Annotated in this window: 45 protein-coding genes and 1 tRNA gene; 25 read left to right on the top strand and 21 right to left on the bottom strand. The window is 68.8% G+C overall.

Annotated features, from left to right (window positions below):
* Positions 1-141, top strand: a 141-nt coding sequence (locus ABN028_RS31620) for an integrase core domain-containing protein (RefSeq protein WP_349699140.1), incomplete at its 5' end; no start/stop codon positions are given.
* Here ABN028_RS31620 and ABN028_RS31615 read toward each other — a convergent pair.
* Positions 138-1523, bottom strand: coding sequence for an HNH endonuclease signature motif containing protein (locus ABN028_RS31615; protein WP_349699138.1), 1386 nt, complete (start codon positions 1521-1523; stop codon positions 138-140). The genes ABN028_RS31620 and ABN028_RS31615 overlap by 4 nt on opposite strands.
* 182 nt (positions 1524-1705) lie before the next feature.
* On the opposite strand from ABN028_RS31615, the gene ABN028_RS31610 reads away from it, so the two are divergent.
* Positions 1706-2509: an SDR family NAD(P)-dependent oxidoreductase gene (locus tag ABN028_RS31610; RefSeq protein WP_349699137.1), complete on the top strand. Its 804-nt coding sequence runs from the start codon at positions 1706-1708 to the stop codon at positions 2507-2509.
* 16 nt (positions 2510-2525) lie between these two features.
* Here the strand turns inward: ABN028_RS31610 and hpnH are convergent, their stop codons facing one another.
* From hpnH to ABN028_RS31570, 8 genes are all read right to left on the bottom strand, one after another.
* A complete protein-coding gene (gene hpnH, locus ABN028_RS31605; RefSeq protein WP_349699136.1) occupies positions 2526-3524 on the bottom strand; it encodes an adenosyl-hopene transferase HpnH in 999 nt (332 codons plus the stop codon).
* Positions 3525-3538: 14 nt separating this feature from the next.
* Positions 3539-5104 (bottom strand): 4-hydroxy-3-methylbut-2-enyl diphosphate reductase, encoded by a 1566-nt coding sequence (gene ispH / locus ABN028_RS31600; RefSeq protein WP_349325814.1) that lies wholly within the window; start codon positions 5102-5104, stop codon positions 3539-3541.
* Positions 5105-5265: 161 nt separating this feature from the next.
* Positions 5266-7230 carry a squalene--hopene cyclase gene (gene shc, locus ABN028_RS31595; RefSeq protein WP_349699135.1) on the bottom strand — a complete coding sequence of 655 codons (1965 nt, stop codon included), beginning with the start codon at positions 7228-7230 and terminating at the stop codon, positions 5266-5268.
* Positions 7230-8246, bottom strand: a complete 1017-nt coding sequence (locus ABN028_RS31590) for a polyprenyl synthetase family protein (protein WP_349699134.1) — start codon at positions 8244-8246, stop codon at positions 7230-7232. The genes shc and ABN028_RS31590 overlap by 1 nt, the downstream gene beginning before the upstream one ends.
* Before the next feature lie 64 nt (positions 8247-8310).
* On the bottom strand, positions 8311-9813 hold the full coding sequence (gene hpnE / locus ABN028_RS31585; RefSeq protein WP_349699133.1) for a hydroxysqualene dehydroxylase HpnE: 1503 nt from the start codon (positions 9811-9813) through the stop codon (positions 8311-8313).
* Positions 9810-10748, bottom strand: coding sequence for a presqualene diphosphate synthase HpnD (hpnD, locus tag ABN028_RS31580; protein WP_349699132.1), 939 nt, complete (start codon positions 10746-10748; stop codon positions 9810-9812). The genes hpnE and hpnD overlap by 4 nt, the downstream gene beginning before the upstream one ends.
* The gene (gene hpnC / locus ABN028_RS31575; protein WP_349699131.1) at positions 10745-11623 is read right to left on the bottom strand and encodes a squalene synthase HpnC; all 879 of its coding nucleotides are present in this window, start codon (positions 11621-11623) and stop codon (positions 10745-10747) included. Before hpnC ends, hpnD begins: the two co-directional genes overlap by 4 nt.
* 54 nt (positions 11624-11677) lie before the next feature.
* Positions 11678-12154, bottom strand: a complete 477-nt coding sequence (locus tag ABN028_RS31570; protein ID WP_349699130.1) for a MarR family winged helix-turn-helix transcriptional regulator — start codon at positions 12152-12154, stop codon at positions 11678-11680.
* Between the two features lie 411 nt (positions 12155-12565).
* Here ABN028_RS31570 and ABN028_RS31565 point away from each other — a divergent pair, with 411 nt between their 5' ends.
* The gene (locus tag ABN028_RS31565) at positions 12566-13795 is read left to right on the top strand and encodes a hypothetical protein (RefSeq protein ID WP_349699129.1); all 1230 of its coding nucleotides are present in this window, start codon (positions 12566-12568) and stop codon (positions 13793-13795) included.
* Positions 13796-13850: 55 nt separating this feature from the next.
* Here ABN028_RS31565 and murJ read toward each other — a convergent pair whose 3' ends face one another.
* Entirely contained in the window at positions 13851-15419 is a 1569-nt protein-coding gene (gene murJ / locus ABN028_RS31560; protein ID WP_349699128.1) for a murein biosynthesis integral membrane protein MurJ, read from the bottom strand.
* A gap of 9 nt (positions 15420-15428) precedes the next feature.
* Positions 15429-16562 (bottom strand): sensor histidine kinase, encoded by a 1134-nt coding sequence (locus ABN028_RS31555; RefSeq protein WP_349699127.1) that lies wholly within the window; start codon positions 16560-16562, stop codon positions 15429-15431.
* A gap of 268 nt (positions 16563-16830) precedes the next feature.
* On the opposite strand from ABN028_RS31555, the gene ABN028_RS31550 reads away from it, so the two are divergent.
* The 3 genes from ABN028_RS31550 to ABN028_RS31540 all read left to right on the top strand — a co-directional run bounded on the left by ABN028_RS31550 (position 16831) and on the right by ABN028_RS31540 (position 19021).
* Entirely contained in the window at positions 16831-17514 is a 684-nt protein-coding gene (locus tag ABN028_RS31550; RefSeq protein WP_349325804.1) for a response regulator transcription factor, read from the top strand.
* Between the two features lie 80 nt (positions 17515-17594).
* Positions 17595-18272: a hypothetical protein gene (locus tag ABN028_RS31545; protein ID WP_349325803.1), complete on the top strand. Its 678-nt coding sequence runs from the start codon at positions 17595-17597 to the stop codon at positions 18270-18272.
* 113 nt (positions 18273-18385) lie between these two features.
* Positions 18386-19021 (top strand): hypothetical protein, encoded by a 636-nt coding sequence (locus ABN028_RS31540; RefSeq protein ID WP_349693049.1) that lies wholly within the window; start codon positions 18386-18388, stop codon positions 19019-19021.
* An 11-nt stretch (positions 19022-19032) separates the two neighbouring features.
* On the opposite strand, the gene ABN028_RS31535 is transcribed toward ABN028_RS31540, so the two are convergent.
* Positions 19033-19884: a GAF and ANTAR domain-containing protein gene (locus tag ABN028_RS31535; protein ID WP_349699126.1), complete on the bottom strand. Its 852-nt coding sequence runs from the start codon at positions 19882-19884 to the stop codon at positions 19033-19035.
* 384 nt (positions 19885-20268) lie between these two features.
* Between ABN028_RS31535 and ABN028_RS31530 the strand changes: the two genes are divergently transcribed.
* Genes ABN028_RS31530 through ABN028_RS31510 form a run of 5 tightly spaced genes read left to right on the top strand, consistent with a single transcriptional unit; the run spans position 20269 to position 25982 of the window.
* Positions 20269-22116, top strand: coding sequence for an ABC transporter substrate-binding protein (locus ABN028_RS31530; RefSeq protein ID WP_349325800.1), 1848 nt, complete (start codon positions 20269-20271; stop codon positions 22114-22116).
* Entirely contained in the window at positions 22113-23195 is a 1083-nt protein-coding gene (locus ABN028_RS31525) for an ABC transporter permease (protein WP_349699125.1), read from the top strand. The genes ABN028_RS31530 and ABN028_RS31525 overlap by 4 nt, the downstream gene beginning before the upstream one ends.
* Before the next feature lie 10 nt (positions 23196-23205).
* Positions 23206-24111, top strand: coding sequence for an ABC transporter permease (locus tag ABN028_RS31520; RefSeq protein WP_349325798.1), 906 nt, complete (start codon positions 23206-23208; stop codon positions 24109-24111).
* The gene (locus ABN028_RS31515; RefSeq protein ID WP_349699124.1) at positions 24104-25048 is read left to right on the top strand and encodes an ABC transporter ATP-binding protein; all 945 of its coding nucleotides are present in this window, start codon (positions 24104-24106) and stop codon (positions 25046-25048) included. The genes ABN028_RS31520 and ABN028_RS31515 overlap by 8 nt, the downstream gene beginning before the upstream one ends.
* Positions 25049-25064: 16 nt before the next feature.
* Entirely contained in the window at positions 25065-25982 is a 918-nt protein-coding gene (locus ABN028_RS31510; RefSeq protein ID WP_349699123.1) for an ABC transporter ATP-binding protein, read from the top strand.
* 12 nt (positions 25983-25994) lie between these two features.
* Here ABN028_RS31510 and ABN028_RS31505 read toward each other — a convergent pair whose 3' ends face one another.
* Positions 25995-27314: a D-arabinono-1,4-lactone oxidase gene (locus ABN028_RS31505; RefSeq protein WP_349699122.1), complete on the bottom strand. Its 1320-nt coding sequence runs from the start codon at positions 27312-27314 to the stop codon at positions 25995-25997.
* Positions 27315-27330: 16 nt separating this feature from the next.
* On the opposite strand from ABN028_RS31505, the gene ABN028_RS31500 reads away from it, so the two are divergent.
* Positions 27331-28509: an amino acid deaminase/aldolase gene (locus ABN028_RS31500; RefSeq protein ID WP_349699121.1), complete on the top strand. Its 1179-nt coding sequence runs from the start codon at positions 27331-27333 to the stop codon at positions 28507-28509.
* 47 nt (positions 28510-28556) lie between these two features.
* On the opposite strand, the gene ABN028_RS31495 is transcribed toward ABN028_RS31500, so the two are convergent.
* The 3 genes from ABN028_RS31495 to ABN028_RS31485 form a co-directional block, all read right to left on the bottom strand.
* Complete coding sequence (locus tag ABN028_RS31495; RefSeq protein ID WP_349699120.1) at positions 28557-29321, bottom strand: P-loop NTPase; 765 nt, start codon at positions 29319-29321, stop codon at positions 28557-28559.
* Entirely contained in the window at positions 29318-32515 is a 3198-nt protein-coding gene (locus ABN028_RS31490; RefSeq protein WP_349699119.1) for a glycoside hydrolase family 2 TIM barrel-domain containing protein, read from the bottom strand. Before ABN028_RS31490 ends, ABN028_RS31495 begins: the two co-directional genes overlap by 4 nt.
* A gap of 136 nt (positions 32516-32651) precedes the next feature.
* Positions 32652-33431 carry a dienelactone hydrolase family protein gene (locus ABN028_RS31485; protein ID WP_349699118.1) on the bottom strand — a complete coding sequence of 260 codons (780 nt, stop codon included), beginning with the start codon at positions 33429-33431 and terminating at the stop codon, positions 32652-32654.
* An 89-nt stretch (positions 33432-33520) separates the two neighbouring features.
* Between ABN028_RS31485 and ABN028_RS31480 the strand changes: the two genes are divergently transcribed.
* The 3 genes from ABN028_RS31480 to ABN028_RS31470 are packed head-to-tail and all read left to right on the top strand — an operon-like array spanning position 33521 to position 36359.
* Positions 33521-34645 (top strand): NAD(P) transhydrogenase subunit alpha, encoded by a 1125-nt coding sequence (locus ABN028_RS31480; RefSeq protein ID WP_349325790.1) that lies wholly within the window; start codon positions 33521-33523, stop codon positions 34643-34645.
* Positions 34646-34669: 24 nt separating this feature from the next.
* A complete protein-coding gene (locus ABN028_RS31475; protein ID WP_349325789.1) occupies positions 34670-34972 on the top strand; it encodes an NAD(P) transhydrogenase subunit alpha part 2 in 303 nt (100 codons plus the stop codon).
* Entirely contained in the window at positions 34965-36359 is a 1395-nt protein-coding gene (locus ABN028_RS31470) for an NAD(P)(+) transhydrogenase (Re/Si-specific) subunit beta (RefSeq protein ID WP_349699117.1), read from the top strand. Before ABN028_RS31475 ends, ABN028_RS31470 begins: the two co-directional genes overlap by 8 nt.
* Positions 36360-36621: 262 nt before the next feature.
* Here ABN028_RS31470 and ABN028_RS31465 read toward each other — a convergent pair whose 3' ends face one another.
* A complete protein-coding gene (locus ABN028_RS31465) occupies positions 36622-38232 on the bottom strand; it encodes a glycosyltransferase family 2 protein (protein WP_349699116.1) in 1611 nt (536 codons plus the stop codon).
* 158 nt (positions 38233-38390) lie between these two features.
* Entirely contained in the window at positions 38391-39032 is a 642-nt protein-coding gene (gene upp / locus ABN028_RS31460) for a uracil phosphoribosyltransferase (protein WP_349325786.1), read from the bottom strand.
* Between the two features lie 258 nt (positions 39033-39290).
* Between upp and ABN028_RS31455 the strand changes: the two genes are divergently transcribed.
* The 5 genes from ABN028_RS31455 to ABN028_RS31435 all read left to right on the top strand — a co-directional run bounded on the left by ABN028_RS31455 (position 39291) and on the right by ABN028_RS31435 (position 41474).
* A complete protein-coding gene (locus tag ABN028_RS31455; protein ID WP_349325785.1) occupies positions 39291-39509 on the top strand; it encodes a hypothetical protein in 219 nt (72 codons plus the stop codon).
* 89 nt (positions 39510-39598) lie between these two features.
* On the top strand, positions 39599-40090 hold the full coding sequence (locus ABN028_RS31450) for a tRNA adenosine deaminase-associated protein (protein ID WP_349325784.1): 492 nt from the start codon (positions 39599-39601) through the stop codon (positions 40088-40090).
* Between the two features lie 155 nt (positions 40091-40245).
* Positions 40246-40731, top strand: coding sequence for a tRNA adenosine deaminase-associated protein (locus tag ABN028_RS31445; protein WP_349325783.1), 486 nt, complete (start codon positions 40246-40248; stop codon positions 40729-40731).
* 41 nt (positions 40732-40772) lie between these two features.
* Positions 40773-41210, top strand: coding sequence for a tRNA adenosine(34) deaminase TadA (tadA, locus tag ABN028_RS31440; protein ID WP_502879230.1), 438 nt, complete (start codon positions 40773-40775; stop codon positions 41208-41210).
* Between the two features lie 179 nt (positions 41211-41389).
* Positions 41390-41474 (top strand) — tRNA-Ser (locus ABN028_RS31435).
* A gap of 197 nt (positions 41475-41671) precedes the next feature.
* Here the strand turns inward: ABN028_RS31435 and ABN028_RS31430 are convergent.
* On the bottom strand, positions 41672-42811 hold the full coding sequence (locus tag ABN028_RS31430; RefSeq protein WP_349699115.1) for an aminoglycoside phosphotransferase family protein: 1140 nt from the start codon (positions 42809-42811) through the stop codon (positions 41672-41674).
* A gap of 322 nt (positions 42812-43133) precedes the next feature.
* On the opposite strand from ABN028_RS31430, the gene ABN028_RS31425 reads away from it, so the two are divergent.
* From ABN028_RS31425 to ABN028_RS31415, 3 genes are all read left to right on the top strand, one after another.
* The gene (locus ABN028_RS31425) at positions 43134-44126 is read left to right on the top strand and encodes a TerC/Alx family metal homeostasis membrane protein (RefSeq protein ID WP_349325781.1); all 993 of its coding nucleotides are present in this window, start codon (positions 43134-43136) and stop codon (positions 44124-44126) included.
* 264 nt (positions 44127-44390) lie between these two features.
* Entirely contained in the window at positions 44391-44987 is a 597-nt protein-coding gene (locus ABN028_RS31420) for a hypothetical protein (protein ID WP_349325780.1), read from the top strand.
* A gap of 382 nt (positions 44988-45369) precedes the next feature.
* Positions 45370-46872: a potassium/proton antiporter gene (locus ABN028_RS31415; protein WP_349325779.1), complete on the top strand. Its 1503-nt coding sequence runs from the start codon at positions 45370-45372 to the stop codon at positions 46870-46872.
* 7 nt (positions 46873-46879) lie between these two features.
* On the opposite strand, the gene ABN028_RS31410 is transcribed toward ABN028_RS31415, so the two are convergent.
* Positions 46880-47443 (bottom strand): LytR C-terminal domain-containing protein, encoded by a 564-nt coding sequence (locus ABN028_RS31410; RefSeq protein ID WP_349325778.1) that lies wholly within the window; start codon positions 47441-47443, stop codon positions 46880-46882.
* Positions 47444-47469: 26 nt separating this feature from the next.
* Positions 47470-47766, bottom strand: coding sequence for a type II toxin-antitoxin system VapB family antitoxin (locus ABN028_RS31405; RefSeq protein ID WP_349325777.1), 297 nt, complete (start codon positions 47764-47766; stop codon positions 47470-47472).
* A 183-nt stretch (positions 47767-47949) separates the two neighbouring features.
* Between ABN028_RS31405 and dhaK the strand changes: the two genes are divergently transcribed.
* Together dhaK and dhaL are read left to right on the top strand one after the other, a co-directional pair.
* Positions 47950-48951 carry a dihydroxyacetone kinase subunit DhaK gene (gene dhaK, locus ABN028_RS31400; protein WP_349699114.1) on the top strand — a complete coding sequence of 334 codons (1002 nt, stop codon included), beginning with the start codon at positions 47950-47952 and terminating at the stop codon, positions 48949-48951.
* Positions 48952-48991: 40 nt separating this feature from the next.
* On the top strand, positions 48992-49481 hold a 490-nt coding region (gene dhaL / locus ABN028_RS31395; RefSeq protein WP_349699113.1), incomplete at its 3' end, for a dihydroxyacetone kinase subunit DhaL.

Raw genomic sequence — 49481 nt, 5'->3', positions numbered from 1 at the left:
AGCGAAACCCAACGCGCCGAAGCCATCCAGATCTGGAACATCCACTACAACTACCATCGCCCACACACCGCCGTCGGAGACCAACCCCCAGCCTCACAACTCCACCACGGCGTCACCAACCTCCTGATCGGGAACAGCTAGCCGACGTGGCGTTCCCCTCCGCCGGGGACGGGGTCGGGCCTTCGTTCGTAGAGGTGGCCAAGTGGGCTCTGGACTCTGAAGACGCCCTGCTCCGGTTGGATCCACCACCACCGGCCCTCGTGTTTTGCGCGATGGTGCCGTCGGCAGAGTGCTCCCAGGTTGCAGACGCACGTGGGCCCGCCGAGGCGGTGCTCCATCGTGTGGTCGGCGTCGCAGCGTTCGCCAGGTCGGCAGCAGCCGGGTTGTCGGCAGGTGCGATCTCGGGCCCGGACGAATTCCTGCTGGGCCTTGGTGGGCCGGTAGGCGCCGCGACCATGGACGACGACAGCGCCGTCATGAGTCGCGGTGTGGGAGTACTCGAAGCCGGCATGCGCGGCCTTCATGATTTCGGCGAGCACCTCGGCCGACACGGGTCCGAACCCCACCAGCTCACCCGGCTCGCGTCCCGCACGAGCGGCTGCAGTATCGCTGCGGCGTGCAGGTCTGTCGTCGCGGGCGGGCGCGTCGATGTCCGCGGTCGCCTCGCCGGCAACGCGGCAATCCGCCGCCAGGCGCAGCCAGGTTTCGAGGGGTGCGACGAGTTCGACCTTGGGTACGACGCCGTGCGTGTCGAGGTGATGACCCTGAAGCAGGTCGAGGTACACGTCCGCCTCGATCTGCGTGAGCGTCCGCTCGCCGTCTGCCTCGTCGTGGATGGCCTTCGCGACCGCCTTCACGAACGCCTCGGCCGCGGCGACGCTCTCCAACGGAAGCTGGTAGCCGCCGATCTCGCCGGTCCCCTCACAGCCTGTGCCGAATCTCACCCGGCGCTCCTCGGTCGTTCGTCTGCGGCGTTCCTCCGCTCCGTCGGGGTCGAGCGCCAGGACCTTGGCCCGCAACCGTCGACTGATCTGCTGCTTGGTCAACCCTGGCGCGAGGGGAAGGATGAATGCCTCTGCCTGCAGGGCAAGCTCGGGTGAGAGACTCGCGGTCTCGGCCGCGATCTCCTTGGCCTTGGCCAGGTCGATCCGCCCTGCGTCGAGCGCGGCCCGCGTGCCGGGGAGTCGTTCAGTGAGTTCGTACGCGAAGGAGAGTTCGCGGTCAGCTGATCCCGGCGACATGGTGAGGGCGGCACCGATCTCGGCGGAGGCGAACTCGGTGAAGTGCTTCGTCAACTCGGGCGCCGAGTCGACCATGCATTCGGGCGAGCGCGCGACGAGTGTCATCACGTCGTACATCTGGCACGACGCCCACGAGGACTGGCGTTGCCACGCCTGCATCACGATCACCCGGGCGTAGCCGTTGAGCATTGTCGGATCGATGCCGGCCAGGACGGCGGCAAGGTCGGGCCCCGGCGCCACTTCCTTCAGCGCCGACAGGTCGAGTACCCTGCTGTCGAACATGTCATCGAGTATAGCGCAATGATCACGGCGGTGCGGAACAGAAGGCCCTTGTGCAGCAGGCTCTCTGTTCGCCACGAGCGAACACGACGGATTCCTGCAAGCGGTGATGTCGGGCCGGCTGGTATACGACAGCAACGGTGAGATCCCACGTCGGGTGATGGCGACGTGGAAGGCTGGCCGGCATGGATGTGGCAGGTGCCTTCGGCGTCGTGACGGGCGCGTCGAGCGGGATCGGGCGGGCGGTCGCGCTTCGGCTCGGCGGGATGGGATGTCGCCTGGTCCTCGTCGGCCGGGACAAGGAACGCCTGGACGAGGTCGCCGGGCGTACCGGTGGCGAGGTGCGCATCGCCGATTTCGCCGATGAGGAGAGCGTCGCCGCGCTTGCGTCCTGGTTGGCCGCTCTCGATCCGGTGCCGGACATTCTCCTCAACGATGCCGGGATCGGTGCCGTTGCCGATGCGGACGCGGACACCGATGACGAACAGGTCCCCGGCGCCGAGCTCGAACGCCTGCTGGCCGTCAATCTCCGTGCGCCAATAGCGCTCACCAGGGCGGTGCTTCCCGGCATGCTCCGCCGCGGCAGCGGCCATCTCGGCTACGTCAGCTCGATCGCCGCGCTTCTCGGCGTGCCACGCGAGTCGAGCTACGCGGCTGTCAAGGCAGCCTTGCATGCGTACGGCAGAAGTCTGCACGCGGAAGTTGCCTCTCGCGGTGTCGGCGTCAGCGTCGTCGCGCCCGGCATCGTCGACACGGAGTTCTTCGTCCGAAGGGGAGTGCCTTATGTCCGGCGGTTCCCGCGTCCGATCTCACCTGACCGGGTGGCGGCACGGATCGTTCGTGCGATCGAACGCGAGCGGGCCGAGGTGATCGTCCCGCGCTGGCTCCGTATCCCCGTCGCGCTGCAGGCGGTCGCGCCCACGACGTACGCCCGACTCGCCGGTCGTCATGCCAGCTCGCGATCGTCACCGTCGCCGCGACGATCATGAACTGGAGCGCCAGGGCTCAGCGGCCGGTGACGGCGCGGAGGGACTCGCGCAGGGAACTCATCGTGGCGAGTACGGCGGTCGGTTCGTAGCCACAGTGGGCCATGCAGTTGGCACACCGGTCGTCCCGACCACGGCCGTAACGCTCCCAGTCGGTCTCCTCGACGAGTTCGCGGTAGGTCGCGGCATAGCCGTCAGCCATCAGGTAGCACGGCCGCTGCCAACCGTAGAGGGAGTACGACGGAATTCCCCATGCCGTGCACGAAAAGTCCCGACGTCCCTCGAGAAAGTCCAGGAACAACGGCGAATGGTTCAGCCGCCACCGCCGCCGGTTGCCTCCCGCGAAGGCCTTGCGAAACAGCTCGCGCGTCTGCGTAACCCCGAGAAAGTGGTCCTGGTCCGGCGCCTTCTCATAGGCGTACGCCGGCGAGATCATCATCTGGTCGACCCGGAGATCGTCGTTGAGGAAGTTGAGCACGTCAATGACGTTCTGCGGTGTGTCGTTGGTAAAGAACGTGGTGTTGGTGGTGACCCGGAAGCCCTTGTCCTGAAGGAATCTCACGGCCGCCACAGCCTCGTCGAAGACTCCGTCGGCGCACACGGACTCGTCATGACGTTCACGCAGCCCGTCGATGTGGACGGCGAACGCGAAGAACCGGGACGGAACGAAGGAGAACCGGTCCCACCACTTGCGCAGCAGCACGGCGTTGGTGCACAGGAAGACGTACTTCTTGCGCCGCACCAACTCGTTCACCAGCGTGTCGATCTGCGGGTGCATCAGCGGTTCGCCGCCCGCGATCGACACCATCGGCGTACCGCATTCGTCCATGGCGGCAAGGGCTTGCTCCACCGGCATCCGGCGCCGCAGCTCGTCGGCCGGATGCTGGATCTTCCCGCATCCAGCACAGGCGAGGTTGCAGGCGAAGAGCGGTTCGAGCTCGACCAGGAGGGGGAACTTCTCCCGACCACGCAGCCGCTGGGTGGCCAGGTAGCGCGCCATCCGCAGGCTCTGCCGCATCGGCATCCCCATCCTCAGCGCACCTCTTTCGGCAACATGAAGCGGATGTCCTCGCGGGTGACCTCGCGTTCCTCGACGACCAGCGGGCCGAGCCCGCCGAGCGCGTCGACCACGCTGTCGACGAGCTCGGTGGGTGCTGAGGCGCCCGCGGTCACCGCCACGGTGTCGGCGGTCGCGAGCCAGTCGAGGTCGATCCCGGACGCGTCATCGACCAGGTGCGCCGGAGTGCCGAGGCGTTCGGCGGTCTCGACCAGCCGGTTGGAGTTGGAGGAGTTGGCCGACCCCACCACGAGAACGACGTCGGCCTCGTGGGCTACCGACCGGAGTGCGCGCTGGCGGTTGGTCGTCGCGTAACAGATGTCGTCGGACCCGGGTGCGGAAAGCGCCGGAAAGCGTTCGTGCAGGACGGCGAGGATCCCCGCCACCTCGTCGACCGCCAGCGTGGTCTGGACGAGATAGGACACGTGGTGAGGATCGGGCACCCGGACCCGGCGCGCGTCGTCTCGATCCTCGACGAGGAGCATCTTGTCCGGGCGTTCGCCCATCGTGCCGTCGGTCTCCTCATGACCAGCGTGCCCGATGAACAGCACCGTGTCTCCGCGATCGGCGAAACGGCGTGCCTCGCTGTGCACCTTCGCCACCAGCGGGCACGTGGCGTCGACGACGCCGAGGCCGCGCCTGTCCGCCGTGTCGCGTACGTCTGGAGACACCCCGTGGGCGGAGAACACCACCGTCGCGTCGGCGGGCACCTCGTCCAACTCGTCGACGAACACCGCGCCGAGACCTTCCAGACGTCGTACGACATGGGCGTTGTGCACGATCTGCTTGCGGACGTAGACAGGTGGTCCGTTCTGGGCAAGCACTCTCTCCACGATGTCGATCGCCCGCTCGACCCCCGCGCAGAACGACCGTGGCGAGGCGAGAAGCACCCGCCGGGAGGGCCGTAGCGCCGACCCCCACGCGTCGAGGGCGGGTACGACGAAACCAAGAACCCGCAGGGCCGTCCGCAGATGCCCGAGCGTCGCCGGACGCAGCAACCGTTCCTCGGCCGGGTCGGCGATCACGCGTACACAGGCTGTGGGCGAGGGTCTCGGGGTCCCCTCGAGAACGTGGCGCTCGCGGAGCGTATCCGTGGGATGAGACAGCAGCCACGCGGATTCCATGTCGACCGCGAGCGCCCCGGTCGCGTGCAGGTCCGCGCGGGAGGATCCCGACACGACGTGGTGCGCGCTCACCACCGGACCGGTGTGGACCGCCGAGCCGGCGCGTCGCAGTTCGTGCGTACGCTCGAGTGCGCCCGCGAGCAGCGGCGCGCTCGGGCAGGAGACCACTGCGCCGTCCGCGCCGTCGCGCACCTCGGTCGCCACCACCACGTCACCCGGGCGCAGGTCCGGCGACAGTCCGCCCGCGATTCCGGCGACCGCGATCCCCGCCGCCGTGCGTAGGTCCGCCGAGCCCGCGGCCTGCTCCGACCGCGACCTGCCCACGCCCGTGCGCAGAACGACGCCGGCACCCAGCCCGCGTCGCAGGCGTCGCGCCTCCGCGTGGGTCGGTGCGCAGACGACGTACTGTCGCGGCATCTCCTGCCTCCTCTCGGGCGTTCCAGTCATCGGCCTCCTGCCAGCCAGGCCTCCTACCGGCCGGACCCCACACCACCCCGGCCTCCCACCGGCCGGGCGCGGCACCCAGTCGGGCCCCATGTCGTCTGGACCTCACACCAGCCGGATGTCATGTGCCGCCGTTACATCGGCCCGCCGCCCCAGGTGGACCGGCCGAGCAGCCGGCCGAGGGCGCTGATCGGGAACACCATCCGGTAGAGGTGGTAGTTGATGTAGAAGTCGCCTGGAAACCCCGTACCCGTGAACTGCGGCTCGTCCCAGCTGCCGTCATCACGCTGCGAGGCCACCAGCCACGACATGCCCCGCATGGCCGCGTCGGAATCCTCCCGGTCGCCGGCATGCAGGGCGAGCAGAGCCCAGGCGGTCTGCGAGGCCGTCGACGGACCGAGCCCCCGCCACGCGGGATCGTCGTAGGACCGGAGGTCCTCGCCCCATCCGCCGTCGTCGTTCTGGTGCTCCTCGATCCAGGTGAGCGCGCGGTGGACGGCCCGGTGGCTCCGCGACACACCGGCCGCGACGAGGGCCGGTACGACGGCGCCCGTTCCGTACACGTGGTTGGCTCCCCAGCGGCCGAACCACGACCCGTCGTCCTCCTGGTGGTCGAAGAGCCAGCGCACCGCCCGCCGCACCGTACGTTCCTGGGCGAGGCCCTCGCGGGCGAACATCTCGACGATGTGCGCCGTGACGTCGGCGCTCGGCGGGTCGATCACCGCGCCGAAGTCGCAGAACGGAAGCTGGTAGGCAAGCTCGCGGGTGTTGTCGGCGTCGAAGGCGCCCCACCCGCCGTCCTTGCACTGCATCGCCCGCAGCCAGGCCAGCGCCCGGCCCACGGCGTCGTCGACTTCGGGGACCGCGGCCGTACGCCGCAGACCGAGCACGACCTCCGCCGTGTCGTCGGTGTCGGGGTAGAGGTCGTTGTCGAACTCGAACGCCCAACCGCCGGCGGGCGCGGTTGGGCGGCGTACGACGTAGTCACCGCGGACCCGGATCTCCTCGCCGAGCAGCCAGTCGCGGGCCCGCACCATGGCCGGCCGGTCGGCCGGGACGCCGGCGTCGCCCAGCCCGACGAGTGCGAGCGCGGTGTCCCACACCGGCGACTGGCAGGCCTCGATCCGCCGGACCGGGCCCTCCGGGCCGTCGGACCGGATCGTGAAGCGCTCCCACCCGGCGATGCCGGACACCAGCACCGGATGGTCCAACGGGTAACCGAGCGCGTGCAGCGCCATCAGCGAATAGACCCAGGGCGGTTGGATGCCGCCCCACGAGCCGTCCTTCTCCTGCCGGGCGATGATCCACTCCGCCGACCGGCGCATCGCCTGCCGCCGCAGCGGAGTCAGCGGGCGGCGTTCGTACCCGTGCAGCAGTCGGTCGAGCCAACCGAACGCACCCTTCCAACTGGTCAGCGGGTGAGGCGGGCGGGCGGCGCGGGCACCGGACCGCAGCTCGTGCGTGGTCACCCCCAGGTCCCGTCGCGGTCGCAACGCGCCGAGAATCGTCAGCGGTACGACGGTCTGGCGCGCCCAGCACGCCCAGTCGTAGAGGTTGAACGGCACCCAGTTCGGCAGGAACACCAGCTCCGGCGGCATCGCCGGCACGTCGTCCCAGCTCCACTCCCCGAACAGCGCCAGCCAGATCCGGGTGAAGACGCGGCAGCGTTCGAGGCCGCCGCCGGCGAGGACGAACTCCCGGGCGAGTGCCATGTGCGCTGCTTCGGGGTCGTCGCCGGCCAGCTTCAGCGCGACGTACGCCTCCGCTGTCGTCGACAGATCGCCGGGTCCGAACCAGGAGTTCGCCCAGGACCCGTCGGCCCGCTGCCGGCCGCGGATGAAGCGCGCGCTCTCCTCGGTCTGTTCCGGCGTACGGATACCGAGGAACTGCCGCATCAGCAGGTCCTCGGCGTCCATCGTCACGTTCGTCTCCAGCTCGCCCTTCCACCAGCCGCCGGGATCCTGGAGCCCCAGCAGGTGGTCGACAGCCCGGTCGAGGGCGGCGTCCGCCTGGTGGAGGAGCGCGGAACGGTCCGCTCGACGTCGGTGCGCGACGACGGCTTCGCCGGATCGCCGACTGGAACGCGAGGTCGTCGTCATCAGCGGTCCCGCCCTCTCAGCTGCTGGGCCACTGCGGTCAGCTCCCTCTCGACCTCCTGGTGCAGGCCGAGCGGAGCCAGGGCGTCGACGCCCGCGGCGAGTTGCCGGTCCGCTTCGGCTTCGGTCCATGTCCGGCCGCCGGCCTCCTCGATCCAGGCGGCGGCGTCGGTGAGCTCGGCGTCGGTGAGGGGAGTGGGCTTCGCGTAGAGCTCCCGGAGCTTCCCACCCGCCGCGGTCTCGGACGTGAGCGCGACGACGACAGGCACCGTCTTCTTGCGTGTACGCAGGTCCGACAGGACCGGCTTGCCGGTCACGGCCGGGTCTCCCCAGATCCCCAACAGGTCGTCGGTGAGCTGGAACGCCATGCCCACGTGGTCGCCGAACTCCGACAGCCCGCTGCACAACGGCGCCGGCGCACCGACAAGGACGGCACCGAGGGACGCCGAACACGCGAGCAACGCCCCGGTCTTGTCCGCCGCCATCGCGAGGCACTCGGTGAGGTTCACGTCGTCGCGCTTCTCGAACGCGACGTCCGCGCTCTGGCCGGCGATCAGCCGCCGGACCGTCCCACCCACCCTGCGGACGGCAGCCGGGACCGTGTCCGAGGCCACGTCGGCCAGGACCTCGTTCGCGAGGGAGAGGAGTGCGTCGCCGGCGAGGATCGCGTCGGACGTCCCGAAGCGGGCCCACACGGTCGGCCGGTGCCGGCGTTCGGTGTCACCGTCGATCACGTCGTCGTGCAGCAGGGAGAAGTTGTGCACCAGCTCGCACGCGACGGCGGCGGGAACGCCCTCAGCCGGCGGTGCCTCCGCCGCGACCGCCGAGAGGAGCGCGAGCGTCGACCGGACGCCCTTGCCGGCGGTGCCACCACGGGTACGGCCGTCGGCGTCCCAGAAACCGAGGTGATAGCCGGCCGTGAGCCGCGTCGCGGCATCGAGACGGTCGATGGCCTTGCGCAGGGCGGGGTCCACCAGCCGGCGCGTGTCGATGCTGAACCGGTCCGAGGTCAGGGTCATGGGACCTCCTTCGTCGGTCCCATGACCAAGGTGCTGTGCTTTTTCATGACCTCACTTCGTTCGGTCATGGGACCTCCTTCGTCGGCCCCATGACCATGGTGCTGTGCTTTTTCATGACCTCACTTCGTTCGGTCACTGTGGCCTCCGTGAGCACCCGTCCGAGGGCGTGTGGGTCGCGATCGATCGAGTCCGCCGCGCGGAGGCCACTGCGGACAGCGCCCTCCATCGTGTCCGGCCAGCCGGTGGCCGTCCACGCTCCGGCAAGGACCAGGCCGGGCAACTCCGTCCGCGGTGCCGGCCGCAACGCGGCCGTCCCGGGACCCTGGCGGAAGGTGGCATGGGGTTCACGGGTGACGAACGACTCGATGAGCCGTGCGTCGCGGGCCCGCGGAAAGAGAGCGACCATCGCGTCGGCGTACTGGCGCTCGAGCTCCTCGGCCGGCGTCGCGATGTGGCGGTGGGCGGCGGAGAGCGAGACGACAAGGTACTGGCCGCAGTGGACGCCGGCCGCCTGGCTCCGGTCGAACACCCACTGCACGGGAGAGTCGAGTGCGGCGGCGAACGCGAGCGGCATCACCGACCGGTCGTAGTGCAGGTGGACGTTGACGATCGGGGAGGACCCGAGCCCGGTCCAGCGGTAGCGCAGGGGTGCTGCTTGCTCCGGGACCAGGGTGCCCGCCGCCTGGTGGGGGACCGCGAGGACGACACTGTCGACCGCGACTTCGCCGTCGTGCGTACGAACGAGGAATCCCGCGGTGTCGCGGTCCCTGGCCGGCACGATGGCGGCTACTTTCGCCTTCGTGTGCAGGCGTACGCCGAGATGGGCGAGGAGCCGCGCGGCGGGTTCGGCGTGCAGCTGGCGGAGCGGCACGGCCGGGATGCCGAGGTCGGCGGCCCGGGAGTCCTCGAGCAGGCCGGTACGAAAGACGCGGGCGGCCAGCCCAAGCGAGGCGTCGTCCGGGTGCAGGTTCAGCGCAGCGACGGTGATGAGTGCCCACAGCCGGTCGACGGCGTGCCCACTCTGGCCGCGGATGCGCAGCCAGCTGCCGAAGGTGAGGGTGTCGTTCGCCGGGTCGTCGGGGTCGACAGTACGCAGGGCGAGGACGGCCGGCGTGAGCCGGGCGCGGTCGGCGAGCGACAGCGGTGCGTAGCGCGCGAGGGCCGCGCCCAGGTGCAACGGTGCGGGACCGCGGCGGCTGCGGCGGAGCCACGCCGTCCGGTAGGGCAGGTCAGCGGAGCCGCGGTGGAGGACCGGGATGGCGAACCGCTCCTGCACCGGGGCGTCGGCGCTCACGCCAAGGCGGTCGAGCAGCCAGCGGTAGGCCTCGTAGCACCGCAGGAACACGTGCTGCCCGGTGTCGACGGTCAGGTCGCCGCGAGGGAAGGAGTACGTCGCGCCGCCGAGATGCGGTCGCGCCTCGAGCAGCGTCACCGCAGCACCCCGGTCGGCCAGCCGGCAGGCCGCCGCGATGCCCGCGAGACCACCGCCGACGACCGCGACCGATCGTCCGGTGAGGGAGGCTGCCGGCCCTGCCTCCGGGTCCTGCCCTGCCTCGGGCGCCGTCATGCCGTACCCCGCAGGATCGCGCGGGCAGCGACGGCTGCCTTCTCCCGGCCCGGCAACGACAACCGGGTGTGCCGGGTCGCGTCCGGGTCGGTACGGATCCGGCCCAGCAGGCGGTGGTAGATGCCGGCCATCGCGGCCGTGCACGCGCGGCTGCGGCGGTCGAGCAGCGGGAGGAGTCCGAGCCCTCGGGCGTACCACGTCTCCGCGCGCTCGGCCTCGAACCGCACCAGGTCGGCGAACCCGGGCGAGCCCGCGAGTGCGCCGCCGGCGTCCACCTCCAGCGAGCAGCCGAACCGTTCGAGGTCCTCCTCCGGCAGGTAGATCCGGCCACGCTGCCGGTCCTCCCGCAGGTCGCGGAGGATGTTGGTGAGTTGGAGTGCGACACCCAGGGTGTCCGCCAGCGGGGCCGCGCGCGCCTGGTCGGGCGGGTCGAAGACGCCGAGCGACAGCCGCCCCACCGAACCGGCGACGCTCCGGGCGTAGCCGACGAGGTCGTCGAACGTCTTGTACTGGTGGCCGCGGACGTCCGCCTCGCAGCCGTCGACCAGCTCGTCGAACGCCGCCACCGGGATCGGGAAACGCCCGGCCGCATCGGCGAGCGCGGTGAGCACCGGGTCGTCGGCTCTCCCGTGCGCCAGACGTTCGTACGCCCCGATCTGACGTACCTGGGCTCGGACGGTGGCGAGCCCGCGGAGCTTGTCCTCGTCCGGCAGGTCACCGTCGCCGATGTCGTCGATCCGCCGCGCCATCGCGTAGACAGCCGACAGCGCGCGCCGCTTCGCCGCCGGCAGCAGCCGGATGCCGTAGGAGAAGTTCCGCGCCTCCTGGCGGGTGATGGCCTCGCAGACGGCGTACGCCCGGACGACTGTCGGCGTCGACGCCGGCTTCGACGCCGGTGCCGGCGACTCTGCGCGGTTGCTGTCCCCCGCGGTCATCCCCACCCCCTTGCAACGCTCCGTAACCAGGCACCCGCCACATGACGCGATGTGGGTTTCGGTACCCGTCGCAGCGGGTCGTAGTCGCCTCGGCGCAGAGCTGTGCACGCGGCCCGACCGCCGGCGATGTAGCCCGAGACGGCGAGCCGGGCCCGGCCGGTCAGTGCGGCGAGCAGGGGAGTGCCGGCGATCAGCCACGCCTCCGCGCGTTCGGTCTCGAACGCGATGAGGGAGCGCAGTGCGGCGGACGCGGACGGAAGGGCGAGGTCGGTTTCCGCGACGCCGAAGGCGTGGAGGTCCTCCTGGGGCAGATAGACCCGGCCCATGCGGTAGTCCTCCGCGACGTCCTGCCAGTGCTCGACCAGTTGGAGGCCGGTGCAGATCCGATCGGAGAGCTCGACCCGTTCCGGCGTCGCTTTGCCGAAGACGTGAAGCACCAGTTCGCCGACGGGGTTGGCGGACAGCCGGCAGTAGCCGACCAGATCGTCGAACGTCGCATACCGCGAGACCCGCTGGTCCTGCCGGTTGGCCTCGATCAGGCGGAGCAGCGGGTCGGCCGGCAACCGGCGCCGGGCGATGGGTGAGGCGAGCGCGGCGACCACCGGGTCCGATGGCGCCCGACTTCCGTCGTACAGCGCTAGGACATCGGCGCGGAGGGCGTCGAGGGTGCGCAACCGGGCCATGCGGTCACCGTTGCCCAGGTCGCCCGTGTCGTCGACATGGCGGGCGAAGCGGTAGAGCGCCTGCAGGTCATTTCTGATTCGTGGCGGCAGCACCCGCAGGGCCACCGGGAAGTTCTCGCCACCTGCTTTTGCCAACGGATCATCGGCTCCGATGGCAGGCGGGCCGACGCGTTGTGGATCCCAGGCACTCACCGCTCGCCTCCGCCCCGCTGAACCCTATCTATCGGGTCACGAGCTATTGCGATTTCAGCTTAGGGGATGACCGTCTGAAGTGTGGGCAATGTCGCGGGAAACGCCGTGAAGATATCGTTCCGCAATTTCTCGAATGAGGCCCTCGGACACGTTGAGTGCCGCCGCCACCTCGTGCAACTCCGCCAGGTGGGTCGGGGCCATTTCCTCGATTCGTTGGCGGCCACGGGGGGTGAGGTGAAGGCGTACGATCCGTTGATCTTGGGGATCTGGCGCGCGGCGTACGAGTTCCATCGCCTCCACCCTGGCCACGAGTTCGACCGCGCTGTGATGTCGGACCAGAAGATAGTCGGCGATTTCGCGAATACTCGGCGGTGTGGTTTCAGGGCACGCCCGAAGGATCAGCAGAAGTTGATGTTGCTGGGAGGTGAGGCCGACCCGGGCGGCACTTTGTGCACCACGCAGCAGGAAGCGCCGCAGCGCATAACGATAAAGGAAGAGGCTGCGGAACTGCTCGTCGGTGAGGCGTTCCATGCAGGTGAGATCCGGTGGGTTGGGCGGCCCGTGAAAACCGCATGTCGCACTGCCACATCGTAGGCTGGCCGATCGCATTGTCGGGGCGTTCAGTGCGAATGTCGCCGCCGGATAATGACCACGCTGAGCATGCCTTGCGGTCGGTGGGACCCCTTCCCGGCTCGCCGAGGTGTCGAATGGCGGACCCGGGGTCGCCGCGCTCGACGCATGTCCGGCCCGCGCACAGTACGGCAGCCGCACGTGTTGCGCAGAGTGACGGGTCGGCGGAGTCCAACGCGGCTCGGACTACAGGCAGAAAACAGCGGAGTTCGAGAGCATCGCCCGGACTGGGTGGCACAGCACCGCGCTTGGCGCGACGTCGACTGTCGACTGCATGGCTGCCCGCGCGAAACGCTCGACCAAGGAGCCGCCATGACTGGGCTACTGGACAGCAACCTGCAACGGGCATACGACGATCTCGCTGATGTCCGCCGGGCTCTGGCCTTCCTGCACATCGCAGACAGCGGGCGCGGTGACCCGATCGCGACGATCCTGGCATGGATTGACTGGGACGAGTCGAAACCCTGGGACAGCGCCAACCACGTCGGCCGGGGGCCGAGCAGCGGGATGGGCGAGATGCAGACGGCGATCGACGAGCTCACCAAGCAGCGCAACGCCCTCGCGACAGCGTGGAAGGGTGCTGCCGCCGAGGTGTTCCTGGACTTTTCCGCCAGTGTCCTGGAGAACTGCCGCCGCGTCGTGGAGGAGCTCCAGGCCATGGTGAAGGTCATGGCGTCCGGAGAGGGAACAACCCATCAGGCGATGAAAGATCTCACCAAGAACGCTTGGAAGGCTGCTGGCGACATCGCCGACGACTCGAAGGTGAAGGAGGCGGTGGAGCGCATCTTCCACAGTAACGATCAGCAGGAGCGTAGCGATGCGCGGCTGGAGCTGCTGGGAGTGATCGAGCGCCTGAAAAGGGGGGTGACCGCCGAGGTCGATCGGATCGACGAGAACGTGCTGGTGCTGGTCAAACCCTTCGCGTACGAGCTGTCTTTGAAGAACCCCCTGACCGGTGCCGGCGGCCCGCCATCAAAGACCGAGATCGACTTGAACATCGCACGCCCCGCGGGACAGGCGATGCTCCCCGCGATCGCCGGGATCAAACGGGCGGCGAGGTCTATGGAGGAGGCGTGGCATGCGGTCGACCAGTACTCCTTCGGAACGTCGGCCAACGCCCAACAGGTCCTCCACACCTGGCGGCAGGCACTCGCCCACCGTCGGACCGACATCGCCAACTGTTACGGGCAGGCCAAGGGCATGTACGGCGGCATGAGTGCCGTCATGCACAGGTACGCCTACATCGAGAACAACAATCAGGAACGCATCGACAACATCCTCAGCGGCGACATGCAACGTCAGAGGCTCGACGACTACTGGCACAAGAACGCCTCCGGCAAGGGTCCCGACGGCACTGCACCGATCTACAACGAAACTGCCGAAACGGAGGCAGAGCTCGACGCCCTCGACGAGGGATGGAACGGTAAGGGCGACGTGCCATCGGACTCGGGGCCTGGTGAGGTCAAGAACCCAGAGCCGCCCACCCCGGCGGAGATCGCCGACGAGATCGGCCAGAGAGGGGTCAGGGGCGGGCTGAGATAGGCGGAGCCGGTAGCGGACTGGAGGACGCATCCGTTAGCCGGACGGCAGGCGGAAATCAGTCGGGCGGAGCGGACGGCGTCTTCCGCAGGCGAAGGTCGTGCAGGCTGGCGCGCAGTTCGGCGAGGGCGGGTACCCGCAGTGCCACCACGACGACCGTGTAGGACGCCAGGCAGACGGTGCCGGTCGCGCCCAACGCAAGGAGCGCGTGCACGGCGTCCCGGACGTCGACCGCCCGGAGGACGAGCCAGCCGGCGGCAGCGGACACCACCGAAGCGGTGAGGACCGCGACAACCGTCCGCCCGAGCGGCTTCAGGGCGACCGCCCGGTGCCGACGTGCGGTCAACACGCTGAGCATGACCGCCGCCACGAGGACCGAGAGTGACGTCGACGCCGCCAGGCCGCTCACGCCGTACCGCACGCCCAGAGTGAGGTCCCCGGCGACGTTGACCGCCATCGCGGCGAGCGCGGTGAGGACCGGCGTACGACTGTCACCCACGGCGAGGCAGGTACGCGCGACGACCTCGCGGACGGCCAGACCCGCGAGCGCGACCGCGTAGAGCGACACCGCGAGCGTGGTGAGCTCCACAGCGCGGGCATCGAAGTTCCCGCGCGCCAGCAGCAGGACGACGATCGGCTTGGCCGCAATCGCGAGCACGATGACGACCGGGGTGATGAGGACAAGGGTGACGCCGAGGACCCGCTCGGTGGTTCGACGCAGATGAGCCCGGCGCGACGGGTCTCCGAGCGTCGAGAACGCAGGGAACAGCGTCGTCGTGAACGCCGTCACCAGCACGACTTCGGCGAGCGTCACGATTCGCCAGCCGTAGCTCAGTGAGGCGATGGTTCCGGCACCCTGCGCCGATCCGACGGCCCGGTCGACCATGGTGTTGACGTTGAGGATCGCGCTGCCGACGAGGAGCGGCGGAACGAGGGCGAGCACCTCGCGGAAGCCGGGGTCGCGAAGCCGTAACGACGGGCGGAGCTTCAGCCGGATCGTGGTGACGGCGGGCAGCTGGAACAGGAACCTCGCGACCGACCCGACCACGAACCCGACCGCGAGCGCCCCGACGCCGAACTGCCCACCGAGGAACACCGCGCAGGCGATCATGATGATGTTGAACGGAATGCCCTGGATGCCGGACCAGAAGAACTTGCCGTGTGCCTGCGCGGCGGCGGCGAGCAGATTCGTACCCGCGATGAACACGGTGGCCAGCAGCACGATCCGGGTCAGCCGGACCGCCTCGTCGGCCGTCGCGGCGTCGAAGCCGGGTGCGAGCACGCTGAGAAGGGGTTTCGTCGCGACGAACATAAGGACCGACCCGGCGACGAGCACCATCACGGTTACCGTCAACGAGACCCGCACCGTGCGGTGGCCGGCCGCCACGTTGCCGACGTCCACCGCGCGCGCGACCGGCGGGATGAGGCCGCGGGCCATCGCACCGGTGATCAGACCCAGAACGACGCTCATCAGGCCCTGCGCGACGAGGAACGCATCGACCGACGACGACGCGCCGAACACCGCCGCCATCACCGCGTCGCGGCCGAACCCGAGAACCTGGCTCACTGCCGTGAGCCCGGCAAGCAGCACCGAGGAGCGGACGACGGTCCGCCGGGTCGCGCTCACGCCGGCCCGTCAGGTGCGTACGTCGCGGTTGTCGTAGCGATGGTGTGGCGCCATGGCGCCACCACGCGGGCCCTCGTGGCGTGCCGGCGAGGGCCACGCGCTGCCGGTCCGGTTCGCAAGCACTGTCTCCTGCTCTGGTCGGCTGGTCGTCGTCTCGCCCTCGCCGCCGCCGGCAGGGCTCCCGCCAGCGCCGACGCCAGCACCGACGGCCGCGCCTACGCCCACGCCGACGGGACCGCCGCGGGCACCCGCGGTCCGGCTGTGGACGAGTGGGAGTACGACGGAGAAGGTGGCACCCGCACCTGGGGTGGACTCGAGGGTGACCCTTCCCCCGTGTGCCTGGGCGATGGCCCGCACGATGGCGAGGCCGAGGCCGGAGCCACGCAGGGGAGTGGCGGCCGTGCCGCGCTCGAACCGGCGGAAGATCCGTTGCGCATCACGCGGACGTACGCCGGGGCCGGTATCGCGGACCCACAGGCGTACGTCCCCGGCGGCGCGGTCGATGCGGCAACCGATCGCCACCGCGTCGGACTCGCCGGTGTGCTGGACCGCATTGTCGAGCAGCTGGAGGAGCGCCTGGGTGAGGCGGTGCGGATCGGCCACGACATAGCCGCGCTCGTGGATCTCGATCCGCCAGTCGCGGTTGCCGAGCGTCTGTGCCTTGGCGGCAACGTCGTCGACGAGCGCGCCGACCTCGACGAGTGAGAGCCGGAGGAAACCCGGGCCGTCGGAGGTGGTGAGAGTGGCGAGGTCGTCGACGAGCCGGGCCATCCGGTCGACCTCGTCCAGGAGGAGCGTCCGGGTGTCAGCCACCTCGTCGCGGCTGGTGGCGTCCAGCAGCTCCAGGTGCCCGCGCATGATGGTGAGGGGCGTACGAAGCTCGTGGCCGGCGTCGGCGAGGACCTCGCGGTACCGGTTCGTCGCCAGCGGGGCGAGGATGCGACCGGCGATCGGCCAGGTCGCGAACCCGACCAGGAACAGTCCAGCCGGCACCAGGAAGAGATATCCCGTCGCGGTGAGGGCGACCCCCACCGCCGCAGCGAAGACCGCCAGTCCGACGATCTTGAGCTGTGCGGAGCGGGTGGGCCGTCGCGCGAGCACTGCCGGGCCGCCGGCCCTGTGCACACCTGCCGTCGACGTCACCACGTCGCCCCCGAGTTTCTTCGCCCGATCTAGGTGCGATTATCGACGCTATCGAAAGATTTGTTGTACGAATCCAACGATTTTAATCCTTCGTACGAATGCCGGTGTTTTGTGACACCTCACGGGGAACACGCTAATTGAGTGGCAGGCTGCATCGGGTCTGATCTCGACGTGTCCTGGGTGGGCCGCTCTTTCGTCGGCAGGTTTCGCGTGAGCGGGGAGCCTCCGTTTCTGAGCGACAAAAACGATCGAGCACGAGGGGGCGGGTATGAGCAACATCCTCATCGCGGAGGACGAGTCCGGGATCTCCGGATTCATCGAGAAAGGATTGCGGGCCAACGGATTCTCGCCGACGACGGTGACCGATGGTGCGACCGCCCTCGACCATGCGGCGACGGGCGATTTCGATCTTCTCGTCCTCGATATCGGCCTGCCGGACACTGACGGGTTCGAGGTCCTGCGGCGTCTTCGTGAGGCTCGCAACTCCATCCCGGTCGTGATCCTCACCGCACGGGACTCGGTTGACGACACGGTGGCGGGTCTGGACGGCGGCGCCGACGACTACATGAGCAAGCCGTTCAGGTTCGAAGAACTGCTCGCGCGGATCCGGCTCCGGCTCCGCGCGGCCAACAGCCCGACGACGACCATCGTGCGCAACGGGGACCTCGCCCTCGACCTGCGGACGCGCCGGGCGTACGTGTCGGGGCGCCCGGTCGAGCTCACGACCCGGGAGTTCCTGCTCGCCGAACTCCTGCTCCGCCACCCCGACCAGGTGCTCACCCGGGAGCAGCTGCTTTCCCATGTGTGGGGGTACGACTTCGACCCGGGCTCCAACGTGGTGGACGTCTACGTGCGTTACCTGCGCCGCAAGATCGGCGCCGAACGCATCGAGACGGTCCGCGGTGTGGGGTATCGGCTCGTGCACGCGAGCCGTCGAATGACGAAAGTCTAATCTCGGGGAGCCCTCTGCACGGACCAGCCAGAATGACACCGGCAACGGGCACGACGGCAGGTCTCGGGGGGGTTTCGAACGTGGGTGCAGAATCGGCTCGATGGACGATGGTGACGGTCGACAACCGATGTTTCGGCCGGCTCACGGTCCGGACTCGTTGGCTCGGCCCGGACGATGATCTCGCCGCGGTCCTGCTCGAGTACTGCTCAGAACGCCGTCCGGGCGACACGATCGTGGTCAGCGAGAAGGTGGCCGCGCTGCTGACGGGCCAGTCCATTCCGGTCGAGAGTGTCCGGGTGGGCTGGGAGGCGAGGTTGCTGTCTCGGTTCATTCGTACGCACCATGACACCCTGGGGTTGTCGGTCCCGGTGAAGATGGCGTGGGTCGTGCAGCACGTCGGTCGCGTGCGGATCTTCGCCGCCGCGGCGGCGGCCGCCGTGACCAGGCCCTTCGGCATTCGTGGGACGTTCTACCGCCTCGCGGGAGACCCTGCCCGCCAGATCGACGGCGGGAGTCCACCGCACGCGGATCTGCTCTTTCCGCCGCTCGACGGCGAGGTCGCGGGCGCGATCTGCGACGAGATGGAAGCCAAACTCGGCGTCGGCGTCGCGATCGCCGACATCAATGATTTCGGTGGCTCCATTCGCGGTGTGTCAAAAGCCGCGCTTCCGAAGGGAATCCTGGCCGACGTTCTCGCGGACAATCCCATGCGCCAGAAGGCGACCGGTACACCTTTTGCCATCGTGCGGCCAGCGTGAATGGCGTCTCTCGGCTTTCGCGAGTTCATCCGGAAAGGGTGGGCTGACCCTTCGGCGTGCCGGGCAGTGGCTCTGTGAAGCAACCCCGAGCGCGATCGTAAAGGGATGTACACATGGCGCACCGCAAGCTCAAGCTCCTCAAGCGTGATGGCTTCGTGATCCTGGATCCGTACGAGGGGCGTATCTCACCCGAGGAGTGGGAGTCGCTCAATTACCTGGACTGGAAGTCCGGCGGTGACACGAATTTCGCCGTCCTGGCCTCGGCGGACGGCACGGACGACCCGCGCGGATTCTGGGAGTACGGAAAGCCCGACAAGGACGGCGTGTGGACCGAGAACATCCAGAAGGCGCCCACCCTGAAGCGTTGGGTGGAGAGTTCCGGGGTCCGGTACGGACGGGTCCGCATCATCAAGCTCAACCCGTCGTCCAACCTCGAGGAGGTGCAGACCCGGTTCCTGCACCAGGACGACAACAACCGGCTCAACCCCGACGGTGAGGGATGGGTGGTCCGGGCGTGGATGAATCTCACCGACGACCCTGACAGCTACATGGTGCTGCGTGAGGACAAGGACGACCCGTCGACGGAGCGGCACATCCCGCTCCCGCGGAACGCGCAGTTCCTGGTCGACACCGAGCGGCTCTGGCACGCGGTCTACCACCCGGGTCCGGAGCCGAGGTACGCGATGATCACCAGCTTCGAGTCCGGCCCGGAACTGGAGAAGTGGGTGCGCGCGCGGATGCCGAAGTAGGACCTGGAGTCCTAGCGTCCGTTCCGACCGCGGCGGTCGTTGCTGGTGCCTGCCCGCAGGGTGGCACCGCTGCGGCCGCCGCGTCGTTCGGAGCCAGCCCTCGATCCCGAGCCGGATCGGGCGTCGAGCCGTGCCCGCAGCTCTGTGTGGATGAGGCGGCTCGTGTCGTACGTGCCGTCGACGACCTGCGCGGCCAGGGTGGCGAGCCGCAGCTGGTGGCGTCGAGCGTGGCCGCGCAGGAGCGCGAACGCCTGGTCGACACCGAGCTGGACACGTTCGGCGAGGATGCCTTTGGCCTGCTCGATGACGAGCCGGCTGTTGAGGGCCTGCTGCAACTGCCCGGCGAGGGTGTCGGCGTCCTGGCGGCGCCGTTCGCGCAGGACGCTGATCGTGGCGAGGTGCACGAGGGTGAGCGCGACCTCGGCCTCCGCGTCGGTGCACTGACCGCTGCCGGTCCGGTAGATCTCGATGGCGCCGATGACGTGGTGGCGATGGGTCAGCGGCCAGGTGTGGACCGAGCGGAATCCGGCGGCCAGGGCGATGGCGGAGTACGCCGGCCACTTGGCTCGGGCGGTTTCCAGGTCGGCGCACATGACCGACCGGCCGTTCTCGTAGGACTCGGGGCCCGGGCCGTCGCCGGGTGTGGCCGGCGGAGGAAGGCCCGCCAGCGCCTCCGCCGGCGACGAGGAAGCGACGACCTGCAGGGTGGCGTGATTGTCGGCGAGCATCACCCGGGCGGCGTCGGCGGCGAGGAGATCGACGCTCAGTTGTGCCAACCGGCGCAGGAACGCCGCGATGTCGAACTGCTCGTCCAGGGTGTCGGCCAACTCGATGACGGCCTTGCTCACCCGCTGTTCACACATCCGACCATCCCCCGGTTACGGCGCCGTGGGCACCCCCACCCTCAGCACGGCGACAGCAGATTACCCCATCGATTCCTCGTGTGGAACGAGTGCGAAACCGGGTTGTCACGGGTTCGACCGGCAGGTCGCCGTCGCCGGATCTGAGCGGGGAATGTGGGAACGATGCCAGCACGTCGCCATCGCCGGACCTGACCACGCAATGTGGTAACGATGCCGGCCGGACCTGGGCGTGGGCACGATGTGGCCTGAACTGGGCACGGCGCACTGTTGACTTGGACGGGAGCCGGCAATGTACTTGGCGCACCGACGTGGCGCCTCGGCCTACCCAGTGTGGTAGCGCTCCCGCCCGTCATCAGGGACATCGCGAAGTGGAGGGTCGGCGGGATGGGAACGTCGGAGAAGAAGTACGAGGACGTCGAGGACGTCCTTCGATACCAGGTCATGAACCGACGCAACGCACTCAAGGCGGGTTTCGGCGCCGGCGCCGCGCTGGTTCTCGGCGGCGGCGCGCTGGCGGCGTGCTCGGGCGACGGTGGCAGCTACTCGGGCGAGGGGCGGGAGGCGCCGGAGGGTGCCGAGGCTCCCGTGGTGGGCCGGGCCAACATCCCGACCCCGCGCGAGAAGACCCTGGTCATCGGCCAGGTCGACTACCAGGTCTTCAACAGCTTCAACATCCGCATCCCCAACGGCAGCCAGGCCGGCAACGGCTTCGCCACCATGGTCCGGGAGTACCTCTTCTATCTCAACCTCCCGACCGGTGAGCTGATCCCGTGGCTTGCGACCGACTACGAGTACAACGCCGACTTCACCTCGCTCACGTTCACCTTCGACCCCAACGCGCGGTGGAACGACGGTGAGCCGTTCACCTCCGGGGACTTCAAGTTCACGGTCGAGTTGATGCGGGACAACCCCGACCTGCTGGGTGGCGGTGGCGACCTCGAGGACTTCGTCGAGAACGTCGCGACGCCCGACGAGCACACGGCCGTCCTGGAGCTGAAGAAGTCCAACCCGCGGCTGCACTACATGTTCATCTGCACGATCGCCGAGGGCTTCGACGTTCTTCCGCGCCACATCTGGGCCGACCAGGATCCGACGAAGTTCAAGGACAATCCTCCGGTACGCACCGGTCCCTACATGCTCGACCGGGCGATCGCGAACCAGAAGATGTTCGTGTGGAAGAAGAACCCCGACTACTGGAACAAGGAGAAGCTCGACCCAGCTCCGGAGTTCGTCATCTACCAGTCGGTGGCCGAGTCGCAGGACGCCGCGAGCCAGGCGTTCAAGCGCGCGGAGTTCGACGTGGGTTCGCTCGACGAGGAACACGCGAAGGTGTTGCGCTCGCAGAACTACCCCAACCTCGTGACAACCCCGTTCCACGACCCCTGCCCACGGGCGTTGTGGCTGAACTCCGACCCCTCGCGCGGCATCATGAGCGATCCCAGGATGCACTGGGTGATCTCGTACGTCCTCGACCGCGACAAGGTGGGCAACACGGTCTGGCCGGTGAAGACGCCACCGGCGCAGTATCCCTGGGCCGACTACGACGGCAACGACAAGTGGGAGATCCCGGAGGTCGCCGACAGTTACAAGCTCGAGTACAACCCCGATCGCGCGGCGGAACTGCTCGACGAGATGGGTGCGACCAAGGGCTCCGACGGCAAGCGGATGTGGAAGGGCGAGCCGGCGAGCGTCGAGATCATCACGTCCTCACCTGTCGACGGTGCGGAGTTCATCATCGGCCAGCTGGTCTCGCAGGAGCTGAAGAAGCTCGGACTCAACGCGTCTGTCCGCAGTTACAGCGGGTCTGTCCACAGTGAGAAGTACGAACGCGGCCAGTTCGACATCTCCTCGTCCTGGGTCTGCAACATGTCATGGGACCCGGGTCAGCTCTACACCTTCCTGGAGAGCCGCTATGCCAAGAAGGTCGGCGTCAACGCCGTCGGGCGCAACCAGGTGCGGTTCCGTAACGCGGAGATGGACAGGATCGCCACCAGGCTCGCGAACATGGATCCGGAGAGTGCCGAGGCGAAGCCGCTGCTCGAGCAGGCGATGGAGATCTACTACAAGACCCTTCCGGTGATCCCGGTCATCCAGACCGCCTATCCGGCGTACTACAACACGACGTTCTGGGAGGGGTGGCCCACTCAGGATGACCTGTACAACGTCCCGAACAACTGGTGGGGTCAGTTCATGTTCGTCATCGGTCGGCTGAAGCCGACAGGTAAGAAGTGACGGCGGTCGCGAAGACCGAGCGGGCGGAGTCGGTCGTCGAGGCGGGCCGGGTGCGGCTCTGGCTCGCCCGGCATCCGCTGGCCAACTACGCGATTCGCCGCTTTGGTCTTTACCTCGTCGAGCTCTGGGGCGCGGTGACGGTCGCGTTCTTCTTCTTCCGGATGATTCCGGGGGATCCGATCCAGACGTTCATCCAGACCCTGCAGCAGAACTACGTCTACAACGAGGCCGCGAGCGCGGAGGTCATCGCCCGTTACCGGTCGGAGTTCGGCCTCGACGGAAACGTCTTCTCGCAGTACCTGCACTACATGTACCAGGTGCTGATCGGGCACGACCTCGGTCCGTCGCTGCTCAACTATCCGACGCCGGCGCAGGACGTCATCATGCGGGCGATGCCGTGGACGATGGGTCTGCTCGGCATCTCGGCCGTGCTGGCGTGGGTGATCGGACTGTTGGCGGGCGCCCTCGCGGGGTGGCGGCGTGGCAAGGTGGGTGCGGACCTGATCACCAACCTGTCGATCGCGCTGTCCCACGTGCCGTACTACTTCCTGGCGCTGATCCTCACATTCGTCTTCGCGTACCAGCTGAACTGGTTGCCGGCCAGATCGGCCTATGACGCGCGCATCGACCCAGGGGTGAGCCTGGAGTTCATCGCGAGCCTGGTGCGCTACGGATTCCTTCCGGCATTGTCGATCGTGGTGATCGGAGTGTTCGCATGGTTGTTGTCGACCAGGATGTTGATGGTTCCTGTGCTCGGCGAGGACTATCTGACCTACGCCCAGGCCAAGGGTCTGCGCCCGCGGCGGATCCTCACGAAGTACGCCCTGCGCAACTGCTATCTGCCGCAGGTGACCGCGTTCGGCATCTCACTCGGCTTCATCTTCAACGGCAATGTGCTGGTCGAGCAGCTGTTCAACTATCCGGGCCTGGGCGCGACGCTGGTGAATGCCATCAACATCCTCGACTTCAACACCATCCTGGGCGTCACCAACCTGGCGATCTTCTCGGTCCTCACCGCCAACCTCATTCTCGATCTGCTGCTCCCGCTGCTCGATCCGCGGGTGAAGTACTGGCGTTAGGGAGTCTGGGATGAGCGTGACGACGATGGCGGTGGCGTGGCGACGGCCCCTGGGTGCCTTCGGTCGTGCCCTACGGGGGAGCTGGAAACTCAGCGTCGGCCTGGCGCTGTTGATCGGGCTGATCCTGCTCGCGCTGCTCAGCCCCGTGATCTCGGCTCTGGTGGGCGGGGGCGAGGATCCGGTCGCCATTGCGGCGTACGAGAAGTGGCTCGTGCCGTCACCGGACCACTGGCTCGGCACCGACCAGTTCGGGCGGGATCTCTTCGCGATGACGGTCGGGGCGCTGAAGGTCTCCCTCGAGGTCGGCGCCATCGCCGGTGTCATCTCGACGGTGGTCGGCGTGATCATGGCGTTCATCGCCGGATACAAGGGTGGCGTCATCGACGGCACGCTGTCGACGATCACCGACATGGTGCTGGTCGTCCCGAGCTTTCCGCTCCTGATCGCGTTGTCGGCCTACACCAAGAACGTCGGCATCGTCGAGGTGGGCCTGATGCTGGCGGCCTTCAGCTGGCCGTTCGCGGCGCGCACGATCCGGTCGCAGGTGTTGAGCCTGCGCGCCCGGCCCTATGTCGAGCTGGCGAAGGTGACGAAGTTCCGCGACATCGAGGTCATCGTCTACGAGCTTCTCCCGAACATGCTGCCCTACATCGGTGTGGGGTTCGCGTCGTCGGCGCTGGGCGCGATCTTCGCACTGGTCGGTCTCGAGGTGATCGGGCTCGGGCCCGGCGAGACCATCGACCTCGGGAAGATCATCTTCTCCGCGATCGGCACCGGCGCGATGACCCTGGGGGCGTGGCCGATGTTCGTGGCGCCGATCTTCCTTCTCACACTGCTCTTCGCGGCACTCAATCTCATCAATATCGGGCTGGAAGAGGTCTACAACCCGCGGTTGAGAGGAGTGGCCGGTGCCTGACCCGACGCAGAACAATGACGCCCCGGCCGGCACGGTATCGGCGGCAGCGGCCAAGGCGGCCGCGGCCGAGCCGGTGCTGGAGGTCAAGGGTCTCGAGGTCCACTACCGGACGACGCACGGCGACGTGGCCGCCGTCGACGGCGTCGATCTCACGGTGCGGCGTGGCGAGATCCTCGGTATCGCGGGGGAGTCCGGCAGCGGCAAGAGCACCTTGGCGGTGGCCCTGCTCCGGCTGCTGCGTCCGCCCGGATACGTCGTCGGTGGCGAGATCGCCTTCCACCCTGCTGGTTCGCCGTCTGTCGACCTGTTGTCCGTCGACGAACGCCGGCTTCGGGCGCTGCGCTGGCGTACGCTGTCCTACCTCCCGCAGGGGTCGATGAACTCGATGAACCCGGTCATGCGGGTGGCCGACCAGTTCCGCGACGTCATCGTCGAGCACGGCGTCGACCGGCACAGTGACGTCAACGCGATGATCCCCCGGCTGCTGCGTCAAGTCGGCCTTGACAGCAACGTGGCGCGGATGTACCCGCACGAGCTGTCCGGCGGCATGAAGCAACGCGTCCTGATGGCGATGTCCATCGCCCTCGAGCCAGACCTGGTGGTGGCCGACGAGCCGACTACGGCTCTCGATGTCACGATCCAGCGGGTCATCCTGCAGAGCCTCGGCGACCTCCGCGACGAGTTCGGCGTCACCCTCGTCGTCATCTCCCACGACATGGGCGTGCACGCCCAGCTCGTGGACCGGGTAGCGGTGATGTACGAAGGCAAGGTGGTCGAGGTGGGTGACGTCCGCCAGGTGTTCAAGAATCCGCAGCATCCCTACACCCGCAGCCTGATCGAGTCGATCCCCCGGATCGGCGAGGCGCCATGGCGCAAGGGGGCAGGGAACGAGCCGGTGGGCGAACCGCGCGACGAGAGCCGGAGTCAGGTGCCATGACCGACAGGGAATCGCCATGAGCGAGCGGACCGAGCGAATCAGTGGGCACAGCATCGAGCTGAACGGCGTTGTTCAGCGGTTCCACGCCCGCGGTACGGCGTCGGGCTTTCTCACCGCCGTCCACGAAACGTCGTTCACGCTGAGTACCGACCCGCCGCACATCGTCAGCCTGGTCGGCCAGAGCGGCAGCGGCAAGAGCACCATCGCGCGGATCATCCTCGGCCTGCAGAAGCCCACCAGCGGCACCGTGACCTATGGCGGCAAGAACATCTTCTCGCTGTCGAAGGCGGACTACGACGACTTCCGCCGCAACGTGCAGCCGGTCTTCCAGGATCCGTACGCGATCTTCAACCCGGTCTATCGGGTGGACCGGGTGCTCTCGACGGCGATCAAGAAGTTCGGCCTCGCGAAGTCGAAGCCGGCGGCGCGGGAGCTGATGGAGGAGTCGCTGCGCGCCGTGCGGCTCGACCCGGACCAGGTGCTCGGTCGGTACCCACACCAGCTCTCCGGCGGCCAGCGGCAGCGGATCATGCTCGCCCGGGTCCACATGCTGCGACCTGCGTACATCATCGCCGACGAGCCGGTGTCGATGCTGGATGCGCAGGTACGCAAGACCTTCCTCGACATCCTCGTCGACTTCCAGCAGGCGTACGGAATGACGACGCTGTTCATCACCCACGACCTGTCGACGGTCTACTACGTCGGCGGCGACGTCATGGTGATCACGAAAGGCCGCGTGGTGGAGCGGGGACCGGTCGCGGAGGTCATGCACAGGCCCAGTCATCCGTACACGCAGATGCTGCTGGCATCGGTCCCACAACCCGACCCCGATGCTCGCTGGACCGACCGGATCAACCTCGAAGAGGCCGAGCGGGAGGAAGCCGGCCCAGAGATCCCGGCGGACGCCGACGCGGTCGACGTACGCCTCCCCTGAACCTCAGACGGGCTACGACGGCGATCCGGGCGGGCCCAGGATCGTGTCGAGGTAGGGGTTGGTGAAGACGCCGCCCGGGTCGAGTCGGTCGCGGAGGCGGCGGAAGTCGTCGAAGCGCGGATACAGCTCGCGGAGCGCACTGGCGTCCAGCCAGTGGATCTTTCCCCAGTGTGGTCGCCCCTCATATCGTGCGGCGATCTCGGAGACAGCCCGGAAGTATCGGTCGTACGGAAGCCGGTGGTACTGGTGGACGGCGACATAGCCGGTCTCCCTGCCATGAGCAGTGGACAACCAGATGTCGTCCTGCGCTGCGAACCGAACCTCGACCGGAAACGAGATGTGCTCGCCGCTGCGGTCGATCCAGCTCCCGATGTCGGCAAGCATCGCCGGGATGGCCGCACGCGGCACCGCCCACTCGCTCTCGCGGAACACCACCCGGCGAGGACTGACGAAGACGCGATGAGAGGCGTCGGCGTACGTCCGTGCCGACAGCGCCCGCGCCGCGACCGAGTTGACCGCCGGAGTCAGCCGGGGGACTGACGTGGTCACCCGGTTCGTCCACTCGAAGACCAGGTTGGCGAGGAACTCGTCATCAAGCCAGGAACGAAACCTCGACAGGGGCCGGGCGTCACCGGCCGGCGCGCGGTCGTGGTGTTTGGTGAGCGTACGCATCGTGTGCGGGAACCAGTAGAACTCGAAGTGGTCATGGGCATCGACCAGATCGTCGAGGTCGGCGAGCGCCTCGCCGAGGGGCATCGGGCGTTCGTCGGCGACGAGAACGAACGCGGGTACGCAGCGCAGGGTGACGGCGGTGATGATGCCCAGAGCGCCGAGGCCGACGCGAGCCGCGGCGAAGAGGTCGGGATCGGTCGTCGCCGAGCACGTCTGGACGGCACCGTCCGCGCTGACGAACTGGAGCGCCTCGACCTGCCCCGCGAGGCCGGGATGTTTCACACCGGTGCCGTGCGTACCGGTGGACAATGCGCCGGCCACCGTCTGCCAATCGATGTCGCCGAGGTTGCTCATCGCCAGCCCGGCTTGGGCGAGCATGGCACTGAGTGCATGGAGCGACGTCCCCGCGAGCACGGTGACCAGGCCGGTGTCAACGTCGGCTTGCGGGACGCCGGTGAGGTGGTCCAACCGGACCAGAGTGTCGTCGGTGGCGGCGATGGGGGAGAACGAGTGCCCGGCGCCGACGGCCTTCACCCGGCGGCCGTCCCGGTGGGCAGCGGCGACAAGGGCCGCGATCTCGTCGACACCGCGCGGCGTGCTGACCCGCCGCGGCCGCGAGGTGACTGTCCCGGCCCAGTTCTGCCACGTGGCGGCGTTCATTTGCGACCATGGTCGCATGGCAGCGGGCGACGCGCACGATCTCCGAGCGCGCTACGACGCCGCGACGGCCGACCTGGAGCCGCCGCTGGCGATCATCGACATGGCGGCGTTTCGCGCCAACGCCGACGATCTGGTCCGGCGGGCGGGCGACACGCCGGTGCGGTTGGCGAGCAAGTCGGTCCGCGTCAGGTCCCTGCTGGAAGCGGTTCTGCAGCGGCCGGGGTTCGGCGGCGTTCTTGCGTACTCTCTCGCCGAGGCCGTCTGGCTGGCCGACCATGGGGTCGACGACATCGTGATGGGTTATCCCTCGGTCGATCGGCCCAGCCTTCGAAGGATTGCCGACGAGGAAAGCCTGGCGGCGGCCATCACACTATGTGTGGATGATGTCGGGCAACTCGACTTTCTCACCGCCGTACTCGGTCCTGGCCACGCCGTTGTCCGGCTCTGCATGGATATCGACACCTCGTGGCGTCCGCTCGGGTTGTACGTCGGAGCGAGACGGTCACCGGTCCGGTCTCCCGCACAGGCCTCGGAGCTGGCCCAGGAGATCAAGCGCCGACCGGGATTCCGGCTGGTCGGCGTCATGACCTACGAAGCCCAGATCGCCGGGATTCCCGACGCGGGCGCCGCCGTCCGCTGGATGAAGTCGCGGTCGGCGCGGGAGATCGACCGGCGCCGCCGGCGGGTGCTCGACGCCATTTCCTCCGACGCCGATCTCGAGTTCGTCAATGCCGGTGGCACCGGCAGCCTGGAGGTCAGTGCGGCAGGCGACGGTGTCACGGAGGTGACCGCCGGGTCGGGTCTTTTCGGTCCCACGCTGTTCGATCAGTACCGGACGTTCCGTCCGGTTCCCGCGGTGGCTTTCGCGTTGCCGGTCCTGCGCCGACCAGGGCCGCGGACCGTCACGGTCGCAGGCGGCGGTTATCCCGCGTCCGGCCCGGCGGGGTGGAGCCGGCTTCCCACGCCGTACCTTCCTCCTGGACTGCGAGTTCTTCGTACGGAAGGAGCCGGAGAGGTCCAGACGCCCTTGCGGGGAAGGGAAGCGGACGCCCTGAGCCTCGGCTCCCGGGTCTGGTTCAGGCCGGCGAAGGCCGCCGAGATCTGTGAACGGTTTCTGTCGGTGCACCTGGTCGAGGGGGACCGCGTGGTCGCGACCGTGCCGACCTATCGTGGTGAGAGCCGGGCATTCGGCTGACGGCGTTCCCTCTCCGCGTGAATCCCCCCTCCGGTGCGAAGAATCCGTCAGTCGAGGATGCTGGTGAGCTTCTTCGCGAACGCGACGATCTCCCGCCCGGCGGCGCTGTCGGGCGCGGACACCACGAGGGGCGAGGGCGTACCGCGGCCAGAATCGACCGCACAGAAGGGGATCCGGCCGAGCTCCTCCACTCCCTGCCCCCAGATCGCACATTCATGGGCGACCCGCGGGAACAACGCGATGTGGTCACCGCAGGACGGGCAGTCGAGGCCGCTCATGTTCTCGACGCCGCCCACGATCGAGATCGTCCGACGCTGCAACATCGACACCAGCTTGCGGCCGTCGAGGTGCGCGGCGTACTGCGGCGTGACGACGAGCACGACGCGGGCGTCGGGCACCAGGGCGAAGAGCTCCTGCTGCAGATCGCCCGTGCCAGGTGGTACGTCGACGAGCAGGAGGTCGAGGTCCCCCCACGCCACGTCGTGGACGAGCCGGCGCAGCAGCAGGCCGACAAGCGGCATCTGCCAGTCCAGCGGCTGGTCCTCGGCGATGAGGAACTGCGCCGACATGATCTTCACGCCCTGGTATTCCACCGGTTCGTCGGCGGGGACGTCGGCCTGCCAGAGCGTGATCGACCGTGCGGGTGTCCGCCGGGTGAGGCCCACCATCGCCGGGATGTCCGGCCCGTAGATGTCGGCGTCCACGAGCCCGATCCGCAGCCCCTGCTGGGCAAGGGCGACCGCGGTGTTGAGCGCCAGCGTGCTCTTGCCGACGCCACCCTTGCCGCTCGCGAAGACGATCGTCTGCGTCATGAGAGCAACCGCCGATGGAGGACGGCCGGGTCATCGGCCGGCCGGACCGGGATCAGTCGGTAGTGCAGCTCGTACGTCGTACCGGAAGGAATCCGGTAACGCTCCAACGTGTCGGGGCCACAGCTCGCTCCGCCAAGGCCGCGTTGACGCACGTCAATGGTGAGTTGCGCCTCCGCGTCGGGTGCGACGTCGGTCGTGTGTCGCGCGTCGGTGAGGGTCTGGTCGGAGTACTGCGACACCCTCGCCTCCACCGGCGTCGGCGCGCTCACCGCGAAGCCCACGCCGTCGCCACGCCGCACGGCGAGCCAGCGGACATCGGTCTTGTTGCCGTGTTCCTGGGGCAGGATGTACGGAACGTACTGCTCCTCGACGCTGCCCTGCCATCGTCCGAGGGCGGCTCCGACCTTGCGGTCGACATAGCTTTCGTGCGGGCCGCGCCCGAGCCATTCGAGCTGGGTGAAGCCCTCCGGCACGGTCATGATGGCCCCGATCCTGGGCAGGTCGGGGAGCCCCGGGTCGACGTCGAACCGGTGCGCGACCCCGACGGATCCGTCGGGGTTGACGTCCAGTCGAAGCTCGTGGCCGATGCCGTCGTCACTGCCCCGCGGGTGGAACCGTTCGGTGCGTCCGACGCGGATCCCGCCGTCCGGCCGCTTCTCCACCTCGACCCGCTGCACGTGGGAGACGAGCCGGTCCAGGCCGGCGTCGAGCCAGCGGTAGAGGACCTGCCGTTCGGTGTGCCACGGGTTGGTGGAGTCGCGGATGCCGTCGTTGTCAGTGGGTGCCCGCCAGGCGTTGAGGCCTGGCCCGGTCGCGAGCAGGTCGATGCCGTCGACCCGCCAGCAGGTGAGGGCGCCGTCGGACCGGCGTACGGCGACGTCGACGGTGCCGCCGTGGATCGTCCAGCCGGCTTCGGATTCCTCCACCGACAGCGCTGCCGGGGTCGAGCGTGGCGTGCCAGTAGGACCGTCGGAGGTGGGCGCACCCGCCGCGAGCGGAAGCTCGACCCAACCGACCTCGTGGCCCGATCCGAGCAGAGGCACTTCGCGCGTGTCGACGAAACGCAGGTGGACGAAGGCCTCCTGGCCCGGCTCGAGCGACGGCATACCCCAGGGCAGGGAGAGAACCTCGGCGCTGCAAGGTGGGGTTGACAACCGGCGGAGCGTGCCCGTCTCGACCGGTGTGCCATCGACGAGGACGGTCCACGAGACCTGGAGGTGCGACAGGTCACGGAAGTCGTACTTGTTCCAGATCCGCAGCCGTCCCGCCTCGGCGAGTTCGGGGTCGGGAAGGTCGGCGTCGAACGGCTGGAACAGCCGCTTCACCTCCCACATCGCCGGATGCGGGGTGCGGTCGGGCCAGAAGAGTCCGTCGCAGACGAAGTTCCCGTCATGGGGTTCGTCGTCGAAGTCGCCGCCGTACGCCCAGTGGGCTGGGGCGTCTCCGGAGGAGAAGCCAGGGCGGGGATCGCCGGGTGACTTCAGGATTCCGTGGTCGAGCATCTCCCAGATGAAGCCACCCTGCAGGCCGTGGTGCGACTCGATCGCGTGCCAGTAGTCGGCCAGGTTGCCGCAGGAGTTGCCCATCGCGTGGGCGTACTCGCACATGATGAGCGGCCGGTGGTCGGTCGTCGTTCGCGCCCAGTCGACGATCGCGTCGATCGAGGGGTACATCGGGCAGATGAGATCGGTCGACGCGTGCCCACTCGACCAGTCGGCCGCGATCGCGCCTTCGTAGTGCACGACGCGGGTCGGGTCGACCCGCCGCACCCACGCCGCCGCCGTGTCGTGGTTGGCGCCGTAGCCGGTCTCGTTGCCGAGCGACCAGGCGATGATGCAGGGATGGTTGCGGTCGCGCAGGACCATGCGGCTGATCCGGTCCACGAACGCCGCCTGATAACGCGGATCGTCGCAGAGCGTGGAGTAGTTGGCGTGCGCCTCGATGTTGGCCTCGTCGATGACATAGAGGCCGTGGATGTCCGCGAGCTCGAGAAAGTACGGGTCCGGCGGGTAGTGCGAAGTGCGTACGGCGTTGACGTTGAACGCCTTGAGCACGGCCACGTCCCGGCGCACGGTCTCCCGAGGCACCGCACTGCCGAAGCGGTCGTGGTGCTCGTGCCGGTTGACGCCCCGGATGTAGACCGCCTGGCCGTTGACCAGCAGTTCGCGGTCGCGGATCTCGACCGTACGAAAGCCGGCATGGGTGCGCGTCGCCTCAACCTCGTGGCCGTCGGGGTCGAGCAGGCTGACGATCACGGTGTAGAGGTTCGGCTCCTCCGCCGACCATGGCGCGACCTTCGGAAGTGACGCGGCGAGCTCCACCCGGCCGAGCCCGGGCGTGTCGCCACCACGAAGCGCCGGCTCGCCGCCGAGTGGGGTGTCAAGGGCGTCTTCCCGGCCCGGTCCGTCGAGGTGTGCGACCACCCGCCAGCCCGGGCCGGGAAGGTCGCCCACGCTGACGTCGACCGACAGCGAACCCCTGCCGCTCTGGTGGTCGTAGCCCGCCCGCACCGCCACGTCGGCGAGGTGGGTGGGCGCGGTCGCGTAGAGGTAGACCGAGCGGTGGATCCCGGCCTGCCACCACTGGTCCTGGTCCTCGATGTAGCTCGCGTCGGACCACTGGATCACCTGGATGGCAAGAGTGTTTCGCCCCGGCTGCAGGGCATGGTTGACGAGGTACTCGCTGGGCAGGCGGGAGTCCTTGCCGATCCCCACGGCGACGCCGTTGAGCCAGATCGAGGACACCGAGATCGCGCCGCCGACATGCAGCACGACCCGGCCGCCGGACCAGTCGTCGGGGAGGGTGAACGTGGTGCGGTAGAGACCGGTGGGATTGTGCGCCGGCACGTGCGGCGGGCGGTTGGGGGCAAACGGCATCTGCACGTTGGTGTACTGCGGCCGACCGTGACCCTGCATGGTCCAGTTGCCGGGCACCGCCACGGTGTCCCACGACGCCACGTCGAGGTCGAGATCGAGGTCGGGATCGGCGAAGTCGGCGGGGGTGTCCTCGGGCCGGTCGACCAGCCGGAACGCCCAGTTGCCGTCGAGGAGCAGCATCCTCGGCTGCGTCTGCGCCCGCGCGGCCTCGGTGGAGGCGTAGGGGAGGAGCGTCGCCCGGCCGGGCAGCCGGTTGACCCCGGTCAGTTCCGGTGTCTCCCACGGACGCAGGGCGGTCGCGGCGGTCGGTTCGTACACGATGACTCTCCTTGGTGCTGCTCACGGCCTTACGGCCTCACGGCGGGCCGCCGCCGTCATGGCCTGCCGCCGCCGTCGTGATCACGAAGGAAGTTCGGCGTATGGACCCCGAAGATCCTCATGATCACGATCATGATCACGGGGTGGGTGGGGAGTGGGACTCAAGGAACGCGAGCACCCGGCGCCAGGCGTCGGCGCACTCCGCGGCGTAATCGTCGTACGACCGGTCGAAGAAACTGTGCGGCGCGCCGGGATAGATGTGCACGGTGTGCTCGACACCGGAGGTCGCCAACGCCGCGGTGAACTCCTCGACCTTCTCGACCGGGATCCCCTGGTCGGCGCCGCCGAAGAGCCCGAGCACCGGCACCTTCGCCGCCGGCGCCGCGGTGATCGGCGTCGGTCCGCCCTCGACCCGTGGCCGCATTCCGGCATAGAAACCGACGACGCCGGCGAGGTCGTCGTTCGACGCCTGCAGCAACGAGTTGCTGCCGCCGAAACAGAAACCCACGGTGAAGACGGCGCCGACCCGACCACTCTCACGCAGGTGCGCGACGCCCGCCGCGACGTCGGCCGCCACGCCGTCGGGCGTCGTCTGCGCCACGTGTGAACGGAAGTCGAAGTCCTCCTCGCGATGGCCTGTTCCGGCCGTACGCCCGAAGTAGTCGATGGCCACCGCGTCGACGCCGACACCGGCGAAGCGTTCGGCGAGTCGTTCGTAGAACGCGAACAGGCCACGGACGTCGGGCAGGATCACGACGCCGGCGCGGGCCCGTCCGGCGGGTGCCGGACCTGGCGCCTCGGCCCGGAATGCGGCGAACTGGGTACCGTCGGCGGAGGTGAGGGTGAGAGAGGTCCCCTGAAAGCCCGGACCGCCGCCGGGAGGATCGGGCGGAACGGCGTCGGCTGCGAAGCACATGGCCTGCCCCTTTGCCTGCTTTGAGCGAGAAATGCAAGGTCGACCCGAACCTACCCCGCGCACCCCACCGTGCCGTAGGGTGGCCGCCCGTGAGGATCGCGGTCCTCAGGGAGCGTCGACCCGGCGAACGCCGGGTCGCGTTGCTTCCTGAGCTACTACCCCGTTTGTTACAGGCCGGTGTCGAGGTGGCAGTCGAGCCCGAGGCCGGCGCGGAAGTCGGCGTGCCCGACGAGGCGTACGCCGCTGCCGGTGCCTATGTCGGCGACGACGCGATGGAGGGCGCGGACCTGGTCCTGTCGGTCCAGCCGATCAACCTGGCCACCGCGCGCGCTCTCGCCGAGGGCACCGTCACGGTCTCGTTCCTGCCGCCGACGCAGGAGATGCCGCTCGTCCGCCGCTTGCGCGAACGCCGGCTGACGGCGTTCTCGATGGACCTCATCCCGCGGATCGCGCGGGCGCAGACGATGGATGCGCTGTCGTCCCAGTCGATGGTCGCGGGCTACCGCGCGGCAGTCGTCGCGGCCGAACGTCTACCGAGGTTCTTCCCGCTCTTCATGACCGCGGCGGGGACGGTACGCCCGGCGACGGTGCTGGTCCTCGGGGCCGGTGTCGCCGGTCTGCAGGCGATCGCGACCACCCGCCGGCTGGGTGCCGACGTCTCCGCCTACGACGTACGCAAGTCCTCCGCCGAGGAGGTGGCGAGCCTTGGCGCGCGGTTCGTGGACCTCGGTCTTCCGCCGCTGGAAGGCGAAGGCGGCTACGCCCGAGAGATGACCGAGGAACGTTCGACCCGCCAGCGAAAGCTGCTGACCCCGCACATCGCCGCCTCCGACGTTCTCATCACCACGGCCGCCGTGCCGGGCCGGACGGCGCCCCTGCTGGTCACGCCGGAGATGATCGTGGGCATGCGGCCAGGTTCGGTGGTCGTCGACCTGGTGGCCGACCAGGGTGGCAACGTCGCGGGCAGCGTGCCGGGGCAGGAGTTGTCGACGGGCGGCGTGCTCATCTGGGGCGGCCAGAACGTCCCGAGCCAGCTTCCGGTGCCGGCGAGCCAGCTGTACGCACAGAACGTCCTGAACCTCATCCTGCTCCTTGTCCGCGACGGCAGGCTTCACCTCGACTTCGACGACGAGATCCTGGCGGCGAGCTGTGTCACGCACGACGGCGAGGTCAGGCACCGTCACACGCAGGACCTGATCGGGGAGGTGGGCTGATGGCCGACCGGCGAAGGAGGTGCCATGACTGAGGGCATCGCACTGCTGACCATCTTCGTCTTCAGTGCGTTCACCGGGTACGAAGTGATTTCCAAGGTGTCGACCATCCTCCACACCCCCTTGATGTCCGGCGCCAACGCCATCCACGGGGTGATCCTGGTCGGCGCCGTCCTCGTCGCCGGCCGTGCCGACAGTGCCCTGGAGCTCTGGGTGGGCCTGGTCGCGGTGTTCCTCGCCACTCTCAACATGGTGGGCGGTTTCGTGGTGACCGACCGGATGCTGGAGATGTTCCGTACGCAGAAGAGGAGGCGGGACGTCCATGGGTGAAGCCGCGGCCAGCACCCCGACCTGGATCCAGTTGGGTTATCTCGTCGCCGCGGTGTGCTTCATCCTGGCGTTGAAGGCGCTGTCGTCGCCGCGGACCGCGCGGGTCGGCAACCTGATCGGCGCGGCCGGCGCCCTGCTCGCCGTCGTCCTCGTCTTCTTCGTCGCCCCACCGCGCAACCTGCTCGCCGTCCTCGGCGCAATCGTCGTCGGTGCGGCCGTCGGCGTGTTCGCCGCGCGCAAGGTCGTCATGACGGCGATGCCCCAGCTGGTCGCGTCGTTCAACGGTGTCGGTGGCGGCGCCGCCGCACTCGTCGCGCTGCTCGAGATCGGCGAACTCGGGCCGGGCGGTGGGACGCTCACGCGGATCGCCGCCGCGTTCACCGTGCTCGTCGGCGCCCTGAGCCTGTCGGGGTCCGCCGTTACCGTCGGCAAGCTTCAGGACCTGCTTCCGGGCCGGCCGATCGTCGTACCCCGCGTGCAGTGGGTCTACGGCGGGGCGCTGCTGGTCACGGTCGCCGTCGCGGCGGTGGCGGTGGTGGCCGGATCGCCGATCTTCGCGATCGTTCTCGGCGTTCTCGCCCTCGTCCTCGGGGTCCTGCTGGTGCTGCCGGTCGGTGGTGCGGACGTGCCGATCGTCATCTCGCTGCTCAACGCGTGCACCGGCCTTGCCGTCGCCGCGAGTGGATACCTGCTCGGCAACACCCTGCTGCTGGTCGCCGGCACGCTGGTCGGTGCGGCCGGTTCGCTCCTGACCCGGCTGATGGCGCAGGCGATGGGTCGCCGGGTGACCACCATCCTGTTCGGTGCGTTGGGCGGCGGGACCTCCACCCTCGGCGCGACCGACGAGAGCACCCGCCCGGTCAAGTCCGCGGGTGCTGAGGACATCGCGGTGCTCCTCGGCTACGCCCGCCGGGTCATCATCATCCCCGGCTACGGTCTGGCCGTCGCGCAGGCACAGCACGCACTCCGCGAGCTCGCCGACACGCTCACCGCGCGCGGCATCGAGGTCATCTACGCCATCCACCCGGTCGCCGGCCGGATGCCCGGACACATGAACGTCCTGCTCGCCGAGGCCAACGTGCCCTACGACCAGCAGGTCGAGATGGCCCAGGTGAACCCGGAGTTCAGGGCCACCGACGTGGCCCTCGTCGTCGGCGCCAACGACGTCGTGAACCCCGCCGCCCGCAAGGCCTACGGTTCGCCCATCGCCGGCATGCCGATCCTCAACGCCGACGAGGCCAAAGCGGTGGTGTTCCTCAAACGCTCGATGCGGCCCGGGTTCGCCGGCATCGAGAACGAGCTGCTCTACAACCCCAAGACGACGCTGCTCTTCGGCGACGCCAAAGACTCGCTGACCCGGCTCATCGCCGCCGTCGAAGCCGTCTGAACCGCCGTCCCGTCATCCCGGCGTCCCGGCGCGTCGCCGCAACCCGGGTCGCCGGCAACCCGGGTCGCCGGCAAGCTGCCTGGACGGGGGTCCTGTGCGGCGGTAAATGACCACGCTGGGTAGGTCTGTGGTCTCTGGACAGGCGTCGATGCCCCGCCCTGGTGTCGAACGCATGGGCAGCGTGGTCATTTGCGGCGTGCGGGCGCGCAGGAGCAGGCGCGTGCCCGGCCGCCACGGCCGAACGCACGTCGCCGCCAGCGGCTCACTCGGCGGCGGCGCGGTGGGTCGGCGACCGTTGGACCCGGACGCTCAGGCCGCCCAGCGCCGTCCAGTGCGGCTCGACGACCGGACCCTGGTCACCGGTGCCGAGCGTTCGGGCCGGCGCCGGAGCGGTGTGCTGGTAGAGGCTCGGCCGGGTGAGCCGGCGCCAGAGCTCCCACCCACAACTCTCGACGCGAACGAAGCAGTCCCAGGTCCCCGCGTCCAACGGCCGACCCAGCCGGCCGGTCCTGACATCCAGCCGCGCCGTGCCCTGCAGGACCAGCTGCTCGGTGTCGTCGGAGACCTCCGGCACCAGATGACACTGGGTCGGGAGCCGGAAGTCGCCCGAGTCGTCGCGGCTCTGCACATAGACGTCGAGCCGGCTGTCGGAGAGCACCTTCGTCACGTCGTACGCATCGATCGGAACCTTGGTCTTCAGCGACACCGGCGGCTCCCACAACAGTCGCCCGTCGACCCGGCGGAAGGTCACCGGCCGCCCGTCGGCGTAGGTCAGTTGGGCGCTGGCCCTGATCACCAGCGCGTTGCCGTCCCAGTCGACACGGTCGAGGGTGGGTACGACGGTGAGTCCGCGCTCCGCCCCCGCCAGCTTCGTGATCTCGGCGTACGCCCCCGCGTGCAGCAGTCGGGCCCGCACCCGGATCGACGGAGGCAGCGCTCGTTCGACGCCGGTGGAGAACCGTTCGGCGGCGAGGTGGCGTACCTCCCGGAACAGTGCGTACGGGCTCTGGCGGACCAGCCGGCCACGCAGCGACCGGCCGCCGTGCAGACCGGGCAGGCCGAACGGTCCGGGGGATCGGGGCGACCCGAGCGGGCCGAGCAGGAGGTCCTGGTAGAAGCGCGCGTAGATCTGGTCGCGCTCGTCGCCGGGGTCGGTGTGGGTGTCGACGAGATCGAGGAGCTGCCGGAGCGACCGGGTGTACGCCGTGGGATCGAGCCGCCGCTGCGGCGGTTGCTCGGACGGGCGGTCCGGCGTACCCCAGTGGCAGCACACGCCGTCGGACAGCACGCCGGTGACCTTGGCGAGGAAGTACGCTTCGGCGACGAACCGCTCATCGGCCAACCAGGCAGGGCCTTCCGCGAACCGCAGTCGGTGTCGGAGCAGGAAACCGGTCCGGAACAGCTTGTGCGGCGTCATCAGCCGGAAAAGGTCGCCGGCGAGGATGTCCGCGTTGTCCCGCGACTCGAGGAACACTGCCCTCGGCACCTCGTTGGCGCCGTATCCGACGACCTTCCCCACGACGATGTCGGCGCTGCTGCGGATCGCCATGGCGTACATGCGTTCCAGGGCAGGCGAAGCCAGCCGATCATGTGCGGTGAGGAAGTAGAGGTACTCACCGCTCGCGACCTCGATGCCGACGTTGCGGGGACGCCCGGGACCGCCCGTGTGCGCGGCGTGGATCACCCGGATGTGCGGATGCTTCTCCGCCAGGGTGTCGAGGCGCTGGAGAGTGCCGTCGGCGGAGCCGGTGTCGATGAAGAGCACTTCGTACTCGCCGGCCGAAAGTGACTGACCGAGCAGGGATGCCAGGCAGGAGTCGAGTCGGGGTCCCGGGTTGTACACCGGAACGATGACGCTGACCTTCACTCCCATGGGTGCACCCCCATGGTGGGAGCATCGTCAGATTCCCGGACTCACAAACCTCAGCCGCGAGCCGGGCCCGCCTCACCGCCGCCCCGCCCACCTAACCAGCGCGCCCGCGTACCCGCGTACCCGCCTCACCCGCGCACGCCCAACCGCCGCGCCCGCAGTCAGTCGACGACGCCGTACAGCCGGTCGCCCGCGTCGCCCAGCCCCGGAACGATGAACCCCTTCTCGTTCAGATGGTCGTCCAGCCCGGCGGTCACCACCGTGACGGGAATCCCAATCCGCTCCAGCTGGGCCTCGAGGTGGGCGATCCCCTCGGGCGCGGCGAGCAGGCAGACGGCGGTGATCTCGTCGGCACCGCGGGCGACCAGGAACCCGATCGCGTCGGCCAGGGTGCCGCCGGTGGCGAGCATCGGATCGAGGACGTAACACTGCCGACCGGACAGATCCTCCGGAATCCGTTGGGCGTACGTCGACGCCTTCAGGGTGCGCTCATCGCGGATCATGCCGAGAAAGCCCACCTCGGCCGTCGGCAGCAGCCGGACCATTCCCTCGAGCATGCCGAGCCCCGCCCGCAGGATGGGTACGACCAAAGGCTTGGGTGCGGCGAGCTTGCGCCCCTGTGCGGCGGCGACCGGCGTCTGCACGGTGACGGGTTCGGTCCGGACTTCCCGGGTCGCTTCGTACGCCAGCAACGTCACCAGCTCGTCGGTCAGCTGCCGGAAGGTCGGCGAGTCCGTTGCGGCATTGCGCAGGACCGTCAGCTTGTGGGCGACGAGGGGATGGTCGGCCACGTGGATCCGCATCGGCAGGCACCTCGAAGCGATCGACGACAGGGAGTGTGTAAAGCCGGCTGGCATGGGGTACGCACGACCGGATGTGGCCCCGCGCGGGCGTTGATCCGGAGAGGACGCGGAGCCACCTTAGTAGGGTCAGCGCGATCTGGCAGTAGCGTCAGCGCGATCTGGAAGCGCGTTCGACGGCGTTCGACCAGCGCGTTCGACGGGGGTGTTCAGAACCGGGGGGTTGGCAGGCGATCCATTCCGGCACCGGGAGTCGACCTCATGGCGAAGACCCAGCGACGTGGGACACCACGGGGCGAGCGATCATCCACCCGCGAACCGTCCCAGCCGGACAACCAGAGCGAACGCCTCCGGCGGCGCGCCGCGTTCCTCCGTGACCTGGCCGAGGCCAGGGAACTGCGGGCCCGGATCCGGCCCAGGCGCACCCGGCTCGCCCGGCTCCGCGACGCCCTCCGGCGCTCCACGTACCGCACCTCCTGAGCGGTCTGCCGCCGAACCGCGGCAATTGGGCGGAAAATCCTGGAGAAAAATGCGGTGCATTCTCCGCTGGGTCTGCCACGATCTCCCTTATGGCCGAGGAGAGCAGCACAACGGTCGACTTCGCTGTTGTGGTCTACCTCGAGGAGGGCTGCTGGCGGGCAACGTCGCTCGCCACATGGGCAGCGCGTGACCTCGACACCCTGGTACGCACCCTGCGCCAGCATCCGGGCGACCGGGGATGCCTCGGGCTGGTCTCGGTCGATGACGACTTCTTCGTCCTGGTACGCGTCGATGGGGTGGATGTGAGGTACCTCCTCTCGGATGTCACCGCCGCCACCGAGTGGCCGCTCGCCCGGGCCGTCCTCGACGAACTCGCGCTTCCGGTGCCCGATGACGACGACGACCGTGCCCAGCCGGCCGGCGACCTGACCATCGTCGCCGACCTCGGCATGGCCGCCATGGAGATGGGCGCTCTGTGCGACGACTTCGACCTGTACCCCGACGAGATGCTCGCCAAGATCGCCGAGCGGCTCGGCTGCGGCGTGGCGTTCCACCAGGTGCTGGACACGGCGATCAGTTAGGCGTGTGACGGCTACCCCTGGGGTACGACGCAACAAATCCCGACTCGACGATGTTCTGACCCAAGAGAGTTCTGAGCCCGAAGAGTTCTGACCCCGAAGAGTGCTCTGGCCGAGGGTTCTGGCCCACGAGATCTGTGACGAAGGAATGGTGCGCGGTGTCCTACTTCGCGGCGGCGTTCGCCCGTAGAGGTGGCGACTGGTTGGCGACGGAGATCGACCTCGACGACGCCGAAGGCGTCGACGGTGTGGCCGAAGCGGCGGCCGAGGTCGATGCCGACGACGGGATCGTGGTCGTCCTGGTGGAGGAAGAGGAGTGGTTCGGCGTCGTACGTGTCGAACCCGACGAAGATCCGCGAGTGTTCGTGTCCGACGGCGCCGAGGCCGGCCGTACGCCCGTCGGCGGGACACTCGTGAGTGAGATCGCGGCCGACTATCTCGACGACGACGAGGTGCCGGTGAGCGGCAGGGGCGTGGCGCTGCCCGCGGAGCCGCTGGGTGAGGCGGGACTCCTCGACGATCTGGGCGCCTCCGCCGAGACACTCAACCGGCTGGCCGGCGCGACCAGCACGACGCCTGCCGACGCCGTGGCCGAGATCGCCGAGCGGATCGGGTTCGTCGACGTCCTCGAGACAGTCCGCTGACACACAGCTCGGCCAGTCGGCCGGAGGCGTGGGACGACGCGATGCGCGTCGCCCTCGGCGAGGCGCGACTGGCGGAGTCGGCTGGTGACGTCCCCGTCGGCTGCGTGGTCGTCGATGCCGATGGGCAGGTCCTCGGCCGTGGCCACAACGCGCGGGAGGCCACCGCCGACCCGACTGCCCATGCCGAGGTCCTCGCGATCCGGCAGGCGGCGGCGCGGGGTGGGTGGCGGCTCGACGGCTGCACGTTGGTCGTCACGCTCGAGCCGTGCACGATGTGTGCGGGCGCGGTGGTTCTCGCCCGGGTGGACAGGCTGGTGTTCGGCGCGTACGACGAGAAGGCCGGAGCGGTCGGTTCGCTCTGGGACGTCGTACGCGACCGGCGACTCAACCACCGGCCCGACGTCGTGAGTGGGGTCCTCGCCGACGAGTGCGCAGGCCTGCTGCGTGACTTCTTCACCGCCCAGCGTCGCCCTCGCTGATCCCATGGGACCGCGCGATACGCGTCCAGGAGAACGGCGTACTGATGAGGAGCGCCCTCATCCAACCCGGCGTCGCGTGAGGGTCCGTCCGAGGCCGCCTCGCCCGGGTGCCGGCGCTGGCGCAGGCTGGTACGGAACGCGGTAGGCGGCGACACGGCACGGTCCGATAACCTACCCGCGGTGGCGTGTCCGAGCGGCCTATGGAGCACGCCTCGAAAGCGTGTGAGGGGCAACCCTCCGCGGGTTCAAATCCCGCCGCCACCGCGCCGATGAGCAAGCGAAATGCCCGGCAGCCTCTACGGAGGTGCCGGGCATTTCGCCGTCTGGTCTCAGTTTCGGTCGCAGTTGACCCTCGGCCTGGGGTTCCGACCACCGGTACGCCGGTCGAGCGGCGGAGTGAGTGGATCCGGGAAGGTACCGTCGCACTGTCGCCAGGCGGTAGCGCCCGCGGCCTCCTGGGCTCAGGTGCGCGGGGCGTACGCCGGATAGTTGGCGAGATCCACGTCGGCATCCGGCCATCGCTTGCGCAAGTGTCGCGCTACCTCGCGAACCCATCCGGTGAGGTGCGGAAGGCAGCGGTGACGCTCGGCCGTGCTCGCTGCCAACTCGAGTGTGAAGACTCTCTGGACGCGGCTGCTGTCCCCCGGGGGGCGGGCGTCGATGCGGTCGAACCCGCCGAGCCGCTCGAGCGCCATCAGGTGGCAGGAGGCCGCCATGCCGAACCCGAACGCGCTGTCGTCGGCCGCTTCCGGAACGCCACTGGCAAGCGCGGCACGGTACTCGTCCTCGAGCCCGGTGGCTGCCGGGTCACCGACCGTGATCCACATCGGTCCTGGCACCGCCAGACTGGCGGCGTCGGTGAGAGCGTGCCGGAAGCCGGCGAACTCGAAGTCGGTGAGACGCCCGTCGTCGCCGTCGACCAGGAAGTTGTTGGAACCCGCGTCACCGTTGGAGAAGGCAAGGAACGGCCCCGGCTCGGCGAGTACGGCGTGGACGCTCGCCAGCTCCCGCTCCGCCCGGTGCGGCATCGTGACGCCAAGCCCCTCGATCCGACGGCGGGTCTGCGTCCATCGCTGGCCCATGAAGCGCAGCCGTTCGACCTGCGGATCGACCGGCCCGTACGTGCGACGTCTGGCGTAATAGATCTCCGCGTGTCCTGCGGTGGCCGCGTGCAGCTGGCCCATGGTCCGCGCGAAGGACACCAGGCCGGTCTTCGCGCCGGTCGCGCCGTACCGGCGAATCTGATCGGCGAGCGGAACACGCGGGAACAGGTCCTCGAGCACCAGGACGCCCGTCGTCAGGTCGGATGCCACCAGCCGTGGCACCAGATCGACGCCGAGTTCGGCGAGGAACTCCAGTGCCGCGCGTTCGGTGCACACCTGCGCCGGGTCGGTACGGAACTCGCTGGGATCCTCCCGCAGCCACTTCACGATCACCGATCCAGGTAGGAGGGCTGAGGTAGACAACTGCGAAGGCGGCTCGGCGAGGTGGCAACGCGCGACTGACCAGGGCGCCAACTGCTCGGAGCGGGCAATGGTCACGGTCGTGTGGAACGCCTCCGACAACAGCGTTTGCACCGCGGACAGGGCAGGGCTCGGCACAGGTTGGTGTCCTTGCTCGGGTTTTGGCGCGGATCTGGCCCGGCCAGTGTGCAACGGAAAGAGGCAGAGAACGAGTCTTGCTTTCGTTACGGGGCGCATGATCACGCTCGCCGCCGCACCCTGGCACCAGGGGAAGAGGACTGGGCCGGGTCAGGACCTTGGCCCCTCCCCTGCGGTTCATGGCCGCGGGCACCTTGGGCAATGAGGGGAGTACTTCCTAAGGTCCGCCTCGGTCAGGACGGACACTTGCTGGTGTCCTCGGGGTGATGACGCCCTCAGCGGGTGAAGGAGACCTCGAACGCAACCGTTCGAGGGGACTCCTGTGCTTGCTCAAGCTGCCTCGTCGGAGTCGATTGGTACGCCCTTGTTGTGGGCGGCCAGCATTGCCGTACTCCTCATCTTGGTCGCCGCTGACTTCCTGGTGACCCGCCGCCCGCACGAGGTGTCGCTGCGCGAGGCCGTCGGCTGGTCGGTGTTCTATCTCTCCCTGCCGCTGGTGTTCGGCGTGGCACTCTGGGCGGTATTCGGCGGTGCTCAGGCGCTGGAGTTCGTCACGGGCTTCGTGGTGGAGAAGTCCCTGTCGGTGGACAACCTTTTCGTGTTCATGCTCTTGCTGGCCGGCTTCGCGGTACCGGCCGAACTGCAGCAGCGCGTGCTGCTCTTCGGCATCGTCGGCGCACTGGTGCTGCGTGGCATCTTCATCGCGGCCGGTGCCGCGCTGCTGCAAGCCGGCACCTGGGCATTCCTGGTGTTTGGGGCGATCCTGTTCGTCACCGCCGTCAAGATCCTGCACGATGCCGCAGCCGGGTCGAACTTCGACCGTGACGTGTCACAGATGCGCTCGGTGCGACTCCTCCGGCGGTTGATGCCGGTCACCGACGGCTACCGCGGCACCCGGCTGACGGTCCGCGAGGATGGTCGGCGTGCCCTGACCCCGTTGACGGTCGTGGTCGTCGCTGTGTTCGCCACCGACGTGGTCTTCGCCGTCGACTCTGTCCCAGCCGTCTACGGCATCACCCAAGACCCGTACCTGGTGTTCACCACCAACGCATTCGCCCTGCTCGGCCTGCGCGCCCTGTACTTCGTGCTGCACACCGCACTGGGCAAACTCACCCACCTCAACTACGGGCTGGGGATCATTCTCGCGTTCATCGGCGTCAAGCTGGTCCTGCACTGGGCTCACGGGATCTGGCCCGCCGTGCCCCAGATCCCCACCCCGCTCTCCCTCGCCGTCATCGTGCTGATCCTGGCGGTCGTCACGCTGACCAGCCTGCGCGCCCGCAGCGGCGCTGAACAAACCACACCCGGGAGCTGACCATGCTCACCGACATCCTCATCGAAATTGTCATGACCGTGCTCGTCCTGGCCTCAGTGCTGATCACCTGTGCCGCGCTGCTGGACGCCCGTCCACCCCGAGGACCAGATCGGCCGCCTGGCCGTCGTCGGCGGTCTCGCGCGCTACGCAGGTCCGCACAGGCGACACACTCGGTTTCGTCAGGCCCTGCATGGGGGACGGCATCCAGGAGGCGTAACAGCGTCGGCCGGCTGCTCCCGGCGGGGACGGTGGAGCGGGGGAAGCGTGGAACGCGGCACTGACCTTGTTATCACGGTCCGCTGCGCCGACGCCGACGCCGCCGGCCAAGCACTCAGCCTGCTCCGGGAGTGTGATGCTGCTGGGCAGATCGAGCTGAGGGGCGGGATCGTGATCGAACGCGCCCCGGACGACAGACTGCAGATGCCCGCTGACCCCCACATGGTCGCTGGCGTCGCGACCGGCGGTGGGAGCCTCATCGGCATGCTGATGGACATTCTCGGCGGACCGCTGGGAATGTTGCTGGGGTGGCGTGGAGCGGCCGTGATCGCCGCCGCCGTGGATCTACGAATGGCCGAGAGAACGGGCGAGCTGGGTGGGCTCGCCGCGCTGAGTGTCTCGTCCCGCATCGGTAAGGCGGTCGTCCTGGCCGACATCACCGAGTTCGACCCCGAGATCATCGACTCCGAGATGGCCAAGGTGGGTGGCACAGTGATCCGTCGCCCGGCCGACCTGGTGCTGGCAGAGCTTGCCGCGGCCGAGGACGCGGCGAAGGCAGCCGAGTTGGAAGCGGTGCGTGTCCTGCGCCAGCAGCACATCGCCGAACGCAGAAAAGGTGGTGGCGATCGCGACACGTTCGACTGAGGGAACGCCAGCCACAGCTCCCACCTGATCCACACAGCCTTGAAAGCACTGTCCGGTCGGCCGGACGCTCGTCCACCTCCCGGTCTGGGCAGGGCGCCAACAGCGACACGGGTCGTCAGCCTGTCCAACCACGCCTGACTGCGACACGTAGGCACCCGTTAGGCTTAGCCGGACAGGTTGGGGTCGTCAGCTGTGGACGGTCCGGGCGTGGGCTCGCAGACCTCGAAAGCGTGTGAGGGGCAACCCTCCGAGGGCTCAAGTCCCGCCGCCACCGCCTGATGGGGCCCTGGACACGATCACCTGGTCATGTCCGGGCCCTCGTCGTATCCGGCGGCCATCCGTCGGGGGATGGCAAGGTGGTGGGTGGGGGGATAGGCACAAGGTGACAGTCGCCGAGCTGGACCAGTTCCTGTTGTACGGCACTGTCGTACTGCTCCTGGGTGTCCTGGCCGTGCGGTTCGCCGTACGGTTCGGCCTTCCCAGCCTGTTGATCTACCTCGCGATGGGCGTCGCGCTCGGCGAGTCCGGGCTCGGCATCCACTTCGACGACGCCCAGCTCGCGCACGCCCTCGGATTCGCGGCACTGGTGATCATCCTCACCGAAGGTGGACTCACTACGCGCTGGTCCGATGTCCGGCCAGCGATGATTCCGGGTGTCGTCCTGGCGACAGTCGGCGTCGGCCTGAGCGTCGGTGTCGTCGCAGTCGCCGTCCATGTGCTGCTCGGGCTCGACTGGCAGTTGGCGTTCCTGCTGGGGGCCATCACGTCGCCGACCGACGCGGCCGCCGTCTTCTCGGTCCTGCGGCGGGTGCCGCTGCCACGCCGGCTCGCCGGCATCCTGGAAGCCGAGTCCGGCCTGAACGACGCACCCACGGTTCTCATCGTGACGACCCTCAGCTCGGCGTCGCTCGGCAGTCAGAACCCGGGTCTGGTCTCGCTCACGATCCTCGGCGAGTTGCTCCTGGGTGCCGCACTTGGATGCCTGGTGGGGTTTGGTGGCGCGTGGATCCTGCGCCGGGTCGCGCTGGGGGCGTCCGGGCTGTATCCACTCGCCATCGTGTCCTTCGCCGTCTTGGCGTACGCCAGCGCCTCGGCCGTGCACGGCAGCGGATTCGCGGCCGTGTACGTCGCGTCGCTGATCCTCGGCAACTCCGAGCTGCCGCACCGACCGGCCGTGCGTTCGTTCATCGAAGGACTTGCCTGGCTGGCGCAGGTCGGACTGTTCGTGATGCTGGGTCTGCTGGCCTGGCCGTCGCGGCTCGGACTCTCCGAGGTCGTCGCCGGGCTGGTCGCCGGCGTGGTGCTCACGTTCCTCGCCCGGCCGGTGTCGGTCGTGCTGTCACTGCTGCCGTTCCGGATTCCTGCCACCGAACACCTGTTCCTGTCGTGGGCAGGCCTGCGCGGCGCCGTCCCCATCGTTCTCGCGACCATCCCGATGGCGGCCGGCCTGGAGGGCGCGGACAGGCTTTTCGACATGGTCTTCGTCCTCGTGGTCGCCTTCACGCTCGTGCAGGCGCCGACACTGCCGGTCGTGGCGAGGCTGCTCCGGATCCACGGTGAGGACGAGGTACGCGACCTCGACATCGAGGCGGCGCCGCTGGAACGCGTCGAGGCCGACCTGCTGCAGGTCCGGATCTTCCCCGCGTCGCGCCTCGCCGGAGTCGAGGTCGGCGAGATCCGCCTGCCCCGGGGCGCCTCGGTCGCCCTCATCGTCCGCGAGGGACGCAGCATGGTGCCCACGCAGACGACCGTGCTGCGCGAGGCTGACGACGTTCTGGTTGTCACGCCACGCCGGTTGCGCGAGGCGACCGAACGACGGCTCCGGGCGGTCAGTCGCGGGGGCCGGCTCGCAGACTGGCTCGGCCGGAGCCGCGGGCAGGCCTAGCCCAGGCCTAGCCCCCCAGGGCCATCGGCGTGGGCGTCATCGTCACGCAGACGGGCACCCGGGTGTCGACCTCCATGGCCTTCGGGGCCTTGGAGACCAGCCCGGCGTACTCGCTCCCGAGGATCACGTCGACCGAGGTGTCGGTGCGCTCATCGCCACGCCGGGTCTCGCCGGAGAGCTGCTCGCCGACCAGCAGAACCTCGGGCGCGTCCTTGTGCCGACCACGGACCTCGACGGTCTTGACCTTGGCGTCGTACGGAGAGTTGCCCACCTTCGCGATCGTGAATCCGCGCTGGCGGAGCAGGTCGGCCGTGCGATCGGCCAGGCCGCTGATCTTGCCGGCGTTGTAGACGTTCAACGTGACGGTCTGCGCGCTGATCCGCTGCTTCTCCTCGGGCTTCGGTGTCGAGCAGACCTGGGTGGGACTGGGCGCGGGTGCGACGTTGAGTACGGAGTCCCAGCCGTACCACGCGGCGCTGGACAACAGGCCCAGGAGGACGAGCAGGGTGAAGGGTCCACGAATCCGTCGACGGCGCCTGCGCCGGATCTCCATCGTGTCGTAGGGCGTCATCTCGGACCTTTCCCCGTGCAGCGTGCTCAGCCTTCGAGTCGGAGCACGCGGGCGTGGAGCACCATCCGCTGGTGCAGAGCCGCGCGGAGCGCCCGGTGCAGTCCGTCTTCAAGATAAAGCTCTTGGCGGTATTCGACCACGTGCGCGAAGAGATCGCCGTAATAGGTGGAATCTTCTGCCAACAATGTGTCGAGATCAAGGGTGCGTTTGGTCGTGACCAGCTGGTCGAGCCTGATCGGGCGGGGTGGGAGCTGAGCCCAGTCGCGTTGGGTCGCTCCGTGATCGGGGTAGGGGCGACCGTCGCCGACTCGCTTGAAGATCACGCCTCGGCAGTGTAGTAGGCAGCGCTGGGTGGCCGATTGGAGACGCTGGGCGCCCATTTTCGAAACAATGACAATTCCACCAGTTCCCCACGATCTGGTGAGGCGCCCGTGTGGCATGGCGGCGCTGAGCAAAACGTCGATGCGATGATCGGGTACGCCGTCGTGCCGCGGGATGGAGTGAGGATGAAGAAGATCATCAACGATCCGTCGACCGTCGTCGAGGAGTCCCTGGCCGGTCTGGCCGCCGCCCATGCCGACCTGCTCCGGGTGGAGTTCGATCCGACATTCGTCGTACGAACGGACGCGCCGAGACCGGGCAAGGTCGGTGTCGTGTCCGGCGGCGGCAGCGGGCACGAACCCCTGCACGGCGGGTTCGTCGGGCGGGGCATGCTCGACGCGGCCTGCCCGGGCCCGGTCTTCACCTCGCCGACACCGGATCCGATCCTCGCGGCCACCCGGGCGGTGGACGGCGGTGCGGGCGTACTCCACATCGTGAAGAACTACACCGGCGACGTCCTGAACTTCGAGACCGCCGCAGAGTTGGCCGCGGCCGAGGACATCACCGTCGAGGCGGTCGTGATCGACGACGACGTCGCCGTCAAGGACAGCCTCTACACGGCGGGACGCCGTGGCGTCGGCGGCACGGTGCTCGCCGAGAAGATCGTCGGAGCCGCCGCCGAACGCGGTGACGACCTGACGTCCGTCGCCGCGCTCTGCCGGCGGGTCAACGCCCACGTTCGCAGCATGGGCATGGCCCTCACGTCGTGCACCGTTCCGCATGCCGGCAAGCCGACGTTCGAGCTGGGCGAGCAGGAGATGGAGATCGGGATCGGCATCCACGGCGAGCCCGGCCGTGAGCGGCTGCCGCTGGAGCCCGCCGACGCCATCGTCGACCGTCTCCTCTCGCCGGTCGTGGCAGACCTGCCGTTCGGTTCCGGCGACGGGGTGTTGCTCTTCGTGAACGGCATGGGCGGTACGCCGTTGATGGAGCTCTACCTCGCCTACGGTCACGCGGAGAAGCTCCTGGCCGCGCAGGGGATCAGGGTCGAACGCCGGCTGGTCGGCAACTACATCACCTCCCTGGAGATGCAGGGCATGTCGATCACGTTGCTGAAGCTCGACGAGGAGATGGTCGAGCTCTGGGACGCGCCCGTCCACACGCCGGCGTTGCGGTGGGGCGTCTGAACGCGGGACGGGTACGCGGCGAGAGGATGAGGACGTGGCCGTGACGACGCAGCACCTCGTGACCTTCGTGACCGCGTACGCCGAGGTGATCGCGGCGAACCGGGCGTACCTCATCGATCTCGACGCCGCCATCGGGGACGCCGACCACGGCGAGAACCTCGACCGTGGGATGAAGGCGGCGATGGCGGAACTCGCCGACGCGCCGGACGAGGTCGCGCCGGCCGAGGTGCTGCGCAGGGTCGCCACGGCGCTGGTGTCCAAGGTGGGCGGGGCGGCCGGGCCGCTCTACGGCACCGCGTTCCTCCGGGCCTCCGGTGCGCTCCGTGGCAAGCCCGCACTCGACGCTCCCGATGTCGTGGCGGCGATCGAGGCCGGCCTCGGCGGGGTGGTCGCCAGAGGCAAGGCGGTGGCCGGCGACAAGACGATGGTCGACGCCTGGGAGCCGCCGGCGCGGGCGGCCGAGCAGGCGGTGCCGGCGGGAACCCCGCTCCGCGGGGCGCGGGCCCACGCAGCCGACGCCGCCGAGGACG

Origin of the sequence: Actinopolymorpha sp. B17G11 (assembly GCF_040196095.1) — a bacterium.
GTDB lineage: Bacteria > Actinomycetota > Actinomycetes > Propionibacteriales > Actinopolymorphaceae > Thermasporomyces.
This window is presented reverse-complemented; position numbering and strand designations above follow the sequence as displayed.

Coding starts and splice junctions, on each gene's coding strand:
- ABN028_RS31565 (WP_349699129.1), top strand. CDS start 12,566: ATGACTGGGCTACTGGACAGCAACCTGCAACGGGCATACGACGATCTC.
- ispH (WP_349325814.1), bottom strand. CDS start 5,104: ATGCCGCGACAGTACGTCGTCTGCGCACCGACCCACGCGGAGGCGCGA.
- ABN028_RS31455 (WP_349325785.1), top strand. CDS start 39,291: ATGGCGAAGACCCAGCGACGTGGGACACCACGGGGCGAGCGATCATCC.
- ABN028_RS31535 (WP_349699126.1), bottom strand. CDS start 19,884: ATGTGTGAACAGCGGGTGAGCAAGGCCGTCATCGAGTTGGCCGACACC.
- hpnE (WP_349699133.1), bottom strand. CDS start 9,813: ATGACGGCGCCCGAGGCAGGGCAGGACCCGGAGGCAGGGCCGGCAGCC.
- tadA (WP_502879230.1), top strand. CDS start 40,773: ATGCGCGTCGCCCTCGGCGAGGCGCGACTGGCGGAGTCGGCTGGTGAC.
- dhaK (WP_349699114.1), top strand. CDS start 47,950: ATGAAGAAGATCATCAACGATCCGTCGACCGTCGTCGAGGAGTCCCTG.
- ABN028_RS31505 (WP_349699122.1), bottom strand. CDS start 27,314: ATGAACGCCGCCACGTGGCAGAACTGGGCCGGGACAGTCACCTCGCGG.
- hpnH (WP_349699136.1), bottom strand. CDS start 3,524: ATGCGGCAGAGCCTGCGGATGGCGCGCTACCTGGCCACCCAGCGGCTG.
- ABN028_RS31495 (WP_349699120.1), bottom strand. CDS start 29,321: ATGACGCAGACGATCGTCTTCGCGAGCGGCAAGGGTGGCGTCGGCAAG.
- ABN028_RS31410 (WP_349325778.1), bottom strand. CDS start 47,443: ATGACGCCCTACGACACGATGGAGATCCGGCGCAGGCGCCGTCGACGG.
- ABN028_RS31610 (WP_349699137.1), top strand. CDS start 1,706: ATGGATGTGGCAGGTGCCTTCGGCGTCGTGACGGGCGCGTCGAGCGGG.
- ABN028_RS31520 (WP_349325798.1), top strand. CDS start 23,206: ATGAGCGTGACGACGATGGCGGTGGCGTGGCGACGGCCCCTGGGTGCC.
- ABN028_RS31590 (WP_349699134.1), bottom strand. CDS start 8,246: ATGACCCTGACCTCGGACCGGTTCAGCATCGACACGCGCCGGCTGGTG.
- ABN028_RS31450 (WP_349325784.1), top strand. CDS start 39,599: ATGGCCGAGGAGAGCAGCACAACGGTCGACTTCGCTGTTGTGGTCTAC.
- ABN028_RS31500 (WP_349699121.1), top strand. CDS start 27,331: ATGGCAGCGGGCGACGCGCACGATCTCCGAGCGCGCTACGACGCCGCG.
- ABN028_RS31615 (WP_349699138.1), bottom strand. CDS start 1,523: ATGTTCGACAGCAGGGTACTCGACCTGTCGGCGCTGAAGGAAGTGGCG.
- shc (WP_349699135.1), bottom strand. CDS start 7,230: ATGACGACGACCTCGCGTTCCAGTCGGCGATCCGGCGAAGCCGTCGTC.
- ABN028_RS31550 (WP_349325804.1), top strand. CDS start 16,831: ATGAGCAACATCCTCATCGCGGAGGACGAGTCCGGGATCTCCGGATTC.
- ABN028_RS31530 (WP_349325800.1), top strand. CDS start 20,269: ATGGGAACGTCGGAGAAGAAGTACGAGGACGTCGAGGACGTCCTTCGA.
- ABN028_RS31510 (WP_349699123.1), top strand. CDS start 25,065: ATGAGCGAGCGGACCGAGCGAATCAGTGGGCACAGCATCGAGCTGAAC.
- ABN028_RS31465 (WP_349699116.1), bottom strand. CDS start 38,232: ATGGGAGTGAAGGTCAGCGTCATCGTTCCGGTGTACAACCCGGGACCC.
- ABN028_RS31470 (WP_349699117.1), top strand. CDS start 34,965: ATGGGTGAAGCCGCGGCCAGCACCCCGACCTGGATCCAGTTGGGTTAT.
- ABN028_RS31475 (WP_349325789.1), top strand. CDS start 34,670: ATGACTGAGGGCATCGCACTGCTGACCATCTTCGTCTTCAGTGCGTTC.
- ABN028_RS31570 (WP_349699130.1), bottom strand. CDS start 12,154: ATGGAACGCCTCACCGACGAGCAGTTCCGCAGCCTCTTCCTTTATCGT.
- ABN028_RS31485 (WP_349699118.1), bottom strand. CDS start 33,431: ATGTGCTTCGCAGCCGACGCCGTTCCGCCCGATCCTCCCGGCGGCGGT.
- hpnD (WP_349699132.1), bottom strand. CDS start 10,748: ATGACCGCGGGGGACAGCAACCGCGCAGAGTCGCCGGCACCGGCGTCG.
- upp (WP_349325786.1), bottom strand. CDS start 39,032: ATGCGGATCCACGTGGCCGACCATCCCCTCGTCGCCCACAAGCTGACG.
- ABN028_RS31540 (WP_349693049.1), top strand. CDS start 18,386: ATGGCGCACCGCAAGCTCAAGCTCCTCAAGCGTGATGGCTTCGTGATC.